This is a genomic window from Ureibacillus massiliensis 4400831 = CIP 108448 = CCUG 49529, from assembly GCF_000772965.1.
Lineage (GTDB): Bacteria > Bacillota > Bacilli > Bacillales_A > Planococcaceae > Ureibacillus > Ureibacillus massiliensis.
Map to the genome: position 1 here is coordinate 115344 of NZ_JPVQ01000002.1, position 57671 is coordinate 173014.

Sequence of the window (57671 nt, forward strand, 5' to 3'; positions counted from 1 at the left end):
TTACTCGTATATGGACAAATTGTCCAGGATTCATATCCTGAACAATTTCCCCTTGAAGCGTTAATTCAAATATATTTTTTGCAATTTTTTCTTGTTGTACTACTGTCATTCTCTCTTGTTGTATCATGAATGGATAACCTCCGCTTTGGGCATTTCTTCAGCCGTAAATGTCATTGATTCAATGACTTCTAACATAGCTTCAGCAGTATCCAAAGAAGTTAAACATGGTACACCATTTTCTACAGATTCACGACGAATACGGAATCCATCACGAGCAGGTTGTTTACCTTTTGTTAATGTATTAATAACGAGCTGAGCTTCTCCATTTTGAATAACATCAAGTAATGTCTTTTCTTTAGCACCGATTTTACCTACTATATCAGCATGAATGCCTGCTTCTTCAAAGCTTTTTGCTGTACCTTCTGTTGCCATAATACGATAGCCAACAGTGTTGAAGCGTTTTGCTAATTCAATCGCTTCTTGTTTATCTTTATCAGAAACCGTGAATAGAACTGTACCGTGTTGCTTAATTTCCATACCGCTTGCGACAAAGCCTTTATATAACGCCTTTTCAAAGGTAGCGTCTTTCCCCATTACTTCACCTGTTGATTTCATTTCAGGTCCTAACGTAATGTCTACACGACGAAGCTTCGCAAAACTGAATACTGGTACTTTCACAAATACGCCTTTTTGTTCTTTCGCTAAGCCTGTTGGGTACCCTTGCTCAACGATTGATTGACCAAGAATCGCTTTGGTTGCAATGTTTGCCATCGGAATATTTGTAATTTTACTTAAGAACGGCACTGTACGACTTGACCGAGGGTTTACTTCGATTACATAAATCTCTCCATTAGATAGTACGTACTGAATGTTCATTAAACCAATAATGTTTAGTCCTTTCGCTAGGCGAGTTGTGTAATCAACTAAAGTTGCCTTTTGTTCTTCCGTAAGCTTTTGTGGTGGATATACAGAAATTGAATCGCCTGAGTGAACACCTGCGCGTTCAACATGTTCCATAATACCTGGAATTAATACATTCTCACCATCACAGATTGCATCTACTTCTATTTCTTGACCTGTTAAATAACGGTCAACTAATACTGGATGATCTGGGGATGCTTCTACTGCATTTTCCATATAATGTTCTAATTCTTGCTCATTGTACACGATTTCCATTGCACGACCACCAAGTACGTAAGAAGGACGAACAAGTACTGGGAATCCTAATCTTTTACTAATTGCAAGTGCTTCTTCAGTCGATACAGCCGTTTCACCTGCAGGCTGTGGTATATCTAAATCGTGTAAAGCCTGTTCAAATTTATCTCTATTTTCAGCACGGTCTATATCCTCTAAGCTTGTTCCTAGTATTTTCACACCATTTGCAGCAAGCTTATCCGCTAAGTTAATCGCCGTTTGACCACCGAATTGAACGACTACACCAATTGGTTTTTCTAAATCGATAATGTGCATTACATCTTCAATTGTTAATGGTTCAAAATACAGTTTGTCTGAGATGGAGAAGTCAGTCGAAACTGTTTCTGGGTTTGAGTTTATAATAATGGCTTCATAGCCCGCTTCTTGAATTGCCCAAACAGAGTGTACGGTTGCATAGTCAAATTCTACCCCTTGACCGATACGAATTGGGCCAGAACCTAGAACTACTACAGATGGTTTATCTGTTACGATGGATTCATTTTCTTCTTCGTAAGTACCGTAATAGTAAGGTGTTGTCGATTCGAACTCTGCTGCACACGTATCAACCATTTTATAAACAGGAATGATCCCTGTCTCTTTTCGTAAAGCATAAATTGCTTCTGGGGTCGTTTCCCATAGCTCGCTGATTTTTTTATCGGCAAATCCCAGACGTTTCGCTTGGCGTAATACTTCTAGATCGTTTTTGTTTTCGCTAAGTGTTTTTTCCATATCAATAATATTTTGAAGCTTATTTAAGAACCATAGGTCGATTTGTGACCACTCATGAATTTTCTCAACCGTTACACCACGACGTAAAGCTTCTGCGATGAAGAATAGTCGTTCGTCTCCAGCTTTACGAATACGTTTTTCAATCCAGTTATCCGCATTATCTTCAGCATGTTTAAGTTCTATGTGAATTTGACCTGTTTCTAATGAACGAACGGCTTTTAAAATTGCTTCCTCGAAATTACGACCTAGAGCCATCACTTCCCCAGTAGCTTTCATTTGTGTCCCTAAATTACGTTTTGCAGATTCGAATTTATCGAAAGGCCAACGTGGGATTTTCGCAACAATGTAGTCAAGGGCTGGCTCAAAATCAGCATATGTCGAGCCGGTTACAGGGTTAATAATTTCATCTAAAGTTAAACCTACTGCAATCTTTGCTGCAAGCTTCGCAATTGGATAACCAGTTGCTTTTGATGCTAACGCAGATGAACGGGATACACGTGGGTTAACTTCGATTACATAGTAGTTGAAGCTATATGGATCAAGCGCTAATTGTACGTTACATCCACCTTCAATTTTTAAAGCACGAATAATATCTAATGAAATGTTACGTAGCATTTGATATTCACGATCTGATAATGTTTGAGAAGGTGCAACTACAATTGAATCCCCTGTATGAATACCCACTGGGTCGAAGTTTTCCATGTTACAAACGACAATTGCATTATCCTTAGAGTCACGCATTACTTCATATTCAATTTCTTTGTAGCCTGCGATGGATTTTTCAAGTAAACATTGTGTAACAGGGCTGTATTTTAAACCGCTTTGTACGATTTCTTCTAATTCTTGATCGTTCGAACAAATTCCTCCGCCCGTACCACCTAGTGTGAATGCAGGTCGAACGATTACTGGGTAACCAATTTTCTTAACGAAAGCTTTTGCCTCATCCAAGTTATGAATAATATCTGATTCAGGTACTGGAGCACCTAATTCATACATTAAATTTCGGAATAAATCTCGGTCTTCTGCTTTATGAATTGCATCTAATTTCGTTCCTAAAATTTCAATACCTAGCTCGTCTAATATCCCAGAATTGTTTAATTCAATGGCCATATTTAAACCCGTTTGGCCGCCAAGTGTTGGTAGAATCGCATCTGGTCGTTCTTTTCTTAAAATTCGAGAAACAAACTCTAATGAAATAGGTTCGATATATACTTTGTCAGCAATTTCTGTATCTGTCATGATCGTAGCAGGGTTTGAGTTGATTAAAATTACTTTATAGCCCTCTTCTTTTAATGATAAACAAGCTTGAGTACCTGCGTAGTCAAATTCTGCTGCTTGACCGATAATAATCGGACCTGATCCGATGACTAAAATTGTTTCAATATCTGTACGTTTAGGCATGTTGTTTCTCCTTCCCTGAATGAGCTTCCATTAATTCGATAAATTCATCAAATAAATGATTTGAATCCTCTGGCCCAGGTGAAGCTTCTGGGTGATATTGTACTGTGAATACTGGATATTTTGTATGGCGTAATCCTTCTACTGTTCCATCATTTAGTGCAACATGAGTGATTTCTAAATCCGTTCCTTCTAAAGAATCTGCATCAATTGCATAGCCATGGTTTTGCGATGTTAATTCTGTGCGACCTGTGCGCAAATCCTTCACCGGATGGTTTGCACCACGGTGACCAAATGGTAATTTGAAGCTTTTTGCTCCACTTGCTAAAGCAAATAATTGATGGCCTAAGCAAATACCAAAGATCGGCACTTTGCCAATTAATTCTCGAATCGTTTCAATACTTTCTTTCACATCTGCTGGATCCCCAGGACCATTAGATAACATAATGCCATCTGGATGCCATGCTAAAATTTGTTCAGCTGGAGTATTGTAAGGAACGACTAGTACATCACAATCTCGTTTATTTAACTCTCTTAAAATGCCATGTTTCATACCGAAATCCATTAAGACTACACGTTTACCACGTCCTGGACTCGGATAAGCAGCTTTCGGCGATACTTCTTTTACATGGTTAGTAATTAACGGTGTTGAATTTAATTGAGCAACGATATCTTCAATATTAACCTCTGCTTCCGCTTCAGTTAAAATTGCTCTTACCGCACCCTTCGTACGAATAATGCGCGTTAATTTACGTGTATCAATGCCTTCAATTCCAGGAATATCTTTTGAGATTAAATAATCGTTTAAAGACATGTCGCATCTGAAGTTTGATGGTAATTTCGCAAGCTCTCTTACTACCATTCCTCTGATAGCAGGTGTAATCGATTCAAAATCATCACGATTAATTCCGTAGTTTCCGATTAAAGGATATGTGAAAGTAACGATTTGTCCATAAAAAGAAGGATCCGATAATGTTTCCTGATATCCTGTCATGCCCGTCGTGAATACAACCTCACCTTGAGAAGCGCGGTCACTTCCGAAAGCATAACCATTAAATACTGTTCCATCTTCTAAAATCAACATTCTTTTTTTCATTATTCTGCCTCCTTATAGACAATGCTGCCTTCGAAAATCGTCATGATTGGCCAACCTTTAGCCGCCCACCCATTAAATGGTGTGTTGCGGCCTTTCGTTGCAAAAAATTCCGCTTCAACCTTTTGTTCTTTATTTAAATCAATGATTGTTAAGTCTGCTGATGCTCCGACTTTAATTTTCCCATAAGGTAAATCGAATATAGCAGCAGGTTTTACTGTCATCCATTCTACTAATTGTTTTAATGTCCATTTCCCTGTTTCCACGAAGTGTGTATATAACAATGGGAAGGCTGTTTCAAAACCAACAATGCCAAATGGTGCTCCAACCATTCCACAGCATTTCTCTTCTGTTGTATGTGGAGCGTGATCTGTTGCAATACAATCGATTGTACCGTCAAGTAATGCCTGATGTAATGAATCCTGATCATCCTTAGCACGAAGTGGAGGATTCATTTTCCAGTTCGCATCATCACTAGGAATGTCCATTTCTTCAAGTAATAAGTGATGTGGACATACTTCTGCTGTTACACGAATTCCAGCTGCTTTCGCATCACGAACTGCACGAACAGATTCCTTTGTTGATACGTGACACACATGATAGCGAGCTCCAGCAGCTTCTGCTAGTAGCACGTCTCTCGCGATTTGTACTGATTCACAAATGGAAGGTATACCGGGTAAGCCAAGCTCTTTATTTCGTTTCCCTTCGTGCATGACGCCATCATAGATTAATGAGTTATCTTCACAATGTGCTACGACAACTGCGTCAATCTTCGCTGCATCCTGCATTTGTTCATACATTGTAGACGCAAGCTGAATACCAACTCCATCATCTGAAAATGCAACGGCCCCATGCTCTCTTAGCTCTGCAATATTCGTACGTTTATCTCCTGCCTCATCCACTGTCAGTGAACCATATGGTAAAACGCGCACTACTGCACTTTCTTTAATTAAACCTTTTATTAATTCAAAATTTTCTTTCGAATCAGGCACTGGTTTTGTATTTGGCATTGCACAAATCGTTGTGAAACCACCTTTTGCTGCTGACTGAGTTCCTGTTTTAATGGTTTCTTTATGTTCATAGCCTGGTTCACGAAGATGAACATGTAAATCCACAAACCCTGGTGAAACGAAGCTTCCTTTACCGTCAATCACTTCCGCTCCAACTGGTTTTTCTCCACCGATTTCTGCAATGACTTTTCCTTCTATCGTAATACTCGTTGTAACAAGCTCTCCAAGTTCGTTTAACATTTGTACATTCTGAATGTATTTTGTCATGATTATCTTCCTTTCAAAATCGTTTCAAGTATGGCCATTCGAACAAATACACCATTTCTTACTTGATTAAAAATTCTTGAACGTTCACATTCTACTAATTCTGAAGAAATTTCAACGTCTCGATTAACCGGTGCTGGGTGCATAATAATCGAGCCTTTTTTCATCTTTGCTTCACGTTCAAATGTTAAACCATATTCTTCGTGATAGCTTTCTTTTGAAAAGCTTTTATTTACAACATGTCGCTCATGCTGGATTCGCAATAGCATGATCACATCACTATCCTCAATTAATTCATCCCATGAATGGTGGGCTTCAAAATCGCCTGCCCATTCTGGAGGACATAAAAATCGAACATTTGCACCTAATCGTTTTAATGCAGTCGCATTAGATTTCGCTACACGACTATGGGATATATCACCTGCGATTGTTACCTTTAATCCTTCAAAATATCCAAATTCCTTATAAATCGTATATAAATCTAATAGACTTTGGGATGGATGTTGTCCAGCCCCATCTCCCGCATTGATTACAGCAACATTTATGCCTTCAAGCAGCTCATTGTAATATTCATCTTCCTTTGCACGAATGACAACTGCATCCATACCGATCATTTCTAAAGTTTTGACTGTGTCATACATTGTTTCTCCTTTTAAAGCACTTGAAAAGCCTGCATCAAAAGGTATCACTGTACAACCAATTTTTCGTTCTGCCATCTCAAAGCTAGTTTTTGTTCGTGTACTTGGCTCGAAAAATAAGTTTGACACGTTATATGAACGAGTTAAAAGCGTATCGTCACCTTTTTCAAATTCCTGTGCACGAAGTAAAATTTCCATTACTTCTTCATTTGTTAAATATTCCATAGATAGTAGGTTTCTCATTTATGTAATCCTCCTAAGGTAATTTCTAATAAAAACGCCTCGCAAATTTGCGAGGCTGTAGGAGGTATGAGGGTAGCGTAAAAAACAATGCAACCCATCATAAGTCCCCTTTTTTGCCTCTCTGGACAATTCTTTAAAAGGTTTTATCATTATTCATTTTCATAGAAATCTTTTACTTCTTTTTCTCTTCCAGGTAAAACAAGATTTAAAATAACACCTACAATCGCTGCTAACGCCATCCCTTCAATTGCAAAGGATTCCGTAAATCTAAGTGCTGCACCACCAATTCCGATGACAAGAATCACTGATGCGATGACCATGTTACGGTTATTACCAAAATCAATGTTATTTTCAACTAGCATTCTTAAACCGCTTGAAGCGATAATACCAAACAGGAGAATGGAAATACCTCCAAGAACCGCTGTTGGGATTGTTTGGATTAAAGCCATCGCTTTACCCAAGAAAGAGAATAGTATTGCTAATACTGCTGCTCCTAAAATTACATATACTGAGAAAACTCTTGTAATTGCTAGTACACCAATATTTTCGCCGTATGTAGTTTTTGGTGGACCACCGATTAGAGCACTTGCAAATGTACCTAACCCATCACCTAATAATGAACGATTTAATCCTGGATCCTTTATGTAGTTTTTGTTTACAACCTTACCTAAAACTAATTGGTGACCAATATGCTCTGAAATTGTTACGATCACAATTGGAACCATCCCTAGTAAAATAGTTGATGTGATATTAAATTCATAATGTACACCTGGGATAAGAAACTCCGGTAAAGCAAACCAATCTGCTTCCATAACTTTTGTAAAATCTACTATTCCGATAATTGCTGAATAAATATATCCAACAATCAGACCTAATAAAATGGGCATAGTACTCAAAATATTTTTAAAGAAAATTGTGAAAATAATGGCTGCAAACAATGTCACAAGTGCTGCTGAGAAATGCAACACACTATACTGTTTAACATCGTCTACAGTAATATTCATCGCCATATCAACCGCAGTTCCAGCTAAGCCAAGCCCGATAACCATAATGACTGGAGCTACAACAATTGGCGGTAATAAACGCATTAACCATTTATACCCTGCTTTCCAAATAATTAAGGAAACAATACCGTATGTAACACCAACCGCCATTGCCCCAATCATCGCGTTACCAGGATTCACACTTAACCCCGTTGTTTTATCTATACCGGCAACAACTATAATTGGCGAAATGAAAGCAAAGGATGAACCTAGATAAGCAGGTACTTTAAATTGAGTAATGAATAAAAAGATAATTGTTGCGATACCACTTGTTAATAAAGCAATCGCTGGACTTAATCCAACTAATTGTGGAACTAAAATCGTTGAACCAAACATTGCGAACATATGCTGAAAGCTTAATGTGATTAATTGTCCCGCTGATGGTTTATCGTTAATATCTAACACAGCGTTATTAGCCATCTTCTTTCCTCTTTTCCGTTAATCAACTTTGTGTAATGTTACATTATCTGCTTCGTCTACTTCTACTAGTCTTACTACAATTCGTTCTGATCCAGCTGTAGGTATGTTTTTCCCAACGTAATCTGCTCGAATTGGTAACTCGCGATGACCACGATCTACTAATACTGCCAATTGAATTTGTGAAGGTCTTCCTAAATCCATAACAGCATCAAGTGCCGCACGAACCGTTCGACCTGTATATAACACATCATCAACAAGGACGATTTTTTGATCCGTTACGACATAGTCGATATCTACTTCTTGAACAAATGCTTCACCATTTTCAAACTTTGTTGATAAATCATCCCGGTATAATGTAATATCGAGTTCCCCAGTTCGAATTGGTTTGCCTTCAATCTTTTCGATTTTTTCTGCAAGCCTTTTTGCTAAATAAGCGCCTCTTGTTTTAATTCCTACTAAAATACACTCATCGATTCCTTTGTTACGTTCAATGATTTCATGGGCAATTCTCGTTAAAGCTCGATTCATTGATGGTCCATCTAATAGTTCAGTAATTTGTGGTGACATATTTTATTCCTCCTTCCTTGTATTTTTTCTCTAGTCCTTAAGAGGTTTTACTCCAATAAAAAACCTCCTAAGCATCAGCTTAAGAGGTTGTTGATAGTTGTGTTTAAAGAGCATGTTAAATACACTACGCCTGTGATGATTTGACTCGTTTTGAACCTACTGAATTTATATTCAGCAATGGATTTCTCAACTACAATCATTCTACAGTAAAATGTGTTTAACATTTCACAAATACCTTTTCAGCCTCTCTGGACTGTCTTTAAAGGTGAATATTCATTTTTTATCGTCTCTCGAATATTTCGAAAGTACTTCATTCACTGTTGAAAAGTATATGCCTATTTAAAGCTTACGTCAACCTTCTTTTCGCAAGTTTTCAAGTAATGTCACAAAATCGTCAGGTAAAGGCACTTGGAATTCTAGATATTCCTTTGAAGTTGGATGAACAAATCCAAGCACACCAGCATGCAACACTTGTCCACCAAAATCAATCGTCTTCTTCGGTCCATATTTTGGATCACCAACTAATGGATACCCAATATAATTCATATGCACACGTATTTGGTGAGTACGGCCCGTTTCTAAAATACATTCGACCAATGTATATATTCCACCAAAACGCTCTAAAACCTGAAAATGTGTCACAGCATGTTTTCCGTTATCCACTACCGCTTGTTTCTGACGATCTTTTGGATCTCGTGCAATCGGTGCATCGATCGTTCCTTTATCATGAGCGATATGTCCATGAACTAACGCAGTATATTTACGTGTAACAGTTTTGTTGACCAATTGTTCCACTAACGAATGGTGAGCATGATCGTTTTTGGCAACCATTAACAGACCAGATGTATCTTTATCAATACGATGAACAATGCCTGGTCTTAATACACCATTAATTCCAGATAAGTCTTTACAATGATACATTAATCCATTTACAAGAGTTCCCATAGTATGCCCTGGCGCTGGATGAACAACCATTCCTTTTGGTTTATTAACGACTAGTACATCCTCGTCTTCGTAAACAATTTCAAGATTTAAATTTTCTGGTATTACCTCTAAAGGTTCTGGCTCAGGGACGTCAATTTCAATTACATCCCCTTCCTTCACTTTATATTTTGCCTTAATTTCTTCTCCGTTTACTGTAATTCTATCTTCTGAAATCCATGTTGCAATTTGCGAACGTGACCATTCAGCCGAAAGCATAGACAGTGCTTTGTCAATGCGTTCTCCTGCTGTTGTTTGTTCAATTGTATATGTGACAATCGTCATTCTTTCACCTTTTTCTTTTCAGCTCTTTCTTCCATAAATAACACAAGTATAATCATAATGATTGAAATGGTTAATGCAGCATCTGCAATATTGAAAATTGGGAAATCATAATTAATAACTGGTATTAATACATCGATAAAATCAACGACTTCTCCTCGGAAAATACGATCGATAAAATTACCAATTGTTCCACCTAATAAAATCATTAAACTAATGGCTAAGAAATGATTCCCTTTAGCTTGTTTATGAAAATAATAAATAACGCCTACGATTACCGCTAAAGTCACAATTGTAAAAATCCACATTTGTCCCTGTAGCATACCCCATGCGGCGCCACGATTTCGATGTGAAAGCAAACCAAACCAAGGATCCCAAATGCTAATTTGATCGCCTAGTTCCATATTTTTCACAACTAACCATTTAGTCCATTGATCTAAAATAATGATAATTGCTGCAATTCCATAATATTTATACACAGTATTCCCCCGTTCACCTCAATATCTTCATTATTCTAGCATAAATCATATCCATATCCTAATGAATTTACATAAATATACCGCTCTCGAATGAATCCGAGAGCGGCATTAACGTTTTTGTTAGATATAATATTTTTCTACAACATCCGCACAACGAACGCAAAGTGAAGGATGTTTTGCATGCTGGCCTACAGTTTCTGAATATGACCAGCAGCGTTCACATTTTTCACCAGTTGCTTTTTCAACGACAATCGAAGTTTTATCAAGTACAAGCGCATTTTCTGGAGCATCATTTTTTCCTCCTGCAACTTGTAATTGAGATACGATTGAAATTTGAGCAAAGTTAACAGCTTCATCATTAATGATGTCAACAACTTCTTTGTCAGCGTAAATTAAAACTTTTGCTTCTAATGATTTACCAATCACTTTAGCATTACGCGCTTCTTCCAATGCTTTTAATACTTCATCACGAAGATCGATGACTTTGTTCCATTTTGCACGTAAATCTGTGAAATTATCACGTACATCCACTTCTGGGAAGTCTGTTAATTGAACGGACACTTCTTCTGCACCTAAATAAGACCAAAGCTCATCTGTTGTATGTGGAAGAATTGGTGTTAATACTTTTAAAAGTGTTAACAGCGTATCGTACATAACTGTTTGCATTGCTCGACGCGCTTTATTATCTGCACCTTCAATGTAAACAACATCTTTAGCAATATCTAAATAGAACGCAGATAATTCAACAGCAACAAAGTTGTTAATAACATGATATACATTTGCAAATTCATATTGGTCATATGCAGTGCGCACTTGTTTTAATACATCTTGCAGGCGCATGTACATATATTGATCCATCTCACGTAATTCTTCATATGCTACACGATCTGTATCGTTGTTATAGTCTTGTAAGTTACCGTGTAGGAATCTTAATGTATTTCGAATTTTACGGTATACTTCTGAAATTTGTTTTAGCATATCCAATGAAATACGAACATCACTTGTATAATCAACGGATGCAACCCAAAGACGTAGAATATCTGCACCGTATTGATCCATAACCTTTTGTGGGAGAATAACGTTTCCTAAAGACTTAGACATTTTACGACCATCACCATCTAAAACGAAACCATGAGAAAGTAACCCTTTATATGGTGCATGACCATTAATCGCTACTGATGTAATTAATGAAGAGTTAAACCATCCACGGTATTGGTCTGAGCCTTCTAAATATAGATCTGCTGGATATTTCATTCCACGTTCAACTAATACACCTTGGTGTGTAGAACCAGAGTCAAACCATACATCCATAATGTCATTTTCTTTTGAGAATCTACCATTTGGACTTCCTGGGTGAGTGAATCCTTCTGGTAATAAGTCTTTTGCTTCACGTTGGAACCAAATATTCGAACCATGCTCACGGAATAATTTTGATACATGTGAAATTGTTTCTGGTGTAATAATCTCTTCTCCACTTTCCGCATAGAACACTGGGATTGGTACACCCCATGCACGTTGTCTTGAAATACACCAGTCACCACGGTCACGAATCATATTGAATAAGCGTGTTTCTCCCCATGCTGGCGTGAATGATGTATCATGAATTGCTTGTAATAGCTGATCACGGAATGCTTCTACTGAACAGAACCATTGTGGTGTTGCACGGTAAATAACTGGTTTTTTCGTACGCCAGTCATGTGGGTATGAGTGTTTAATAAATGTTAGTTTTTCTAAAGCGTCAACTTCTTTTAACTTTTCAGTAATGACTTTGTTTGCATCATCATAGAATAATCCTTCAAAACCAGGTGCTTCATTTGTGTAGCAGCCTTGATCATTGACTGGGCTAAGTACTTCAAGACCATATTTTTTCCCAACATTAAAGTCGTCTTCCCCGTGGCCTGGTGCTGTATGAACGCATCCTGTACCAGCATCAGTTGTAACATGATCCCCTAACATTATTAAAGAATCGCGACCATAAATTGGATGTTTAGCCACGATATATTCTAATTGTTCACCTTTTAATTCTTGAATAACTTCATAAGATTCCCACTCAATAGCAGTTGATACAGTTTCTAATAAATCTTTCGCAATAATATATTTATTGTCATTTACTTGAACAACAACATACGTAATTTCTGCATTTACTGTGATACCAAGGTTCGCAGGAATCGTCCAAGGAGTTGTAGTCCAGATGATGAATTTTGCATCCTGAGGTACTACACCTTTACTATCTTTAATTTCAAAGCTTACATAAATTGATGGTGATTTAATATCTTTATATTCAATTTCCGCTTCAGCTAATGCTGATTCTGAAGATGGTGACCAATACACAGGTTTTAATCCTTTATAGATATAACCTCTTTCAGCCATTCTACCAAATACTTCAATTTGACGAGCTTCAAATTCAGGAACTAAAGTGATATAAGGATTTTCCCAATCGCCACGTACACCAAGTCGTTTAAATTGTGATTTTTGATTTGAAATTTGTTCATATGCATACTGTTTACATAACTCACGAAACTCAGCAACAGTCATTTCTTTACGATTGACACCTTTATTAGTCAACGCTTGCTCGATTGGCAAACCATGCGTATCCCAACCTGGAACATATGGTACATGATAACCAGTCATTGAGCGATGGCGGTTAATCATATCTTTAAGAACTTTGTTTAAAGCGTGACCAATATGAAGATCACCATTTGCATACGGAGGTCCATCATGTAATACAAAGTGTGGGCGTCCTTCAGTTCTTTTATTTACTAAAGCATTGATATCAATTTCATCCCATTTTTCTTGGATTTTTGGTTCATTTGCTGGTAAATTTCCGCGCATTGGGAAATCTGTTTTTGGCATTAATAACGTATCTTTATACTCTACCATTGTGCTTCCTCCTAATAATGTCTTATTTAATAAACAAAGGCTAAAAACGCCACTTGTCTCTGTAACAGCCACTTCCTCATGTTTTTAGCGACATGACCAACGTCCTGTTGGCCTCTGTGGCAACGCCTTTGCACCTGCCGCTTACGGGTTTCGGTGCAGAAAAAGATCTGTGACCTACATCCTGTAAGCCTAAAATAAAAAAGCCCTCATCCCAAAGGGACGAAGAGCTTGCTCTCGTGGTACCACCCTAATTTGCAAGTTTTAACAATCATAAACTTGCCTCTTAGACACTGTAACGTCGTGTGATGACGAAATCACCTACTCATTTCAGCGATTTAGCTCAGGAGTGATTTTCATTTTCGAGCGCATTGTTCGAGCTTCCACCACCCTCGAATCGCTAGTTCTACCCTCAAAAAATACTGTCTCCATCAACGCAAATAAAATATAAACAATCATTTATACACTTGTGTTTCAGTATATGAAAAGGAATAATTTACGTCAAGTAAAATTGTCATAAGACTTTAGTATAATTTATAATAAATGATTTAACTCTTCGTTCGTTGCTTTTCTTTCCTCTTCTTCATCTTCATAGAAGGAATGATAATTCGTTTCTTCTTCCTTATATTTTGCACCTACGTATCGATCTTCTTCATCGTCTATTCTTTTCTGATCTTGGATACTAGTTAAGCCAATATCGTATTCCATTAATGTGTCCCAATCATCCGATTTAATCATATCTAATTGTGCTTCCACTAACATTTTAAGACGTCCACGGAACACTTTTGATTGTTTTTTCAAATCATTAATTTCAATTGCAACTTTACGAGATTTTGTTAAAGCTTCGTTTATAATACGATCTGCATTTTTCTCTGCTTCTTTAATGATTAATTTTGCTTCTTGTTGTGCATTACGACGAACTTCTTCAGCAGCTTCTTGAGCAACGATTATAGATTTTTGTAGAGTGTCTTCAAGCGTATTATAGTGTGACATACGCTCAGTCATAGATTTGATTTTTTCTTCTAACTCTTTTTTCTCTCTTAATATAATCTCGTAATCTTTTATAACTTGATCTAAAAATTCATTTACCTCATCTTCTGCGTAACCACGGAAACCACGTGTGAATTCTTTATTATGTATATCAAGAGGGGATAATGGCATAGACTATACACTCCTTTTCATCAGTTGATTTTATTTCTATTATACAGATGGAACGGCAACTTCGCATTACAATTTCTTAATTTTCAACACAAAACTTTCATTTTTGTACTAAATGACCTATTTTTAGGCGAATTTTATCTTTTTTTGTGCGTCCTTCAGTCATAATTATTTTAAAACGCCCAAATCCACTTACAGAAATGATATCTCCTTCTTGCAATTCAAAAGAGGTTGACTCTCGAACTGCCCAATTCACTTTTACCTTGCCACCCTGGATAAACAATTTTGCCTTTTCACGTGAAATTTTTAACATCGTCGCTAAAATAGCATCCAATCTCATCGAAGATATGGTGAAAGTATTTTCTACCCACTTATCAGCACTTTGAATAATTCCATCTATATTACTAAGTAATTCTAAATGGACCTTAGATTTCCCTATACTAGAAAAGTTTATAAGTAAATAATCGGTAATATCAGAAGCAACAGCGAATTGAATAGTATCATCAGCGATTTTTATATCACCAAACTTAGAACGATTTATCCCTAATGACAGCAGTGCTCCTAAAACATCTTTATGTCTCAATTGAATAAATTTAGATGGATATCTTACTTGGAAAATCGTAATTTCAAAATCCTCCTGGCTAGATTGAAAATAAGATGGGCTGATGATCATTCTTTTTCTTTCAGCATCTTTGAACAAGCCAGTACTATGGATAGATAATTCACTATTTTGACCAACGATACTTGATACAATAAATTGTTCCCGTGGATCTAAAAAGTCTGTTAACCGATTTTCATAACGAAATTCAACATCACGTTGCCATTCTATAACGCGTTCAATAAATGGTTGTTCTTCTTTTCTAAAATGTTGAATAAGGTGCTCCATTAATTTTCCTCACTTTTAATTTAAATAGGATTATTTTAGTCAATAAATAAAAAAACCCTACATAGTAGGGAATTTATTTATTAAAAGAATGTCGTATAAATATTTTGCACTACAATTAGTACACCTTGTCTAATGAACCCTAATAATAGTAATGCAATAATTGGTGAAAAATCAATCATGCCAATCGGTGGAATGAATTTTCTAAAAATACCTAAATAAGGCTCTACCAATTTCCCAAGTATTCGTCCAATACTAGACTCTTGTAGAGATGGTATCCACGACATTAATATGTAACCAATAATCATAAATTGGTACACCATAAATATTGTCGATATTAAATAATATATTTCGTATAAACCCATAGAATGTTTTTACCTCACTAGTTTATTGGTTGTCATCATATAAATAATTTGAAACTTCGCCCGATACTTCAACATTATCTGGTGTACAAAGGAAAATATCATTGCCAATTCGTTGAATATCACCAGCTAATGCATATACTGCCCCACTTAAGAAATCAATAATACGTACACCTTGTTCCCGGTCTATACGTTGTAAATTCACAATAATTGCTCGTTTATTTTTTAAATGTTCCGCAATGTCTTGCGCCTCTGCATAAACACGTGGCTCAATAATGACCACTTTTGAATTTTTCATTGAATTCGCAGCCTGTATACTCACAACATTTTTTGGTGCTTCTGATTCAAATTTTCTTTCCTTTTTCGCACGAGATTTAATTGGCGACTCTTGTTGTTTGACTAAAGGTTGATTGGAAGGTTGTACAACTTCTTCTTCATCTTCTTCTTCTAAATAAAAGAAATTTTTAATTTTATTCTTCACGCTCATTTATATCCCTCTTTTCTATCCAACAAGAGCTGTACCAATTCTTACAAATGTCGCACCTTCTTCAACTGCAATTTCAAAATCATTCGACATTCCCATTGATAATTCAGTACAAGGTGCATATGGTAAATTTAATTTAACAACTTCTTGTTGTAATTTTTTTAAATCTGAAAATACTTTTCTTATTATGACTTCATCATCGGTATTTGGGGCCATTGTCATTAATCCAACTATACGAATCTTCGTAAATTGTGATAATGATTGAATAAATGACAAAACTTCTTCTTTTGCAAGACCATGTTTAGATTCTTCTCCAGAAACATTGGCTTGAACAAAACAATTTACAGTTCTTTCTGCTCGTTTCTCAATTTCTTCTGCTAGGCTCATTCGATCTAATGAATGAAGATAATCAATATCATTTATAACTTGCTTCACTTTTCGTGTTTGTAGAGAACCAATGTAATGCCATTTGGCTCTATCTTTTATTTCTTCTTTCTTTGCCAATAATCCTTCTGGTCGATTTTCTCCTAAATGGAAAATTCTTGATTCTATTGCTTCAATAGCTCTTTCAGCAGTAACTTGTTTCGTAACTGCAATAATTGTTATATCTTGCTGTGCATTTGATCTATTTTTTGCATCTTCGATTTGTTTTTGTATTTGTCTCAAATTATCACTAATTTTAGCCATTTAATACCCAACTTTGCATATTTTTTTCTCTATTGTATCAATGTCAATGGTAATTTTCAATGAATAGACAGACCTATTCATATAATGATTTAACTAATATTACATCTTTTCCTATAACAAGAATATCATTTATCAGGACTTTTCTCACAGAATCTTCTCCTTGTAGAAAGGATAAAAATTTCTTTGGCTCAGAAACTAGGAAAGATACGATTTTTCCTGATTGTTCATCCACTTCGGCATCAATAATGTAGCCAACAAATTTACCGCTGCCAGCTTCAATAATTTCTTTTTGTTGTACTACTGAAAATCGCATTATCAATCTCCCTTCGAAATTATTTTTATGTTTTATTTAATTAAACAATGCGAAAAGAACAAAAACGCACTAAATTAACTAGTGCGTCGTTGTACTGAATTCTATAAATATTTAATTTACTTTATAATCTTTTTGCATCGTCTCAATTGCATTTTTCTCTAATCTTGATATTTGAGCTTGTGAGATGCCTAGTGATTTTGCAATTTCAGTTTGTGTTTCGCCATAATAAAACCTCTTAGCTAATATCATTTGCTGTCTATCATCTAATTTTTGCATACTTTCTTTCACACTAACATATGCTACCCATTGATCTTCCGAAACGCCGTCATCACGCAATTGATCCATAATAAACACAGCATCTCCACCATCAGAATAAATTGGCTCTTGTAATGAAAGTGGATCTTGTATCGCATCAAGTGCATATAAAACGTCTTCCTTCTTCATTTCAATCATTTCAGCTAACTGTTCAATCGTCGGTTCATGTAAGTTTTCAGTTATAAACTTTTCTTTTGCCTGCATTGCTTTATATGCGATATCTCTTAAAGAGCGGGACACTCTTAATGCATGATGATCTCTTAGATGTCTGCGGATTTCTCCGATTATCATTGGTACAGCATATGTTGAAAATCGAACATTATGCTTTAAATCAAAATGATCAATTGCTTTTAATAATCCAATACAACCTACTTGGAACAAATCATCTGCCTGTTCACCACGATATGAAAATCTACCAACGATACTTAAGACAAGTCTTAAATTACAAATAACAAGCTCGTCTCTAACCCATTCTTCACCATTTTGTAATCGAACAAACAACTCTCTCATTTCTTCATGTTTTAGCACTGGCAAAGAAGCAGTATCAACTCCACAAAGTTCTACTTTTGTTCGCACCATCTTCTTTTCCTCCGAACTATTGTTTTTTATCCCACATATATTGCTGTAAAGCTTCACAATGGCTGCTTCACAACAACATGCGTGATTTTGTGTCACTACAATGAACAGTTTCACCTGCAAATTGTAATTTCACTTTCTCTCTGAACTGTTTTTTAAGTTTGTCCGGATTAAAAAAGAATATGCACGATTCTTCCGTCCAATTTCATCCAAAACAGATTATTACATTTAAAATGTTTAAATGTAATTGATAATGAAATAGGAAGATCATGCATATAATTTATGATGAAATATTAAGTTGGAGTTTAATTATTTTCCTTTCTTTTTCTATTCATTATGAAACAGAACTTATGAAATTGGCTGATTCAAATGTTCTCTTAAGTCTAAAATTATTTTTTTCTCTAACCTAGAAATATACGATTGAGAAATTCCTAAATGATCGGCCACTTCTTTTTGTGTCATTTCTTGTTTACCATTTAGTCCAAAACGACACTCCATGATGTATCTTTCTCTTTCACTTAAGCCATTGATTGCTTGGAACATGGTTGCACGTTCAATCTTTTTCTCAACATCATTCATAATGATTTCTTCATCCGTACCTAAAATATCAGATAGCAATAACTCATTTCCATCCGGATCAGAATTTAAAGGTTCGTCTAAAGAAACTTCACCTTTCATGCGACTTGTTTTTCGTAGATGCATTAATATTTCATTTTCAATACAGCGGGATGCATAAGTAGCTAGTTTTATGTTTTTTTCTGTGTTGAATGTTTCGATTGCCTTTATTAACCCAATAGAGCCGATACTGATTAAATCCTCAATCGGTGTACCAGTATTATCAAAGCGTCTAGCAATATAGACGACAAGTCGTAAATTTCTCTCAATTAATGTATCCCGAGCTCTCATATCTCCGTTCATAAAGGCTTCAATAACTGTCATTTCTTCTTCTCTAGTTAATGGTACTGGCAATGAATCGTGCCCCCCTATATAGTACGTTCCTTTAGTTCGAAACTTACTCCAAATTTTTTGAAAAAAAGCTATTATTTTTTTAAACAATCATTTTCCCCCTTTATGAATCATTTCCAACATGAAGTTATAGCGCTAAAACGTGTAAAATCATTTGTGCATCTTGCGGATATCGCGCATCATTTCGAGTGAATACTACATATTCATCAAAGAGTACTTTATCGGTATTTCCACTAATTTTCAGCCGATCAAATCGAAATGCAATCGTTGTGGACTTCTCTTTTTGCACAGTGGAGAGTGTCAATATTCGTATTTTGGGGTATACATATGCAGGAAACATTCCTAATTGGTACGGATCTTTCGCGTCCCATTTTTGCAATGCTTCATTAAAATCATCGGGTAAGTTTTTCGAAACTGCTTTATACGAGAGGAAATGGACTGGCTTTTGACTCATTGGCTCCACACATTCATTACCTGTATCAATAAACCCTTTTAAGCTATAAATCTTCTGAAACAGTTCAAGTTCACAATCAACTACAAATGAATGTTGTATTTTCTCTTGTTTCATCTGTCTCCATTTAAGATGAATAGCACTCAAGCTTAAAAATGCAATAGATGTACACAATATGAAAAATATAAAATCGGTTTGATTGAGTAAAAAGGGTAATAAACTTGTTAGTAATCCACCAAGGAAAAATGTTGCAATAAAGAGTACAGTCCCTTGCCTCATTAACGTTTCGATTTTAAATGAAAACGCTACCCCTATTAGTACTACGAAACTAATCACGGCTCCAATTAAAGAGTGATGCAATATACTAGCGATAAGTCCGCTACAAAATGCACTAAGGATCAACCTACTTCGTTTTACATACAATCCCGTTATTTCTTGAGTAAACTTTAATAAAAAGTAATTAAATAACGTATTGTATAGTACGAGTAATTCACCAATCATTTTAGCGTCCTCCTAGAAATAAGATTATCACTAGTAAGATGTGGAAATTGTCAAACGGTCGTACATAAATTAAAAATCTTTTAGACAATCCCTTTCATAATTTATAAAAAATCGACATGAAGCTTCTATATTACTAGAACAAAAAAAATGGAAGCCCTTAATATAGAATTAAGGCTTCCATTTTATGTCGAATCATCAAAATATATTTGAATTATCCACGATTTTTATTTCGATTTCGTAAAAATGTTGGAATATCTAACATATCATCCTGTACTTGGTTAGTTGTCTGAGTTGGACGGTTTGGTTCATTATGAACTGGTTCTACTCGTTCTCGACCAGCAGTTTGATTATTACGAACTGTTCCATTTACGATACGTGTTTTTTGAGAAATACTTTCTTCAGTAAAACCAGTCGCGATTACTGTTACAATAATCTCGTCCGTTAAATTTTCATTAATAACTGACCCAAAGATCATATTTACTTCTTCGTCTGATGCTGATGCAACGATATCCGCTGCTTCTTGAACTTCAAATAAACTTAAGTTTGTGCCGCCAGTAATGTTCATAATGACACCTTTAGCACCATCAATTGAAGTTTCTAGTAAAGGACTTGAAATTGCTTTCTTAGCAGCTTCAGTTGCACGGTTTTCACCTGTTGCAATACCAATACCCATTAATGCCGATCCTTTATCAGACATAATTGTTTTCACATCGGCGAAATCAAGGTTAATTAATCCAGGAGTTGCGATTAAATCTGAAATCCCTTGTACACCTTGACGCAATACATTATCAGCTTCACGGAATGCTTCTACCATTGGTGTATTTTTGTCTACTATTTGTAATAATTTATCATTTGGAATGACAATTAGTGTATCTACAGCATCCTTCATCGCCCCGATACCACCAACTGCTTGTGTTTGACGTTTTTTACCTTCAAAAGAGAATGGTCGTGTTACTACGCCCACAGTTAATGCACCTAAATCACGCGCTATTGAAGCGATTACTGGTGCTGCTCCAGTTCCAGTACCTCCGCCCATACCAGCAGTTACGAAAACCATATCTGCTCCACGAAGAACTTCTTCTATTTGTTCACGACTTTCTTCTGCAGCCTTCTTTCCAACTTCTGGATTCGCACCTGCACCTAGTCCTCTTGTTAATTTATTACCAATCTGTAATTTATATTGTGCTTTTGATAGATTTAAAGCTTGAGCATCAGTATTCACTGCGATGAAATCTACACCCTGTACTCCATGTTCAATCATTCTATTTACTGCATTATTACCACCGCCACCAACGCCAATTACCTTGATGTTAGCTAGCTGGTCGATACTCGTATCAAATTCCAACATTATTTTTCCTCCTACCACACTCGTTGTGTTAATTATACTTGTTCGTTATTCAAAAAACTTATCAAACAATTTTTTCGCTTTGTTGATGACGCTAGTTTTATTACTATTATCTAGTTTTTCAGCTGTATTCGATTGTTTTTTAGGAGGAGTTGACCCTGCTCCTACTGTTTGATAGACAGATTCAGAGCCTCCACTTCTACCGTAGAACTCATCTTCAAGATTAGCATACTTAATTAGCCCAACAGCAGTTGTATATAATGGTTCACGAACACCAATATAATCAGGGGTATATATTCTGACACGTGTTTGCATAACTTGTCTTGCAAGCTGTGCTATTCCATCTAGTTGTGCCACACCACCTGATATGACAATTCCACCTGGTAAGTCGCGAACTCCCATTTCAGCAAGTTTATCTAAAACTAACTCGAACAATTCTTCTAAACGAACACCAATAATTTCAGAAATATATTTTTGATTATATTGATCCACAATATCAGTTCCAGTTACGGGAACTTCAAAAATTTCATCCTCAGAAGCATCCTCATAAAATGCATGTCCATACTGTTTTTTTATTTTTTCCGCTTGTTCAGTTGTCGTTTTTAAAATAATGGATAGATCCTTTGTAACATGATCTCCACCTACTGGAATGACGCCTGTATGTGTTAATAAGTCATCTTCAAATACTGCAATTGTAGTAGAACCGCCACCTAAATCAATAAAAGCAGTTCCCTGACTTTTTTCATCTTCAGTTAAGGCAAAATAACCAGCTGCTAACGGCTGTAAATAAATTTCTCTTATTTTTAACCCAGCACGTTCCACACAACGCAATACGTTATGTAATAAGGTTTTGGATGTAGTAATCATCGTTGCATCCATTTCTAGACGAATTCCAATCATGCCACGGGGATCTTTTATCTCATCTAAATTATCGACGATAAATTGTCGGGGTATTAAATTGACTAATTCTCTTTCAGGCGGAATCGACATTACTTGTGCGGATTCTATTACTCTTTCTAAATCTTCATCTGTGATTTCTCTATTTTCACTATTAACAGCCACAACACCTTTTACTGATTGTAGTGTTGTTTGATTAGCAGGAATTCCTAGTACCACTTGGTTAATGGATATTCCAGTCATACGTTCTGCCTCATCAACTGCTTTTCTTATAGATTGCACCGTTGCATCGATATCAACTATCGCACCTTTTCGAACACCGTTAGTTTTTACATTACCGACACCTATAACGTGCAGTTGTTCATTATTTACTTCGCCAATTAATACTTTAATTGATGACGAACCTATATCTAAAGAAATATATATATCTTGATTATTCAACTTTACCGCACCTCCTTCGATACTCCTACACTCATTCTATTGTAAATTATCTTTATTGTCTAAGTAAATTCTGCTTACTATAAAATTTTACCGCTATTCTACTGTTTTTTCACTCTTTTTTATATGTCTCTCATCCCATTTTTGTATCAAAATCCGTCGAATGACAGCAATATTTTGGAAGAGACGGACACCAAAAGCAAAAATGGCAGCTAAATACAAGTCAACCCCTAAATGGACCCCTATAAACGCAAGACCACACGCTAACAAAATATTGAAGAAAAATCCTGATATAAATACTTTGTCATTATACACCTGTTGAAGATGTGCTCGGATTCCTCCGAAAAGTGTATCCAATGCTGCAAGAACTGCTATCGATAAATAGTTTTCATACATTGAAGGGATTTGAATATCAGTTAACAATCCTAAGGCGAGTCCTAATATTAATCCTAAAAATGGCAACCACATACTCTACTCCCCTTTATTCTCGAATAAATACTTATTAGATAAAGTTCCATCAAATTCAGAAACAGTTATTTCTTTTTTTGCTGGGCCAATTTCTAGATTTAAATTATCAATATAAAATGCATCTTTAAATGAGGAAGCATATAAATAGCTATATAGTTTTTCTGCTTTTTCAAAGGATTCAGTTATAATACGAATTTCAACATTTGTTTCTCGTATTGGAATCCCATTGACTGTTGTGACACCATTAATATCTCTTATCGCTGTTGTATGAACCACTCTTTGACCATCGATTTCAACATATAAACCATCAAAACGGTATATTTCATTTAATAAACGATACAATAACTCCGGAGATATAGGCTCAATTTTAAAACCAGATTGTATCAATTCGATTGCAGGGCTAATCGTAAGAATTAACCCTGGTCCTGTCACTTCAAGAAGACCAGCTTGAAGCTTTAACTCTTCCACGGTACTTTTTAATATTTCACCTTGATCTTCTGTGGCTGTATTTTCATAGACATCGACAATTTCATTTAATGTAAGTATGTCTGCTAATAATTGCGAATGTCTCTTCTTCTCCTCAGATAGTTCTTGCCGGATTTCCCATGTATCACGAGTATCCCTTTCAGCTGGCTTTTTTACCGTGTTGTATTGTATAGAAATCATTAATCCTACTATAAAGGATACAATCGTTATTCGGGTAACTACCTTCTTATCCATAAATGTTCCCTCCTGGTACGTATCTAGCTTTGCTTGTCGTTCACAGAAGGCATTACAACTTGTCCACTTTGTTCGATTGTGACAACGATCTGGTCATTAATTAATTGGTCAAAAACCCCTCCAACAATTTTTAAAGAAGCGATCAATGACTCTGGATTGCCCACTGCCTCAATTGTAAATGGCGCTGGAAATTGCTCTCCATCTATCGAAATTACAGGGCCTGTACAATTGATATATGAATTTGTTTCAAGTCGTTTTCCATTAATAGAAATGGCCTCTGCACCTGAAATTTTTAATTCATTAATCACTTTAAATATGTGACTTTCATGAACAATATAATCGTTTGGATTTGTATTATTTGGATCGTATTCCCCATCGTCTAACGTAATTTTAACACCTTGTCCAACTGCAGGAATCTCACCTAATATCAAACGTAATCGTTCAGCTTCTTGTACAAGATTTTCATACTGATCTTCATTTGAAGCAAATGTCTTCTCATAATCACGTATTTTATTTTGAAGACTATTTAGTTCTTCCATTAGTTCCTTATTTCTTTCTTGTTGTCCAATTAGCTCTTCGCGATAGGATTCTTCTTGATCAATATAGGGACTTGTTACCTTCATATTGTCTTTTGATAAATTGTACGAATATCCTATAATAAATCCTGTTACGATACATACAATTAGAATAACCAATTGTTTTCTTGAAGGTGGTTTCATATATTTGTTACTCATTTTCTGACACTTCCTGTTCAGTTATATCAGAATCCTCTTCCGTGGAATCCAAAACATCAATCTTATACTCTTCTGAATAGGATCTATAATATGTTCCAACTTCAATATCAATAATTCCTTTTTCAAATTCTCCATTTTTTTCAATTTGGGCAATAATAGAAGGATAATAATTTAATTTCTCAGCAAGTGATGTTATTTCAGCCCTCACTTCATATCCATCATTCATAAATAATGTTATGGCATAGGGGTCTGAGCTAGTAGGTGTAGCATTAATTTGGGAGATCATTGCTAAGACAGTTGGTTCAAGTCCAGCCAATTCTTTTAATAACCTTTTTCTCAATTCACTATCTTCAAATTCCAAAAATATTGGCGCGTCGATAGGAGTACTGGAACCTAACTCCTTAAAAACCACTCCATTTTCCAATATTGGGTAAAAGGAATTGTTTTCAGAAATATATGCGACTTTTGGCCATTCCTCAATATTAATTTCCACACTTGTCAACCAATGCTTATGAACCTCAACATTCTTAACCCATTCTAGCTTTTTTATATTATCCTCAACTTCTTTTTCTCGGAAACTCCACATGGATTGTCCAACTTGTAAATTTGATTGTTTTAAATATTCTTCCTCATTTACAAGATTAAATCCCTTAATATGAATGTTCTTAACATCACTATATGGTGATTGGAAATAAAGGAGTAAAAATAAAGTTAGAAAAAATAACGTGATTAAAATAATAAATTTTTTGTTTGTTCTTTTTCTTCTTTTTTCTCTTAGCGTTGGTATGCGATCTTCTATATCAATTACTTTCTCCATTTTTACTCCTCCTTCCTCTAAAAATATAATTATTTATCAACTTCGGTTCGCTGTGAGAAGCAAATGATTATCGCTACTACAAACCAAATGATCATTAATGACGTACCACCATAGCTGATAAATGGTAATGTCACACCTGTAACTGGGATTAGCCCAATTACGACTCCAATATTAAGGCATGCTTGGAAGCCAATCATACTGACAAGTGAAACAATAGCGTAAAAATCTGAACTTAATGTTGTTTGCATTGCTAGTCCTATGCCTGAATATATAAATAGTCCAAATAAGGCAAGTATGACACAGCCACCTAAAAATCCAATTTCCTCTAAGATAATTGAAAAAATAAAATCATTTTGCGGCTCAGGCAAATACAAAAACTTTTGCCTACTATCACCAAACCCATGTCCTAAAATTCCAGCCGGCCCAATAGCAAGTAACGATTGCACACCTTGAAATCCGGCTCCTAATGGATCAGCCCATGGATTGATAAAGGCTTCAATTCTTTGAAGTCGATATGGGGCTGTTATGATTAATCCAACTAAACCAACGATTCCAAGTACAATTACAGAAACGTATAATTTCACTGGATATCTCGCAACAAACAATAAAACAAAAGAAGATACTACGAGAATAAAAACTGATCCAAAGTCCGGCTGAAGCATAATTAATCCACATGGAATGAGAATAATTAAAAAATGCTTTAATTGGACAACTCTTTCATAGCTTTTTACTTTACTGAGTAAAAAGCTTAAATACATTAATGTTGTGATTTTTACTAACTCTGCTGGTTGCATTGTTAAAGGCCCGATACCAATCCAACTTTGTGAACCGTTACGTGATAACCCAATACCAGGAATAAGTACCAATACTAATAAAATTAATGAAATGATATATAACGTAATCCATGTTTTTTCTTGTTTAAACCAGTCCAGATTTGCTACTGTTACAAACACGATTAATGCTAAAACTAAATATACGGATTGCCTAATGTAGAAAGGTATCTCACCCTCATAATGAACCGAACTCCAATATGTACCAGCAGAAAAAATAAACAATATTCCAACTACCGATAACAACATTGCAGAGGTAATAAATAGCCTCTTATACGTAAATTTCAGCTAAGGCATCCTTTCTCAAATTAACTTAAAAACATTAAAGTTTATTTACAGCTTCTATAAACTTATCACCACGAACTTCAAAGCTTGGATATTGATCCCAGCTAGCACATGCTGGTGACAATAAAATGATATCCCCTCGCTCGGACAATTTAGCTGCCTTTTCTACTGCATCTTCTACATTTTCTGCTTCAACTGTCGATTGAACACCACATGTCTTTGCAAAGTCAATAAATCTTTGAGCTGTCTGTCCAAAAGCTACAACCCCTTTAACATTTCTCATTGAATTGCGTAATTCCTCAAAGGAGTGACCTCGATCAAGACCTCCAGCTAATAAAATAGTAGGTTCGGTAAATGCATCAAGAGCTACTTTTGTGGCAAGACAGTTGGTAGCCTTTGAATCGTTATAAAGTTTTCTACCTTCCCACTCTCGAACAAACTGCGTTCTATGACGAACACCCGTAAATGTTTTTAAGACTTCTTTAATTTTTTCCTTATCACAACCATAAAGAACACAAGCTGCAACAGCTGCTAATATATTTTCCAAGTTATGTTTACCTGGCAAAGCGATTATCGATCGTTCAAGCAAAGGTTGACCTTCCCAATAAATCATTTGTTCATCAGCACTTATACCTATGTTTGTTCTTTTTTCTGAATCAAAGGGTACTTTTGTTGCTTTTGATCTTTGTATATATGGCTCTAGTACTTGTTGATTTGCATTATATATAAGAAAGTCCGATTCAATTTGATTTTTCGTTATATTAAATTTTGCTTCGGCATATTCGGCAAAAGTACCATGATAATCTAAATGGGCATCATACAAATTTGTCAAAATGGCAATGTGCGGTCTGAATTCTTGAATTCCCATTAATTGAAAAGAAGATAATTCTGTAACAATCACTTGATCTTCCGTAGCATCTTTTGCAACACTACATGCCACTGTTCCGATATTTCCAGCAATAAGCGGATTTCGATGCCCTTGCTGTAGCATTTCGAAAATTAGCGTTGTAGTCGTTGTTTTACCATTTGTACCTGTTATACCGATAAATGGGGCTTCACTAATGTGATACGCAAGTTCGACCTCTGTAATAATAGGTAATTCTCGGCTTAGTGCATCCTGAAGAATTGGGATATTATATGGAATTCCTGGATTTTTTACAATTAGCTCAAACCCCTCATCAAGAAGATCCTCTGGATGTCTACCACATATAACAGTAATCCCTTTTTTTAATAAGCTTTGAGCTTGAGGATTTTGTTCAAATGGTTTGGAATCATTGACTGTTACAAAAGCTCCTAATTCATGGAGAAGCTCTGCTGCTGCAACGCCACTTTTGGCTAATCCAAGCACTAGAACCTTTTTATGTTGTAATTCTGTATATTGCTTCATAGTAATGCCTCCGATAATACACCGATTAATGCGACAATTAATGCCGTGAACCAAAATACTAAAACGACTTTTCTCTCAGACCAACCAGATAATTCAAAGTGATGGTGAATTGGACTCATTTTAAAAATACGTTTTCCCGTTAATTTAAAGCTTGCCACTTGTAAGATAACAGACAAAGTTTCTATTACAAAAATTAATCCGATGATTAATAACAACAGTTCCTCTTTTACAAGAATAGAAACTAATGCAAGGGAGCCACCGAGTGCGAGTGACCCGGTATCTCCCATAAATACTTTTGCAGGATTTGCATTAAATATTAAAAATCCAAGTAATGCTCCTGTTACAGCAAAGGCGAATACTGCCACATCGATTTGTTCGTTAAATAAAGCGATAACACCAAATGCAGTAAATGCAATGGATGCAGTACCAGCCACTAACCCATCTAACCCATCTGTTAAATTAACAGCATTTGAAAACCCGACTAGCCAAAAGATTAAAAACCCAACATATATGATTCCTAAATCCATTGACCATTCCGTAAATGGAATAGATACAGTTGTTTGAAAAGCGCCCACTCGTAACAATAGGAACGATAAAATTGAAATAATAATTTGTCCGACTAATTTTTGTAACGATGTTAAGCCTAGGTTACGTTTAAATACCACTTTAATACCATCATCTAAAAAGCCTATTAAACCAAAACCACATAAAACAAGTAACATGACGATCGTATGTGTCGTCATTATATTATATAAATTTCCAACAATGACCGTAGTAGCAATAATTGAAATTAAAAAGATGATGCCACCCATCGTCGGAGTACCTGCTTTTTTCATATGGGATTTTGGCCCTTCCTCACGTATACTTTGGCCAAATTTAAGCCTACGCAATAGAGGAATTAAAAATGGAGCAAGTACAACTGATATACTAAATGAAATTGCTAAAATGGTTATTGTTGTTGCGATTGTCATGTTAGATCTCCTTTAAATCATGTTCTTCCGTAAAATTTTAAAACACTAACTAATTTGATTCAGCATCTGAATCTACTTCATTTTGTGTAGATGATCCATTTTCTGGATTTGAGTTATTAGGAGTGTTACCGTCATCATCTGAATCGGTGTTATTATTTGCATTCATTTGATTTTCTGATGGTGCATTTCCTAAATAAAGATGAATTGTATCATCTACTTCGATTATATTTTCTGCTTCTGGTAATTGAGATATAACATAGTCTCCTTCTCCGTGCTTTTCAATACGATAAGGGTATTGTAATTTTGCTATTTCATCAACTGATATACCTACTAGGTTTGGAACTCTTTCTGTAATTGGATCACCCCAGCGGTATTGTTTCTCTAGCTGACCTTCACGATCCACTTCTAATCCAATGGTAGGCGCGATATCTTCAATAATTTGTCCTACAATTGGAGCCGCAATTGTACTTCCAAATACAGTAGAGCTTTTAGGATTATCAACCGCAACATAAACGACAATTTCTGGATCATCTGCTGGTGCAAAGCCGATAAAGGATACGATATAGTCGCCTTGCTTATATCGACCATCCTCAACCTTTTGTGCAGTTCCAGTTTTTCCCCCTATACGAAAACCATCTCGATAGGCTTGTCGACCTGAGCCATTCGCAACAACAGATTCGAGTGCATTACGTACTTGAGCAGATGTTTCTTCACTTATTACCTGTTTCTTTAATTGTGGTTTATTTTCTAATACAACTTCTCCGGTTTCTGGATTGTAAACTTTAGACACAACATACGGAGTAAACAGTTTCCCTCCGTTAACAGCTGCGGCAACAGCGGTTATTTGTTGAATCGGTGTTACAGAAATACCTTGACCAAAGGAGGTTGTAGCATGTTCAACAGGACCAAAATTTTCTTCTGCAAAAAGAATCCCTTTTGCTTCACCAGCAATATTGGAGCCAGTTGGTTGACCAAAACCAAAATCTTTAATATAACCCATTAATTTTTCTGGTCCGACACGCTGACCTAATTCAATAAAACCAGGGTTACATGAGTTTTCTACTACTTGTAAAAACGTTTCGTCTTTATGACCTTCACGTTTCCAGCAACGTAGCCTTGCACCTTCTACAATTGTATAACCAGGGTCATAAAATTTATCATTCTCTAAATCCACTACTCCTTCTTCAAGAGCGGCACTTAACGTAATAATTTTAAATGTTGAGCCTGGTTCATAGGTCATCCATACTGGTAAATTTCGATTGTAAATGGATGGTTCTACCTCTTCAAAATTTGATGGGTCATATGTAGGGTAGGATGACAACGCTAAAATTTCACCCGTTTTTGGGTTCATTGCTATAGCAAGCGCTTGGTCAGCATCATATTTTGCCATCGCCTGGGATAATTCCCTTTCCACAACCTGTTGAACTTCTAAATCTATTGTCAGTTCAACTGTAGCCCCTTGATCTCCATCTTTCCATTCATCATTAACATGGGGGAGTGATTTTTGTGCAGCATCTGTAAATAAGCGTATGGCAGCTGGTTTAGAAGTTAATACATTATTATATTGAAACTCAATCCCTGCTAGTCCTTGTGTATCATACCCAGTAAAACCGACAAAACGTGATAATAATGACCCATAAGGATAATGACGAACATAGTCAACACCACTATATAGCCCGTCTATTTTTAGCCCTTGAATTTGAACTGCTTGTTCATAAGAAATATTTTTGCCTTCTGGTGCAAGTTTTACCATATATTTATTAGTATTCATCTTTTCATACAATTTTTGCTCATCTACTTTTAAAATTTCGGCAATTTTCCTTGCTGCTTCTTGGATATTATCATTTTGAGCCGGGATAAAATATAAGGTTGGAGCTAATTTATTGGTTACAATCGTTTCACCGTTTCTATCGGTTATTTCTCCACGTTCAGAAGCAAAAGGAACCTCTCTATCCCAATTCTGTTTTGCTAGTTCTGTTAATTCGTCGTGTTGTATAACCTGTACAAAAAACAACCTGATGATAACAGCTAAACCGAATATTAGAAATCCATAAACTATGATTCTCAATCGTTTTTTCGATATACTCGAAATCCACTTCATTCGACATTCACACCTCGTTTTTATAACAAGGTATGAAAGTAAATGGACATCTATTCTACGCACCTATATTTCATTCCATTAATCTTGTACAAATACTGTCTCTTCAGTTTCTGTTTCTTTTGGTGGGATAAAGGTTTCTTCCGGTGTTTTCAACTTTACTACAATTGGTGATGAATTATTTACAACTGTGTTCGCTGAAACACTTTGACTTTCTACATAGCCTTCACCTACGATTTCAATTTCCAAACCTGATAACGTTTTATAAACTAGTAAATTACGTAGCGACCAATTATTAAAATCTGGGATCGTAATTTTACCTTCTGTTTTCAAAAATACATGACTACCGATTGTTAATTGCATATTTCCTTTTGGATATTGATCGACTATTTTACCTCCTTCACCAACGAGGATTGGTTTTAGTCCCGCATTGGTAAGATTATTTGCAACTTTTGTTACATCCTGACCAACATAATTTTCAATCGGCTTTAATTCAACGTCGGCAACATCAGTTGGATCGATGTTTAAATATTTCAAACTGTTTTCCATCACAGATGTAAACACTTTTGAAACTGGCTCAGATCCTGTTTCTAATCCTTCTAGCTTCGGCTGTTTCACTGATACATACATGATCAGTTGTGGATCATTTGCAGGTGCCATACCTAAAAATGAATATAAATAATCGTTCTGGTGACCCGTTAAATATTGCCCTGAACCATCAGAGTTAGCAATATAGGCCGTACCAGTTTTCCCTGCGACTTCATATCCTTCAATAGCAAAACGTTTCGCAGTTCCCGCTTCAGATGTTACAGTGGATGCTAATACATCACGAACTTGTTGAGCCGTTTCCTTTGTAACAGGATTTCCTTTTACAACAGGTTTGCTTTCTTTCACAATATTACCTTCTGAATCTATAATTTTATCAATTACATATGGCTGCATCATTTGTCCATCATTTGCAATCGCTGTCATTGCTTGAATTAGTTGAATTGGTGTAACTGTGGAGCCTTGTCCATACGTTGTTGTGACATAATCAATCGGCCAATCGGTTTTAAGTTTCCCAGTTACCTCTCCAGGTAAATCTATACCTGTCACTTCACCAAAACCAAATTTTTTCAAGTAATCTATGAAAGTATCATTTCCCATCTCTTCTAAAATATTAGCCATCGCAGTATTTGAAGACCTCTGGAACCCTTCTAAGTAAGTAATCTTACCCCAACCTACATAGTTATGGTCTCTGATCGTCCTATCTAATAACGTATAGGAACCTGATGGATATTTAACATTCGGATGCCAGTGACCTGTTTCGATGGCCGCAGCAAGTGTGAAAGTTTTCATTGTTGATCCTGGTTCCATAATTTTCTGAGTTGCTGCATTCATCCAATCTTCTAAACCAATTCGATTCTCAGGATCAAAGGTTGGTCTTTGAGTCATTGCAAGTATTTCACCTGTTTTTGGGTTCGCTACAATTGCCACCATCGATTCTGGATTATACTCATCATAAACTTCCGTCATCGATTCTTCTAAAAAGTTTTGTACTGTTTTATCAACGGTTAATTGAATATCGCTACCATTTTGAGCGGGCTGTACCATTTTTTCACTGTTCGGCAACAGGTATCCAAAAACATCACTTTTATATTGCATCGATCCATTTTTACCCGTTAGCTCATCATTGTAAAATAACTCTAGACCCATCTTCCCTATCGTTTGGAATGTGTTGTCCTCTTGTTGTTCCTTTAACGCAAATCCAATTAAATGGGAAGCAAAAGGCCCATTCGGGTAGTATCTTTTTGTATCACTTGTAAAAACAATGCCTGGTAATTTTTCTTTTTCTATGGCTGTTTTAATTTCATGACTTATGCTTCGCCCAGCAGTACCAAACTCAACTTGATATGGTTGTTTTAACTCACCATTTTCTCCTTGAATTTTTTTTGTTAACTGTTTATAAATATCAGCTTCGTCCATTTGAATATATTTAGCTAATACTTCAGCGGTTTTTTGAGGATCTTCCACATGTCTAGGATCCTCAGGATTTTCCGTTGCTTTTGGATTTACTACAGCGATTAATCGATAGCTTAAAGTATCCTCTGCAATGATATTCCCATTACGATCTAATATTTTACCTCGCTCCGCAGTAAGAACTGCTTCCCTTTCATATAAAGCAGCTGCTCTCGCCTCTAATTGTTGACCATTTACTTCTCCAGTGGCTTGAATACTAAAAATTCGTATGAATAATGCAAAAAAGAGCCCTCCATAGATAAATAACATTAGAAAGGCTCCCCATTGGAAACGAAATTTTTTCTTTTTCATTCTCCCGGCACTACCTTTACATTTTTCTCATTAAGAGTTAAACCGAGTGCTTTTGCTTTTTCCATAATTCGATCGTATGTTGATAGTTCTGCAACTTTTACTTTTAAGTCTACATTTTCGTTTGATAAATCGGTTACTTGTGATTGTATTTTTTGAATTTCAATTGTTGATTGTTGTATTATACTTTGCTTATGTAATATTGTTACGGCAAGTACACAAACTACCATAACAAAAGCTATATATAATAGTTTTTCTTTTGTTGTGATTAATTTTTTCTTTTTTACTGTTTTTATGGTTGGTTGAGGTGTCGTTGGTGGTGCAACTGGTTGATAAATATAAGATTGTTGCCTTACTCTAACTGCCATCTAACCACGTCCTTTTTCATTTATTTTTTCAGCAATACGTAGTTTTGCTGATCTTGATCGATTATTCATTTCCAATTCTTCCTCTGAAGGAAGTATTGGTTTTCTCGTAACTAATTTTAAAGTTGGCTTATATTCATCTGGTATTACAGGTAAACCTGGTGGTAAATCAGGTAGTGTAGACGCCTCTTTGAAAATCGTTTTTGTCAATCGATCTTCTAAAGAGTGGAAAGTAATTACACTAATTCTTCCACCAATTTTTATTAAATCAATTGCATCTACTAAAGAATCTTCTGCTGCACCTAACTCATCGTTCACAGCTATGCGAATTGCCTGAAAAATTCTTTTTGCAGGGTGTCCACCTTTCCTTCGAGCTGGTGCCGGAATTCCGTCTTTGATTAGCTCAACCAATTCACCCGTTGTTTCAATTGCTTTCACTTTTCTTGCTTCTTCGATTTTTCGAGCCACTTGCTTCGAAAACTTTTCCTCTCCATATCTGAAGAAAATACGAACTAAATCTTCATATGCCCATTCATTGACAACATGAAAGGCAGAGATTGGAGATGTTTGGTCCATTCGCATATCTAGAGGTGCATCATGATGATAGCTAAATCCGCGCTCTGGCGTATCTAACTGAGGTGAAGAAACACCTAAATCATAAAGAATACCATCAACCTTATAGATATCTAGCTTTTCGAGTTCATCTTTAATATATCGAAAATTAGAATGAACAAAGATAATTCGATCTAAATAATTCGCTAATCGCTTTTTCGCATGTTCTATTGCTGCCATATCTTGATCGAAACATATTAATCGACCTTCAGATGATAATTGCTGCACTAAATATTCACTGTGCCCAGCGCCACCTAGTGTGCAGTCCACATAGATACCATCAGGTTTGATGTTCAACCCATCAACTGTCTCCCTTAATAACACTGTTGTATGATCGAACATAAATAAATCTCCTTCTTGGCGGTAAATTAACTAGAAGTCAAAGCCAATTAAATTTTCTGCAATGTCATTAAATGATTCTTCTGCTTCATTGAAATAAGATTCCCAAGCTTCTTTTGCCCATATTTCAATCTTGCTAGACACCCCTAGTACCATACACTCTTTTTCAAGTTTTGCATAAGTGGATAGTGGTGTTGGGATATTAATTCGGCCTTGCTTATCTATTTCAACCTCTGTTGCACCTGAGAAGAAAAATCTAGCAAATGCTCTCGCATCCTTTTTCGTCATGGGCAACTGTTTTAACTTTTCTTCGAGTTTTCGCCATTCATCCATAGGATAGCCAAATAGACAGTTATCAAGTCCGCGTGTAATAACAAAAGTAGTACCTAATTCTTCTCTAAATTTAGAAGGAATTATTAATCTACCTTTTGCATCAACGGAATGTTGATATTCTCCCATGAACATGCTACTCACCCCACTTTAGTAAATAATGTACCACAATCCCCCACTTTGCTCCACAATTTTTAAAAAATTGTTGACAACTTTTCTGAAATTGTGTAAATAGTATGCTGCACCTAGTTAATGAATAAGAAAATAGACACAAAAAAAGAGTCATCTCAACCGAGATAACTCTTACTAAAGCACTACAATCGAACTATATAATGATTATTCGTAATGGCGAATGGTAACTTTAACAAATCCTCTACAAAAGTAGGCCCGTATACATTTATATATTGATAAGGATTATAAACTCGTTCCTGATAATTATTATTTGGAAAAATTTCAGTAGCAATTATATTAAACTGACGAATAATATTATCATGTTTAAGCAAAACTTGCTGCTCAATTTTACTTTTTAAATAATCAAATTGTTGAAGGTGATAGTTTTTATTTTTATCTACTATTTGTTTTAAGTCTATTTGCTGTTCAATCAAGTGTCGTTCTAAGTCTTCATACTGAGCATCTATTATTTTATATAATTTATCTATTTTTTTCTTTGCTTCTTCATCTTGAATACTCTCAATAAATTGGCGCTTTAAATGATCGGATTTTCCTGTTATCACATCTAATACGGATAATTGTTTTTCAGCTAATATTTGTTCTACTTGTCGAGTAACAATCGTTAAATTCAATCTTGGGACGATAATCGGCATTTGTAAGTTTAATACAGAAAAGGCATCCTTTAATGTTGCCCAATACGCTAATTCTCCTGGTCCACCTACAAAAGCTAATACCGGAAGCGTCATTTCTTGCATTAAAGGACGTGTAACAACATTGTTACTTAAGTTTTCTGGTGTTTGTTCAGCGATATTTAATAGCTCTTCTTTTGTAAATTTTACATTTGCTTGATCATTAACGAAGTGATTATTTCTTCTTTCTAATAGAAACCTTTCTCCATCTCGAACATAAAATAAATTTGCATTATTTACATTCGCTTCAATTGGAGTTCCGTATCCTGAGTCATTTAATAGTTGTTCTTTTGCCACAACGACTTCTGCTATTTTTTCATTATGCTCGATGATGTTTTTAAAAAATGTTGACTCATACTTTCGAAATGGAATAAAGGCCGCATCAATCATTAACAAACCTTCATCCTTAAAGAATGCATTCATCAATCTTGCAAAAAAATCTGTAAATGTGGCACTTTTGTCCATTTCATTTACTACAAATTGATATAACTCATTAGAGTATTTTGTTTCACCAAAGTCTTTAAATATTTTATTAATCGTTTTTTTCATTTCAGCCTTATTAAGATCCGTTGTGGATGCCATTGTTTTTCTAACGGTTCTTTCACTATAGGCTCTTTTTTTCGGTTCACCGGCTACAATGGTATAAGTATGATTAATTTCTTCTAAATCGTGGTCTTCACCAGCAATCCAAAATAACGGAAGAATTTTTTCACCTAGTTTTTCTGATTGTTCTTTTGCTAGCAAAATTACCGTAATGGCTTTATGAATCGAATAAAGGGGCCCCGTTAAAATCCCTGCTTGTTGTCCACCAACAATAACCTTCGCACCATCTGCAAGGTGAGATAGATGTTCGTTTACTTTTGGCGATAATCCGAATGGCTCCATAAAGGAACGAATAATATTACTTAATTCATTTGTATTATAATGCATGTTTTTTAAATATTGTGCTCGTTTATGAAATGCTGTGTCATGTAGTTTATATTCAAAAAATGTATGTAATTTTTCGCTACCTGACCAATATGCAGATAACAATTTATTGTTAACTGGCAATGACATTTGTTCCAGTTCCATTTATAATCTCCTCTACTATCAATTAAATCTTTTCGTAACATTTTTTCTTATCTCGATTTTGCTCCAATGTATATTGTAATCTTTCTTAACTCCACTTCAAAAGAAAATGCTTATGTATAAAAAACATACACGATAATATAATGGAGCATGCCAATTATCCAAATAATTATGTAACAAATCATTAAAAAAAGGAAAAAGAATCTCCATATTTTTTTTAGTAATGGTAAAATCTCTATTTCCTTTTTCTTTTTCCAATCAAAATATGTAAAAATCATCGCGATAATTATCGCAAAACAAATAATATATATACTTATATTGATTTGCCACAAACTTGAGATAAGTAGTGGTACCGAAAAGAATAATATAAAGGTTGTCACATCAGAAGCCCATCCAAACGCTTTTGATTCTCGCATCTTTCTTTTCCTACAAATAAAATAGACCATGAATAAAAGTAAAATTGGGCATAAAATGATGACACTTATTAAAAATTGTAAAATCATAATCACATTTTCTCACTTCTCTCCTCTAATGCTTTCACTAAGCTGTATAATGTCTTCAATATCGGCAGCTGATGTCCTTTCATACTTGCCTTTTTAATAATCGCTCCAACAATCGTATCTACTTCAGTTATTCGCTGATTTGATATATCAGCTAACATAGAAGATGTATTTTGAGCAGTTTTCTTACATAATTTTTTTACTTCTTCAAATGTAAACTGATTCATTTCTAATGGAAATGCGCTCTTTAATTCCTCATACATTTGCTCTAATAGCTGTAACGTACTAGCATTTTCAACTAAAAATCCATTTTTGACATTTAGTATGGCTGTTAATGGGTTTATAAAGCTATTTAATAATGCCTTATCAAAGAGCATTTGTTCAGCATCTTTCATGTATTCTACGGGAAACCGCTCTTGATTTATATCTATAAACAATACAAAGGTATCTTTACTACCGCGCTCAACTGCTAATTTTAAAGTACCAATCCCTCTGTGCACAACCGTTGTGTCATTTTCTTTTTGGGCACCAAATTGACATGATGAAAAGGCAAGATGTTCCTGCGGTAAATGTAACGCTTCTTCATAGTGGGATAATCCGTTCTGTAGGAAAAGGATGGGGGTTTCATTATTCATTTCTTTTAAAAACGGGTATACCTCGTGTAATTGTCCGTATTTTAACGCAACAAGTACAACTGCCTTTTCTGGTACTTGCAGTTTTGTTGTTGCAATGGGATTTGTTTTACTAGTTGTTTGATCTATATTAATACGAGTAAGACCATTTTGGTTGATTTTACAAGCCTGTTCTTCTCTTCGAACGACTAAAGTAACACGGAATTTTTCGTTTAAAAAGCTAGCCACAAGCATGCCAACAGCGCCTGCACCGATTACGACTACTTCCATTATCCCCACTCACCTTCACTAAATGAAAAGGCCTACCTAATGGCAGACCTTTATCTTCTATATACATTATACTGGATAAACTGGATGTTTTCGAGAAGGTAACGAAATTTGTTTGGATGAATAATATTTTAATCTTTCACATAATGTATATCTTAATTTATTCGGTGCTACAATCTCATCTATTACTAATTCAGATGCAAGTTTATATATATCAATCTCGTCTTTATATTCCTCGATTTTTTCCTTTACAAAGTTCATTCGTTCCTTTGAATCGCTTATCGCTTCTATTTTATTAGAATAGACCGCATTTACCGCTGCTTCCGGCCCCATAACAGCAATTTGAGCTGTAGGCAGGGCAATACAAACATCCGGTTCAAATGCAGGGCCACACATCGCGTATAACCCCGCTCCGTATGCTTTGCGAATAATAACAGAAATTTTAGGAACGCTTGCAGTACTCATAGCAGAAATAAATTTTGCCCCATGGCGGATAATTCCAGCTTTTTCTACCTTTGTACCAATCATAAATCCAGGCACGTCCGCCAAAAACAACAGTGGAATTGAAAAAGCATCACATAATTGAATAAACTTCGCCGCTTTATCTGATGAATCGACGAACAATACGCCACCTTTTACCTTTGGTTGATTTGCAACAATCCCAACAACTCTACCGTCAATTCGGGATAAGCAGGTAATTATCTCTTGGGCAAAAAATTTCTTTATCTCAAATATACTCCCCTCATCAACAATTCCCTTAATCAAATCATACATATCAAAAGGGACGTTTTGATTTTCAGGAATAATTTCTTCTAGCGGACGAGTGGATACTGGAGACTTGGGAGTTACAGGGTCAGGTAGTTCATTAAAATTAGAACCAAAATAACTTAAGTATTGTTTTACATAGTCAATGGCTTGATGTTCTGAATCAGCTAGAACATCACCACAGCCACTAATTGTACAATGCATTTTAGCCCCGCCCATTTCCTCTAACGAAACTTTTTCTCCAATAACCTTTTCTGCCATTCTTGGTGATCCTAAATACATAGAGGCATTTCCCTCGACCATGATGACGATATCACAGAACGCCGGAATATATGCCCCACCCGCAGCCGAAGGACCAAATAAAATACAAACCTGTGGTATGATTCCGCTTAGTTTTATTTGATTATGAAATATTCTTCCTGCGCCTCTTCTGCCAGGAAACATCGCTAGCTGATCAGTTATGCGTGCACCTGCAGAATCTACTAAATAAAGTAGAGGCACTTTTAATTTTTCAGCAGTTTCTTGAATGCGAATAATTTTTTCTACTGTATGGACACCCCAAGAGCCTGCTTTTACTGTTGAATCATTGGCCATGACACAAACTGTTTTTCCATTTACTTTACCAATTGCACAGACAACCCCATCTGCTGGTAAATCTTCCTTTATACAATTTGCAAATTTCCCATCTTCCTCATATTCCCCATTATCGAATAAGTAAGAGAGGCGATCACGTACAAATAATTTACCTGTTTCTTTTAATTTTTCGTGATATTTTTGATGGCCACCTAATTTTATTTTTTCTTCTTTTCTAGCTAATATGTCATTATAAATTTTCATTCGTCTTTGCTTCACCCCTTTTTGTGAACCGTTTTAAAATAGATAGATGAAACCGATATTTTGTCGAATTAATTGTTTATAGATTTAGTTCTCGTAATTATTTTTGGTGTTCCAGAAAGTTCACACCTTGATTAAGCCATTTGATGAGCTTGTCATGCTCAGATTGCAGCTCTCTATATTTAATCTCTAATTCATTATAAGCTTCTGTTAATTCATCAAAACTATTAAGTGCAAGCTTTAAATGGCTTCTCATTAATTGCTTTGGTCGTTTTCTAACGCTATTAAGCATTTGACCATATTGACTACGTAATGTTTTATTCCAGCGGAAACCACAAGCTTGTTTTGTACGATTTAAAACATTAGCAGCTTCAGCAAATGCTTCTAATTGTGTTTTTCCATTTTGAACAGCGCTTATCACAATTTCAGCTAATTTTTCATCATCAGCAGCTGTCCATTGATCTTTTCTTCTTTTCCCTTCCACTTTCTATCACCTCACATTTTTTACTACTATATGCACCTAAAGAGATTAAATAGAATAGAAGTACTTATAAAAAATAGGTCGTAACATAAAAAAATGTTACGACCTATTTTTATTGAAATCTTTATTTTGAAATAAAAATATTGTTAGTTGTTAGACTTATTTAAAAAGCGATTTACCGCTTCGTTATGGGCTTCACTTTCCCACATTTTTGCACATAGTTTTATTTCTTCTAACGCTCTGTTGTACATATTTTTCTCGTTCCAACTTCTAAGTTTCATTTCTTTATAGGCATGGTGAACAGAAGGATGAATTTTTTCCATACTACTAATAAACTCTTTCAATGCAACATTTTTATCACCTTCAAAAACTCTTGTTGCCCAACCAATCTCATATAATTTGCTTGCTTCATAAGTAGTTGCGTCGACTAGCATTTTTAAAGCATAATCGTGTTTTATACCACTCTCAAACAAGTATGTACCTCCACCCCAGCCACTCGTAATTCCTAATGTTCCTTGTATGAAACCACATTTTGCATGGTTTGCAACTAATCGAAAATCACATGCAGTGGCAATTTCACAGCCCCCTCCTACCGCAGCACCATTAATAAGCGCAATCGTTGGGACTCGAAGTGTAGCAAGCTCATATAAAATATCGCCCATTTTACTTAACATACCAAAAGCTTCCTGTTCTGTTTGAAGCTTATGAAATTCTGAAAGGTCACCACCTGAACAAAAGGCTTTTTCCCCTTTTCCAGTAATGACTAAAAACCGCACATCATTATGGGTTTGAATAGTTTTAATAACTTCTTTAAAACCATCCATCACTTCGTCATTAATTGCATTTCTTTTTTCTTCTCGAGTTATCGTAAACGATAAAATCCCATCTCTATTTTCAATTGAATAAGTCAAAACAAACAACTCCCCTTTTCCTAATTATGTTACCATAATATAACCCTTTTGGTTTTTATAGTAAAACAGTCGTTTTGTTTTGACAAGTTAATGTAAACTCTTTTGGAAATTAAAAAGGCTAATAGAGAGCCATGGCCTCTCTATTAGCCTTTTATTGTGTCAGAGCTTTTTCGAACAAGCTCAAAAATTATTTGCTAACTACTTCTTTACCTTTATAGTGTCCGCAAGATTTGCAAACGTGGTGAGATAAAGTTGCTTCACCACAGTTTGGGCAAGCTACCATACCAGGTACAGATAATTTGAAATGCGTACGACGCTTTCTTTTAGCAGTTTTAGAAGTTCTTCTAAATGGTACAGCCATTATTGGCACCTCCTTACAGATTATCTATTCATCTGTTTGATCAAAATACTTAGCTAAATTAGCTAGTCTTGGATCCACTTTTTGTTCGTCATTTTCCTTCTGACGTGCAATATCTTCATCTGTTGAATAACTCCAGTTTTTTCCGCCCTGCACTTGTCCTTCAGAACCTTCTTTGAACACTTGCATCGGAATTTCAAGAAGAACTAATTCTTCTAATACCGGCTTTAGATCGATGACTTCTCCATCAACATAATGGATATCCTCATCTTCTTCATTTCCTCGTAGTTCAGGATCAATCCAGCTAAAGATTTCCACTGTTTCTACATGAATAGGGAATTCAACATCCTCCCATGTTCTTGCACATGGTAAAGTTAAAGTTGCAGCCATTGTAAATTGACAAGTCATTTGTGATGCACCGAATGTACAGTGCCCTTTTACATGTACAGGTGAAATATGACGAATTTCATTGTTCCGTTTTTTTACTTCATCTAACTGTACAACTGTATCAATAGGCATCCCATTTTGGCGATACTTTGATAATTCATGAATTGACCATTTCATTCATTAATCACCTCGAGACAACAATGTTGATTATATAATGTGAAAAAATAGATGTCAAGTTATTTTCTTGTCACTATTATAAAAGATATACTATACTTTGGATAATTCAAACTTTTAGGAGTGCTAATTTATGCAAGCTGTTGGTGTTGTAGTTGAATATAATCCTTTTCATAACGGTCACTTTTATCATATCGAACAATCGAAAAAGAGTACCGGGGCAGATGTCGTAATCGCTGTAATGAGTGGTCATTTTCTACAAAGAGGTGAACCAGCTCTTGTTGATAAATGGCACCGTACAAAAATGGCATTACAAAATGGTGTAGATATTGTTATCGAGCTTCCTTATATTTTTAGTACCGCTAAAGCCGAGCTTTTTGCAAAAGGTGCTATACAATTGTTATCTGCTATGAAATGTCAATCCTTTGCATTTGGCAGTGAGGAAGGAAACATTGAACCTTTTCATAATACCTATACATTACTTCAAGACTATCGACAGGAATATAATGAACTTATTAAATATTTTGTGTCAAAGGGACTAAGTTATCCTAAAAGTTTATACGAAGCATATGAACAACTTAAACAAAAACAACATCGATTATACATTGATTTATCTCAGCCGAACAATATTTTAGGATACCATTATATTGAAGCTGTTTATAATTTGAAATCCACAATTAAGCCCGTCACTATACAACGGGTGAAAGCGGGCTATCATGAAAGTATCAATTCGAATACAAACATTGCAAGTGCTACCGGTATACGAAAAGAAATCTTTGAAAAAGGGTCTGTACAAGATATTAAAAATTATGTACCTCAGGCTACATTCGTACATTTACAGGATTGGCTAAAACAGCATAACCAATTTGTACAATGGGAATCCTTTTGGCCCCTTTTACGCTTTAGCATTACTCGTTATTTGCCAAGTGATTTAACTCAATTTGCAGATGTTTCAGAAGGCATTGAATTTGCTTTGATTAAATATGCAAAAATAAGCGATTCCTTTTCTGAATTTATGAATCATATTAAATCAAAACGATATACTTGGACAAGGCTTCAAAGAATGTTAACACACATTTTCACTGGAATAACGAAGGAGCAATTACATCAAATAGATTCCCCTACCTATATTCGATTATTAGGTATGTCAGAAAAAGGGCAGCGTTACTTAGGCGAAATAAAGAAAGATTTAGATTTACCTTTAATCAGTCGAGTTGCATCTGTTAAAGATGAAGTGTTGAAAATAGACTTACGTGCTACAGAAATTTACGCTCAAGGTGTCCAGCTATTTTCAAAGAAAAAAATAGACGAAGATTTTCAAACTCCGCCTATTCGATCTATTGCTTTAACCTAATTTTTTTCAGGTAAATTTTTTAAATAGTCTAGCGCATCATCAATAGTTTTCACAGGAACAATTTTCATCTTTGTTCCTATTTTTTTTGCAGTTGTTACAGCTACATCATAATTAGATTGTAATGTTGGATTTACTTTCAGCATGGCATCGGTTATTTCATCATCAGGTGCAAAGAAAATTTCCATCCCATCTTCATGAGCTGCTACTACTTTCTTTTCGATACCACCGATTCTCCCTATCGTCCCATCCTCGTTCATCTCACCTGTTCCAGCAATTAAATATCCTTTTGATATATCTTCCTCAAGCAATTGATTTAATATTTCAAGTGTAAACATTAACCCTGCTGAAGGACCTCCAATATCATCTGCATCTACATTCACATTTGGTTCTGTTTTTATCGATTTACTTTGAGCATATGTAATACCAATACCGATTTTATGTTCTTCACTACCTGGTATTTCTTTCAGCAAAATGGTTTCATCAAAAAGCTGATTATCCCGACTAAGCACTAAATGCACTTCTTCGTTTTCCTTCTTTAAGTTTAATTTTGCCGTTAAATCTTCGGCTTTATGAATAATTTCACCGTCTATTTCAACAATTTCATCTCCAGGTTTAACCTTTCCATCAGCCGCTCCACCTGCTATTACATTGAGAACAGTAATCCCATTATATGTTACTGTATAAGGGAGATTAGCCTTCTGAAAAGCTATTAAGAGTGCGTTAAATTGCGAATCAGACATAAGCTTCAATTGTCTAACATTATATTCCTCTTCATCTTCTTCCTCTTGTCTAACATCCTCAATATTTATAATATCCTGGAACTCATTAAAATACGCAAAAGCATATGTAAGGGGTGTTGCTTGAGCCATTGAGACTGTCATTAAATTAAGTGTTCCTTCATCATTTGTATCACCATCTTGAACCTTTACAAATTTACTAACATCATAAGCGCTTCCTGGTTTCATGATGTAATAATCCAAGGGATAATTACTAATTAATAAAACTACAAATAAAACAATCATTAAGTATAGTACTTTCTTCAATGTTTTGGCACCTCCTGAAGTAACATTTGAAAGACTAATTTTTTTTGTACATGCATATATTAGTTTAGCATTTTTAGTCAATGTAAATAAAAAAATATGAAATGAGATGATGCTTATTCCATTACTATATTTATTTATATGTATTAGCCTCATTATCTTACTTTTACTTTTCCCAGGTGTGGCTCATGAAGGGACAGACCTAGGTGTTTCATTATTTATGGAAGCTCTATTTCCTTACCTTCTACCATATTTAATCTTAACACAGTGGTTCATTCGTTTAACTCCAAATCATAATAATTCTATCTCTAAATTCGGCCTATATTTAAAAACTTATGGGATAAGTGCTCTTGGAGGTTTTCCAACTGGTGCAGCAACAATTACCTATTTAAAAAAAAGCAAACAAATCACTCCTAAAGAAGCAAGCGGCCTTTTAAGTATTTGTCATAGTCCAAGCCCTTTATTCGTCATAGGTTTCGTTGGTAACGATATACTAAATAATACATCATTTAGCTGGAAATTTTTAATCCTGTACCATGCGGTTTCTTTTATACTTTTGATCATCTTTTACAAAGTGATTCGTAAGGATTCTTTACCAACTGAACAACTGCCGATGCAACAAAATTCACAAAACTATCAAAATCCATTTACTAGCAGTATTAAGGATAGCATTCCTACTGTTTTGGTGGTCGGTTCAACCATTATATTTTTCACGACGATTTATACAGTTGTAATGCATTCAATTTCAAATTTTTTACCGAATGTACATAATAATTTTTTACTTGTAACTGCAGCAACATTAGAAATGACCAATGGATTACAAATAGCGGGTCAATTGTTTTCAAATGAGTCAGCTATACTTTATGTATTGCTTGCCACTTTTTTAACTACTCAAAGCTTTAGTATTCATATGCAAGTGGCTGTTATTGCAAAAGGTGAACATATTTCTTTAAAGGCATATGCAATGGTACGAGTCTTGCTAACTATTTTAATACCTGCACTTTACTATCTTATCTTTTTAATTTAACTAAATTTTTATATGACTAATGGCTTATTGGGAGAAGTGCTAATACAATTATTTCTAATTAGAAAATGAAGGTGCTGTTTTAGAAACTTTTCGTTTCCAAACAGCACCTTTCAAACTATATCCATATTAATTATTTCTTTTTGAATTTAAATTTTTCGTTTAATGCTAATTCAACGTGAGGAGGAACTAGACCTTCCACACTTCCACCATATTGTGCTACTTCTTTTACAATGCTTGAGCTTAAAAATGAGTATTTATTCTTTGTCATGATAAAAAATGTTTCAATGGATTCATCTAAAAATTTGTTCATTGACGTGATTTGCATTTCATATTCAAAATCTGAAATTGCACGAAGCCCGCGCACAATTACCTTTGCCTTTTTTGATCTTGCGTAATCAATTAATAGCCCTGATGAAGAATCGATACGAATATTTGGAATTGTTTTTGTTACTTCTTCAATTAAAGCCATTCTTTCATCTAAAGAAAATAACGGTTTTTTTGAAGAATTATTTAATACAGCAACATACACAATATCAAAAACATCTGCTGCCCGTTTTATAATGTCTAAATGGCCATTAGTAATAGGATCAAAACTTCCAGGTACTACCGCTATTTTTTCTGGCAATGATTTCTCCCTCTTCCCCTTTTAAATACCATTCTTATAAATTGAAATAATTGTACTACCATAGGTTTCTTCCCTTGCTAAAGTGAAGGAACCGTATTCCTTAGGTAAATTTACTTCTGTGGAATGTTCACATACTATAATCGCTCTTTCTGAAAGCTTCCCATTTGCCACCAAAACTTCTACTAAGTCATAATATTCGGTTTTCTTATATGGGGGGTCTAAAAATAAATAGTCAATTTGAATATCTCTTTTTAATAGTCCTTTAACTGCACGAGTTGCGTCTGTTCTAAAAAGTTCTGTGCAATCTTCATAGCGACATTTTTTTATATTCTCCTGTAACGTTTGAAAAGCACGACCATCTTTTTCAATAAAAATCCCTTTTTCAGCACCCCTACTTAATGTTTCTATACCTAATCCTCCACTACCTGCAAACAAATCTAGTGCAATGCCTCCATCAAAAAATGGACCAATAATATTAAAAATAGATTCCTTTACTTTATCTGTTGTTGGTCTTGTTGTTGACCCAGTAACCGCTTTTAAGGGCATACCTTTTCTTTCACCTGCTACAACTCTCACTCGAATCACCAGCCTTCATTATTCTAGTGTTGTGATAGGTGAAACATAAATTTCATTCTCAGTTTTCTCTATTTCAACTAAGAATAATCTTTGAAGCCATGCTTCTTCTATAAATTTCTCTGAAGCTATTTCGATGAACGGACTTGAAATAATATCAAATCTTCTCTGATTAAATACATAGAAATTGTATTCTTCCGGGAATCTAAAAGATCTTAGCTTATTATCTACATAGTATCCATTTGGACCTTCTGCCACTTCGTATCCTAATAGATTTAATATATCTTTAGAAGAATAGTAAAGTAATCCATCTTTATAGACGATTTTTACATCTTCCGTCATGTTTTGATTCACATATAGCTTTCTATCATCAGTAAAGAGTAAAGGATACACTCCTTCAGTCGTTTCATTTGAAACAAAATAATCTGTATGCATATTCAATGTTTCTGATAATAGCTTGTCCAACACTGTTGAAGTAATTTTTGACCCTTTTAAATCCTGCAATTTTTGTAGCCATGATTCTAATTGAGCATCTGACATTTCATTCATTAAAGTATTGACTATTTGAGAAGCTTTATTTTCCCCCGCTATCGAACCTGATAAAAATGCAGCCACTACTTCTTTCACCCAACTTGGACTATCTCCAAAATCATATAAAGAATCTACTTGAGATAAGAAAATACTATTATTTAACCCTTCACCAGATAAATCCTTTACAAATAATATTCTTTTTCCCTGTTCATTAGAAAGATTATTTCCCTGTACGATTGCAAAATGCTCTTCACTTAAAAACTGCATATTTTCTAATTGATCGTTTAATTGTTTATCAATTTTAGTTGATGAATATATTGACACTATATCCGAAGTGTACTGTACATCCATATCATCCTGTTGCCAATACATTTCACTTATGTTTCCGGGACCGCTAAACATAACGTAATTCACTAAGGTTAATGATTGTTCTCCAATTAACGGTAAACCAGTTACCCATTGCCCTCCTAAATTACTATCTGTTGTTATATGTACTGTTGAGTATGTAACTGTGCCATTTTGTAAAGTAACAAATATGTCTTTCATCAATTGTTTTGATTTTAAACCACCATCTAATGGGATGACATATGATACAGATTGTGATCTAGCATCACTTGCATTAAACTTTGTTTTATCTTCACTTATACGCTCACAGGTTTGTTCACTCTCGATAAAGCAATCAGGATTAATCGCATGGTTAGGCCATTTTATATTAATTTCTTTATTTGGTAGATTTTTAAAATGTTGTCGGATATCTAAACTATCTCCACGATAGTTAATCTCAATTTCCTGAGTATAAGAAAATTTCTCCTCCGCAACGTCGGGATTGTTTGAATAAACTTGAAACTGAAAAAATATTAAGCCGCTTACAATCAATAACAATACGATAAAAAAACTAATTGCATATTTCATGTGCCTAACCTCCTTTGTCATGATACTATTGTTATTAGAAAACTTAGCCTATTGATACTATTTGAAGAAAAAGTCTAAGTTGTTGTAGTTAGTACAGATAGAATAGTTTATCTTTTATCTGTGAAAGAAAGGATGTTTCAAATGATTCAACAATTTATTGAACTTGGCCAAGGGTACGGAGATGTGTATGAACTATGCGAATTAATCAAAACAAATGAAAATCGATTTCAAAATGCATTTCTACTCATTTCACATAAAGGTGAGCAAAAAGTTGCTTCACTAGCAGTCGCTTTTAAGCCAGTCGGCGACAGCAAATTTATGCCTATTTATATATGTCGTGAAGGAATTCCCTATAATCCTGAAAAATTATCAAAACGAATTGAACTATTCGATTCTGCATTAGCTGATATCGGAAAAAAGGCAATTCCTATGGAAATTAAGCATTCATCATTTTATTCTGAAACGAATTTATTTTATCAACATTTAATTGGTATTTTAAGGATGAATCATTTTATACCACCAATGCATTAAAATGTTTCAGATTCAACTTATATTAAAGTCCAATTTTATAATCATATTCTTTTGCTTTATCTGGTTTCGCATTTTCATACTCAGTCTTTAAAAACGGACGAAACGACTCTACAACGTCTTTCACAAATGGAAGGCGTTGTATTTTATTTATTGCCATCTCAATTTCATCACGGTTACAATAAAGTACAACGTATTTTAATTTTCGTGATATAAAATGAACATTACCGTATTTTCTTAAGCTTTTTGCAAATTTGAGTTGAGTAACATAAACGATAAGGCCTTGTCTTTCTTTCATACTTATTCCCTCATTTCTTAAATTAAAGGATACCATATAGTTATTTTTAATCGCAACAGAGTTTAGCTGACAGCGTACAAGATTTTCCGTTATAATCATTTTTATAGATTATGATACAGATAGTAAAGAAACTTGCATAAACATATACGAATAGTTTTTATATGAATTAATATTTTAATGATTTTTATTGTTTGAGGGGTGGAGATTTCATGGGTAAAAAGACGAAATTAGCGCTCGCTATTGCAGCAGCAAGCGCAGCCGCGTGGGCAGGAAGTAAAGCCGTATTAAAACCACAAAAACGAGAAGAAAAGGAAGTATTAAATTACAAGAATCCAATTGTTCTTGCACACCGTGGTGGTGCACATTTAGCACCAGAGCATACAATGATTGCCTTTCAGAAGGCTATAGATTTAGGTGTTGATGGTTTTGAAATAGACATCCGCCTGACAAAAGATGAGGAAATTGTCGTTTTCCATGATGATACGGTAGATCGTACAACAGATGGCTCAGGCTTTGTGAAAGATTATACATTAGAAGAATTAAAACAATTAAATCATGGATTTCATTTTGAAGATTTAGATGGTACATTCCCATATAAAGAAGAAAGACTTCCTATTGTAACTTTAAAAGAGCTACTTGAGGCATTTCCTAATATATATATCAATATTGATATTAAAGATTCGCCCGAAACATATGAGGGTAGCTTAATGCCTTCTAAGTTATGGCGTCTTATTGAAGATTTAGGTGTACAAAATCGCGTCGTGGTAACAAGCTTTTATAGTGAACAAGTCGATCGATTTAACCTTTATGCGCAAAATCGTGTTGCTCTAGGCGCCGGTGAAACGGATGTACGCAAAGCTTTCACTGCTTTTACAAGTCAATTTGGACATCTATATCATCCGAAAGTTGACGTCTTTCAAATTCCACCAAAACTAGGTGTAATTTCTCTTGATATGCCAAAATTCATTTCATATTTAGGGAATCTGAACATTCCTGTACATTATTGGACAATCAATGAAACAGATATGATGGAACGTTTGCTAAAACGAGGGGCAAAAGGAATTGTCACAGATCGTCCAGATTTAGCTGTTCCTATAGTCCGTCAATATTTAGAAAACTTAAATGCTGATGGTGGGAAATGATAACAATAGAGTCGTCATTTACAATTCAACTGTAAAAATTGCTAAAAGTAAAAATCCTCCAATGTTTTAAATCTAAACATTTGGAGGATTTTTTTGAAAACAGCATTACGCCGAGCAAGAGCAGCTTCCGCCACTACCGCAGCCACTACCACAAGAAGATCCTGTTGCAAAAAACGGATTACTAACAGGTACTTTTACTGCCTCTGAAACGGATTTCCCGATAATTAAACTTATTTCATCTAATAAATCCTGATAATCATTCTCTGCAATTTTTAACTTTGCAATGCGTTCCTCAAGGTCAAGTTCTCGTTTTAGCTGGCGTATTTGTTTCATAATTGTATGATAATCGGGATGATATTTCCCAAAACGTTGTACATCTTCATATTGCTCTTTCATTTTTGTAAAGGACGCAATTTTTTGTACAAGCAATTCATCACTATAAACCGCTAAGTGAGCTTCACGTAAGTTATTTGCTTGTTCAGAGGAAAGTATCATTGAGCTTAATCCATCTACTTCGTCCAGAATCATTACCCATTCAGAAGTCATAATCATCTTAAATTCCTCCATTCATCCATTATGATAGCAGATATTTTCATGATGTGGTAGTTAGAAAACTTACCAATATATTTTACATCTGTTCATTTTGTTTGAAAGAGGAAAGTATTCGGTCGATTTATTCTTTATTACAACTGATGGAAGAAAGAACAGAATGAACACATTCTATATCTGAAAAGTGAATTTGGGTATTCCCTATTGTTTGTGTACTTTCATGCCCTTTTCCAGCAATTAAGATAGTATCACCTTTTTTTGCTGATAATATAGCTTTTTCTATTGCAGACCCGCGATTTAAAATCATTTCATATCTTTGAGTGGATAAAAAGCCTGCTGCAATTTGTGAATTAATGACTTCTGGATCTTCGCTTCTAGGATTATCAGTCGTCAAATAAATCATATCAGCATACTTTGATGCAACTGCACCCATTTTAATTCGTTTATGTTTATCACGATCCCCACCACAGCTAAAAACTACGATTAAATCTCTTTTAGTAGTTTTCTTTAATGTTTGTAAAACGGCTCTTAACGCAGCCTCTGTATGTGCATAATCTATATAAATGGATAAATCTAAATCATTTTTAATTGATTGAAATCTTCCAGTAGGGAGGGTTAATGTTTCAGCAGCAGCACAAACTTCGTCAATATCTAACCCTAGTTCGCAAACCGTAGTAATAGCGGCAATAGAATTTTGCAGATGGTGATCACCTATAAAAGGTAACGTAAATACTTTTTGACCTTTTTTACTTTGTAAACAACATGTAGATGAACTTATTCCCTCTGCAAGCACCTGTAATTGATAATCTACTCTATTACCTAAACCAAAATATATTTTTGGTTTTTTCGACTGTAATCCAACTGTTCTACAAAATGAGTCGTCTCCATTTAAAACAAGTCGATCAGATAATGTAGCTAATAGTTGTTTTGATGCTTTATATTTTTCATAGGAACCATGATCTTCAATGTGATCTTCTGCTATGTTTAAAAATACGCCAATATTGATTGAACAATCGTCTAATCGATGTTTTACCAATCCCATAGAAGATGCTTCTAACACTGCATATTGAACTCCTTGTTGCACTCCATGTTGAAAGACTTTGTGGAGGTGCTTAGGTTGGAGTGTGGTCAATCGTTCAAATGATAATTGTACTTCCTCACCATTAATATAAACGCCGTTTGTACCAATCACCATAACTTTTTTATGTAGTTTGTTTAGTAGCTGTCCGATAAAATGACTAACTGTGGTTTTTCCATTTGTTCCTGTAATGGCGATTACTTTCATTGCTTCAGCTGGAAATCGATTTATTTTTGCTGCACTGTAAGACATAAATTTCAAGCAATTGGGTACCCATATAATAGGTACTGTCAGACTTAACTTATCGAGCATTTTTTCATCTTCAATCACAATACCAACAGCACCGTTTTCAATAGCAATATCAACATATTTTAATCCATCATCTTTAGTTCCTTTTCGAACGATGAACAAGTCGCCTTCTTTTACTTCTTGAGCATAATCTTCTATACCATGAACATCTATTCGAATGGAACCACCTTTTACAGTACATGGCCAATCTTTTAGTAGCTCAGCTAATTGCAAGATGTCACTCCTTCTTTTCCTTATAGTATGCCTATGCGGAAAACATGACACTAAAAATTAGGCTTTAGAAGCGATTGCAACGACATTATGTCATCTATTTACTTTCAAAATTTGCTATAGAAATATGTAAATTTTTATAGCAATTCGGCTATCCTTGACACAATGTTGTCATTGCAACGAATAGTTTTTTGCTCTATTATAAATAATGAGCGTATACTATGTACGATTTGCTAAAGGAGGACATTTTAATGTATTTTGAAAACAAAACTCTTGAAAATATAACTGCTGAACAAGAACTACTTGTTGAAGTTATGGAAAAGCACGGTTTAGAATGTCATGGCGGTTGGGATTATGATCGTATGACTTTCGACAAACGATTTGACTTACGTGAAGGCAGATATTACTTACGTGTATTCTGTACTGCAGTATCAGGTGATGTAGGTAACTATACAGCGGTATTAAAAATATTAAAACCAGCACTTGGTAAGTACTACTATCCTCATGGTGTAGAATACGGTGAAGATGAAGTATTCCCAGTTCATTTAGTAAAACAATGCGAAGAAATTTTAGAAAACGTGAAAAACGAATTTGCAAAACATGGTATTCAAGTAGCAAATTAAAAATTAATAAAAGGTGCAGACAACTATTTTCTAATATATTGTCTGCGCCTTTTATTTATTTGCACTTTTCACATCAATACGAAATTCTACATAAAAAAACATCGCTAAAGTGCGATGCTAAAATTTAAAAACCTAATATAGCTTTAATAACAGATGTTGTTTCTCCACCTTTATAAAATACATATAATAGGAAATAAACCATTACACCTGTAATTGCAACGAAAAACCAAATAATACTTGTAATTGGTCCAATTCTACGATGAAGCTTTAGTTTGTTTTTTGTTCCAGAAATGATACTTGTAAGACCGAACACAGCCCCAACTGTTGCTAAAATAATATGAAATACTAAAAAGAAAGTGTAATATCCTTTTAATTCATCTGGTCCACCAAATGCCGTATTCCCAATAAAAATTGTTCTTGATGCATAGATGATGAAAAAGATTAACGCTGCTACTCCAGCGGCGAACATGACTTTTCTATGTGCTTCTATTTTCCGTTTAGCAATTAATCCCCATCCAATCGCAACTAATATTGCACTGATTACGATGAATGATGTACTTAGTGTTGGTAGAATTGGTATTGACATTCAACATTCTCCTAACATGATAATTTTTATCTCTTTAATGTTGTTGGCTTTGTTTTAATGCTTGGAATTCTTTTAATGCTTTTTCTGTAATTTCATCTTCATTCGTACTATGTTCTTCATTCCACCATTGTCTAAATACTTTAAATAAAATCACAGCAAAAATAATTTCTTGAATAATTTTCATTAAGACTCCACCTGTTTGTTGATCCCCAAGTGTTGTTAAATTTCCCGGGAAAAACAGTTCTGGTCCAGACAAACCTAAGCCCGCTAAAGTCCCAGCAGGTACACATAATTCCATAGCTTTTAACCAAACGTCACCATCAGAATAAGTTGCATATAAAGGTTCCCCAGCAAAAATTATAAGGGCACAAGCTGGCGTAATTAGAACAGCATTCGCAATAATATAACCGAGTTTATAAAGACTTTTCATTTTCGGCTGGTCTTCAAGAGTATTCAATAAAGGCCAATTCATGAAAAATGCTGATAGGAAAACGATGAATGTAAAAATACCATGGAATGTTTCATCTAACTTAATCGCATCAAATATTACTGGTAAATGGTACAAAGAGAACATCATAGCAAAAACAAAAACAGCTACTACTGGTTTAGTAAAGATTTTAAAAATTGTTTTCACTACTGGTGCATTGACAACGATTCGCCAAATCCACCAAGGAATCCCCTTAATTAAGAATACTGGTACTAACAACAATAGAAGTGCCATTTGCACCATATGCATTGTAAATAAAATATGTGAAAGTAAATCAATAGGCGACCCAATAACGATATAGAGAGTGATCATCGCTAGAAGAAAGTAAATAGCTTCACTCTTTTTTAAAGGTTCACTTACTTTAAAGTCTTTTCTCCATGTAACTGTAACGAGAAAATATAGCACTGTTAAAAATATGATGACTCCTATTAAATAAGGGCTCCATAAAGCTTGAAAACCAAATATACTTAAAGGCATTTTTTGAGCGCTCCTTTTTCTTCATTTAGCATAATTTCCCACGTTCAAATGTGGTTTGATATATGCCCAATGTATTTTCAATTCTGTAGACTTTAATTCTCGACTAAATGAATTTAAAGCAGCGGATGCCACAGATCTTTAAAGGTAATTGCAGATGTAATTAGACTAAGTGCGCAACATTCTATGATAACGTCTAAGTGACTAACATCCCGATTAGCTTAAACTCAAAAAAAATCTGTGCACACACTTTTCAGCTGCACCGAAAACTTACGGCAGTTGCAAGTACACGCCAAGGCGTATTTGTTCTTTTCAATATTTTATTATAGAACGCTTACATCTTAACATCAATGAACGAACTATGACAATTATAGTACCTTAATCCAAAAAAAAGTGCAGATAAGTTGTTTAAACAACCTACCTGCAACTTTAAGCTTAATTTCTTACCACCAAATGATAGTTAAGAAAGCAAGGAAGAATGTAAATGCGATTACTCCACCCATCCACACAAAAGTATTAATAACACCAATGTGTGCTGCTTTTTTCTCACCCATATGCATGAATGAATAAAGTTGTAAAACTACTTGAACACCAGCCATAAGTAAAATGATTGGCTTAATAAAATAAGGTGAAAAATCTGCAATTACAACCGCAAAGGCGATGAAAGTAAAGAAAATCATAATCGCAAAGTTTACTACTTGTTTACGCATTTCAACTGCGTTTTTACGACGATCATAATCGTACTGTGCTTGAGATTTTTCATGAACATGTGTATCGTGTCCCATTTATCCTAGCACCCCCATTAAGTAAACTACAGTGAAAATGAATACCCAAACAACATCGATGAAGTGCCAATAAATTGACGCTGCAAAGTATTTGGGCGCATTGTAAAGGTTTAATCCGCGTTTAAAGTTACGGATAATTAAACCTGTCATCCATACTAAACCAATTACAACGTGTAATCCATGTGTTCCAACTAACGTATAGAACGATGAAGCGAACGCTGATTGAGTATAAGTAAATCCTTCGTGTACATACTCCACAAACTCATAAATTTCTAGACCAAGGAATCCAAGTCCTAATAGAACTGTAACGATCATCCAAGTTTGAACGCCTTTAAAATTATGGTTTTTCATATGATACATTGCATAAACACTTGTTAATGAAGAAGTTAAAAGTAACATTGTCATGACAAATGCTAACTCAAGGCCGAATAAATCAGCTGCTGAAAATTCCATTCCAGCAGGACCTCTATCTTTTAATGAAAGGTAAGTAGCAAATACACTGGCAAACAATACAATATCACTACAAATGAAAATCCAAATTCCAACGAATTTATTTTTTCCTTCAACAGTTGCTTGCTCAGCATGATCTGGCCAAGATTTTGGGGTGAATTTAGTGTTGATATCCATTATTTGTTACCCCCTTTTCCATAAAGTTCTTCTTCATAAGGAATAATATCCTCTTTATGAACATGATAACCTAAGTCATCTTTAAATGAACGTGTAATCATTGCTAGAACTGTAATTCCAAGACCAATAATTAATAAATAAATTGACCATGGTTTGTCTGCATCTGGATTGTATAACGCACCGAATGCTGCAACAAATAAACCAATTGACATGATTAACGGTAAGATTGAGTTGTTTGGCATATGAATATCACCAAGTGGTTCTGCATATGTCATACCTTCAGGATTACCTTCATGTTTTTCAATCCAATAAGGATCATATCCACGTACAAGTGGAGTTTGTTTAAAGTTATAGAATGGTACTGGTGTTTTAATTGCCCATTCAAGTGAACGACCATCTTTCCAGTAGTCACGCGTATTAAGTGGTTTAGACTTAATCGATAATAACATGTTAAGCACTAATAATAATACACCGATAGCCATTAAGATGGCACCGATAGATGAAATGAAGTTAAATAAATCCCAACCTTGATCTGCTTGGTAAGTGAATACACGACGTGGCATACCCATTAAACCTAAGAAGTGTTGGATAAAGAATGTTAAATGGAACCCAATAAAGAAGAACCAGAAAACAATAAAGCCTAATTTATCATTCATTGCACGGTTAAACATAATTGGCCAGTAGTAATGTGCTGCACCAAAAATGGCTAATACGATACCACCAACAATTACGTAGTGGAAATGGGCAACGATAAAGTATGAATCATGTAATTGATAGTCAAGTGGTGCAGTTGCCTGCATAACACCTGTAACCCCACCAGCTACGAATGATGGAATAAATCCTAAAGCATAAATCATTGGTACTGTTACTTTAATCGAACCGCCCCAAATAGTAAGAATCCAGTTAAATACCTTCATACCTGTTGGAACCGCGATTGCCATTGTAGCAACAGCGAAGATTGCGTTAGCTGTTGGCCCAAGTCCAGTTGTGAACATATGGTGAGCCCAAACCATGAATCCTAAGAAACCGATTAAGATTGTAGCGAATACCATTGATGAGTATCCGAATAAACGTTTACGAGCAAATACCGGAATAATTTCAGAGAATAATCCGAATGCAGGTAATACTAAGATATAAACTTCTGGGTGTCCGAAGATCCAGAATAAGTGTTCCCAAATAATTGTGTTACCACCCATTGTATGGTCGAAGAAGTTTGCTCCGAACATACGGTCAACTAACATGAAGAATAAACCTACAGTTAGTGGAGGGAATGCGAATAAAATTAATGAACTTGAAATTAAAGTAGTCCAAGTAAATAATGGCATACGCATGAACGTCATACCAGGTGCACGCATTGTAATAATCGTTACAATGAAGTTAATACCAGAGATTAATGTACCAGCACCAGAAATTTGTAAACCTAATACATAGAAGTCAATACCATGACCAGGTGAATATAAAGATAATGATGCATAAGAAGTCCAACCTGCATCAGGCGCTCCTCCAAGGAAGAATGAAAGATGCATAAAAAGAGCACCTAGGAAGAACAACCAAAATCCTAGTGAATTTAGGAATGGAAATGCAACGTCACGTGCACCAATTTGTAATGGCACAACGGCATTCATAAAACCAAATAGCAACGGTGTCGCTGCTAAGAATAGCATTGTTGTACCGTGCATTGTTAATAACTCATTAAATAGGCCTGCAGCAACAAAATCATTATTTGGTACCATCAACTGTATACGCATTAATAATGCTTCAAAACCAGCGATTGCAAAGAATAGTAATCCAGCTAAGAAATACATAATCCCTAGTTTTT

At 35.0% G+C, this 57671-nt stretch carries 57 protein-coding genes, 1 pseudogene and 1 other annotated feature (2 of these 59 cut by a window edge); of the genes and pseudogenes, 5 read left to right on the forward strand and 53 right to left on the reverse strand.

Annotated features, from left to right (window positions below):
* From CD30_RS02035 to CD30_RS02235, 41 genes and pseudogenes are all read right to left on the reverse strand, one after another.
* On the reverse strand, positions 1-127 hold the 5' end (the start) of the coding sequence (locus tag CD30_RS02035) for a dihydroorotate dehydrogenase electron transfer subunit (protein ID WP_036171817.1). 647 nt of this gene lie to the left of the window's left edge; 127 of the gene's 774 nt are visible here — the first part of the coding sequence; it begins with the start codon at positions 125-127; its stop codon lies off the left edge, out of view.
* Complete coding sequence (gene carB / locus CD30_RS02040; RefSeq protein WP_036171820.1) at positions 124-3324, reverse strand: carbamoyl-phosphate synthase large subunit; 3201 nt, start codon at positions 3322-3324, stop codon at positions 124-126. Before carB ends, CD30_RS02035 begins: the two co-directional genes overlap by 4 nt.
* Positions 3317-4417, reverse strand: a complete 1101-nt coding sequence (locus CD30_RS02045; protein WP_036171822.1) for a carbamoyl phosphate synthase small subunit — start codon at positions 4415-4417, stop codon at positions 3317-3319. Before CD30_RS02045 ends, carB begins: the two co-directional genes overlap by 8 nt.
* On the reverse strand, positions 4417-5691 hold the full coding sequence (locus CD30_RS02050) for a dihydroorotase (RefSeq protein WP_036171825.1): 1275 nt from the start codon (positions 5689-5691) through the stop codon (positions 4417-4419). The genes CD30_RS02045 and CD30_RS02050 overlap by 1 nt, the downstream gene beginning before the upstream one ends.
* 2 nt (positions 5692-5693) lie before the next feature.
* Positions 5694-6569 (reverse strand): aspartate carbamoyltransferase catalytic subunit, encoded by an 876-nt coding sequence (locus tag CD30_RS02055; RefSeq protein WP_036171828.1) that lies wholly within the window; start codon positions 6567-6569, stop codon positions 5694-5696.
* Between the two features lie 149 nt (positions 6570-6718).
* Positions 6719-8032 (reverse strand): uracil-xanthine permease family protein, encoded by a 1314-nt coding sequence (locus tag CD30_RS02060; RefSeq protein ID WP_036171832.1) that lies wholly within the window; start codon positions 8030-8032, stop codon positions 6719-6721.
* 18 nt (positions 8033-8050) lie between these two features.
* Positions 8051-8599, reverse strand: a complete 549-nt coding sequence (pyrR, locus tag CD30_RS02065; protein ID WP_036171836.1) for a bifunctional pyr operon transcriptional regulator/uracil phosphoribosyltransferase PyrR — start codon at positions 8597-8599, stop codon at positions 8051-8053.
* Positions 8600-8950: 351 nt separating this feature from the next.
* Positions 8951-9865: an RluA family pseudouridine synthase gene (locus CD30_RS02070; RefSeq protein ID WP_036171838.1), complete on the reverse strand. Its 915-nt coding sequence runs from the start codon at positions 9863-9865 to the stop codon at positions 8951-8953.
* The gene (gene lspA, locus CD30_RS02075; protein ID WP_036171841.1) at positions 9862-10341 is read right to left on the reverse strand and encodes a signal peptidase II; all 480 of its coding nucleotides are present in this window, start codon (positions 10339-10341) and stop codon (positions 9862-9864) included. Before lspA ends, CD30_RS02070 begins: the two co-directional genes overlap by 4 nt.
* A 120-nt stretch (positions 10342-10461) precedes the next feature.
* Positions 10462-13221: an isoleucine--tRNA ligase gene (gene ileS / locus CD30_RS02080; protein ID WP_036171844.1), complete on the reverse strand. Its 2760-nt coding sequence runs from the start codon at positions 13219-13221 to the stop codon at positions 10462-10464.
* Between the two features lie 212 nt (positions 13222-13433).
* Positions 13434-13662: a binding site (T-box leader), on the reverse strand.
* 201 nt (positions 13663-13863) lie between these two features.
* A pseudogene (locus CD30_RS02085) lies at positions 13864-14379 on the reverse strand (DivIVA domain-containing protein); the annotation flags it as partial.
* Between the two features lie 97 nt (positions 14380-14476).
* Positions 14477-15262, reverse strand: coding sequence for a YlmH family RNA-binding protein (locus CD30_RS02090; RefSeq protein WP_036171847.1), 786 nt, complete (start codon positions 15260-15262; stop codon positions 14477-14479).
* An 80-nt stretch (positions 15263-15342) separates the two neighbouring features.
* Entirely contained in the window at positions 15343-15624 is a 282-nt protein-coding gene (locus CD30_RS02095; protein ID WP_036171850.1) for a YggT family protein, read from the reverse strand.
* A gap of 22 nt (positions 15625-15646) precedes the next feature.
* Positions 15647-16108, reverse strand: coding sequence for a cell division protein SepF (locus tag CD30_RS02100; RefSeq protein WP_036171853.1), 462 nt, complete (start codon positions 16106-16108; stop codon positions 15647-15649).
* A 15-nt stretch (positions 16109-16123) separates the two neighbouring features.
* Positions 16124-16792 (reverse strand): YggS family pyridoxal phosphate-dependent enzyme, encoded by a 669-nt coding sequence (locus CD30_RS02105; protein ID WP_036171856.1) that lies wholly within the window; start codon positions 16790-16792, stop codon positions 16124-16126.
* Positions 16793-16865: 73 nt separating this feature from the next.
* Positions 16866-17105, reverse strand: coding sequence for a PRC-barrel domain-containing protein (locus CD30_RS02110; protein ID WP_036171860.1), 240 nt, complete (start codon positions 17103-17105; stop codon positions 16866-16868).
* Positions 17106-17216: 111 nt separating this feature from the next.
* The gene (gene sigG / locus CD30_RS02115) at positions 17217-17996 is read right to left on the reverse strand and encodes an RNA polymerase sporulation sigma factor SigG (protein ID WP_084077592.1); all 780 of its coding nucleotides are present in this window, start codon (positions 17994-17996) and stop codon (positions 17217-17219) included.
* Between the two features lie 348 nt (positions 17997-18344).
* Positions 18345-19052, reverse strand: coding sequence for an RNA polymerase sporulation sigma factor SigE (gene sigE, locus CD30_RS02120; protein ID WP_052126016.1), 708 nt, complete (start codon positions 19050-19052; stop codon positions 18345-18347).
* A 37-nt stretch (positions 19053-19089) separates the two neighbouring features.
* Positions 19090-19914: a sigma-E processing peptidase SpoIIGA gene (locus CD30_RS02125; RefSeq protein WP_036171866.1), complete on the reverse strand. Its 825-nt coding sequence runs from the start codon at positions 19912-19914 to the stop codon at positions 19090-19092.
* 211 nt (positions 19915-20125) lie between these two features.
* On the reverse strand, positions 20126-21262 hold the full coding sequence (gene ftsZ, locus CD30_RS02130; protein WP_036171868.1) for a cell division protein FtsZ: 1137 nt from the start codon (positions 21260-21262) through the stop codon (positions 20126-20128).
* A gap of 45 nt (positions 21263-21307) precedes the next feature.
* Complete coding sequence (gene ftsA, locus CD30_RS02135) at positions 21308-22597, reverse strand: cell division protein FtsA (RefSeq protein WP_036171871.1); 1290 nt, start codon at positions 22595-22597, stop codon at positions 21308-21310.
* 93 nt (positions 22598-22690) lie between these two features.
* Positions 22691-23062 carry a small basic family protein gene (locus CD30_RS02140; RefSeq protein ID WP_036171875.1) on the reverse strand — a complete coding sequence of 124 codons (372 nt, stop codon included), beginning with the start codon at positions 23060-23062 and terminating at the stop codon, positions 22691-22693.
* A gap of 3 nt (positions 23063-23065) precedes the next feature.
* A complete protein-coding gene (locus CD30_RS02145) occupies positions 23066-23782 on the reverse strand; it encodes a DUF881 domain-containing protein (protein ID WP_036171877.1) in 717 nt (238 codons plus the stop codon).
* 23 nt (positions 23783-23805) lie between these two features.
* A complete protein-coding gene (locus tag CD30_RS02150; RefSeq protein ID WP_235801989.1) occupies positions 23806-24516 on the reverse strand; it encodes a DUF881 domain-containing protein in 711 nt (236 codons plus the stop codon).
* Positions 24509-25333 carry a cell division protein FtsQ/DivIB gene (locus tag CD30_RS02155; RefSeq protein ID WP_036171880.1) on the reverse strand — a complete coding sequence of 275 codons (825 nt, stop codon included), beginning with the start codon at positions 25331-25333 and terminating at the stop codon, positions 24509-24511. Before CD30_RS02155 ends, CD30_RS02150 begins: the two co-directional genes overlap by 8 nt.
* A gap of 29 nt (positions 25334-25362) precedes the next feature.
* A complete protein-coding gene (locus CD30_RS02160) occupies positions 25363-26451 on the reverse strand; it encodes an FtsW/RodA/SpoVE family cell cycle protein (RefSeq protein WP_268871078.1) in 1089 nt (362 codons plus the stop codon).
* 34 nt (positions 26452-26485) lie between these two features.
* Complete coding sequence (gene murD, locus CD30_RS02165; RefSeq protein ID WP_036171883.1) at positions 26486-27835, reverse strand: UDP-N-acetylmuramoyl-L-alanine--D-glutamate ligase; 1350 nt, start codon at positions 27833-27835, stop codon at positions 26486-26488.
* Entirely contained in the window at positions 27832-28806 is a 975-nt protein-coding gene (gene mraY, locus CD30_RS02170) for a phospho-N-acetylmuramoyl-pentapeptide-transferase (RefSeq protein WP_036171886.1), read from the reverse strand. Before mraY ends, murD begins: the two co-directional genes overlap by 4 nt.
* Positions 28807-28855: 49 nt before the next feature.
* On the reverse strand, positions 28856-30907 hold the full coding sequence (locus tag CD30_RS02175) for a stage V sporulation protein D (protein ID WP_084077589.1): 2052 nt from the start codon (positions 30905-30907) through the stop codon (positions 28856-28858).
* 78 nt (positions 30908-30985) lie between these two features.
* A complete protein-coding gene (locus CD30_RS02180; RefSeq protein ID WP_170933631.1) occupies positions 30986-33214 on the reverse strand; it encodes a penicillin-binding protein in 2229 nt (742 codons plus the stop codon).
* Positions 33211-33579: a cell division protein FtsL gene (ftsL, locus tag CD30_RS02185; protein ID WP_036171889.1), complete on the reverse strand. Its 369-nt coding sequence runs from the start codon at positions 33577-33579 to the stop codon at positions 33211-33213. The genes CD30_RS02180 and ftsL overlap by 4 nt, the downstream gene beginning before the upstream one ends.
* Positions 33580-34530, reverse strand: coding sequence for a 16S rRNA (cytosine(1402)-N(4))-methyltransferase RsmH (gene rsmH, locus CD30_RS02190; RefSeq protein WP_036171891.1), 951 nt, complete (start codon positions 34528-34530; stop codon positions 33580-33582).
* 30 nt (positions 34531-34560) lie between these two features.
* On the reverse strand, positions 34561-34992 hold the full coding sequence (mraZ, locus tag CD30_RS02195) for a division/cell wall cluster transcriptional repressor MraZ (protein WP_036171894.1): 432 nt from the start codon (positions 34990-34992) through the stop codon (positions 34561-34563).
* Between the two features lie 179 nt (positions 34993-35171).
* On the reverse strand, positions 35172-36788 hold the full coding sequence (gene bshC, locus CD30_RS02200) for a bacillithiol biosynthesis cysteine-adding enzyme BshC (protein ID WP_036171897.1): 1617 nt from the start codon (positions 36786-36788) through the stop codon (positions 35172-35174).
* Positions 36789-36898: 110 nt separating this feature from the next.
* Positions 36899-37288 (reverse strand): DUF3397 domain-containing protein, encoded by a 390-nt coding sequence (locus tag CD30_RS02205; protein ID WP_052126018.1) that lies wholly within the window; start codon positions 37286-37288, stop codon positions 36899-36901.
* A 2-nt stretch (positions 37289-37290) separates the two neighbouring features.
* Positions 37291-38187 (reverse strand): ketopantoate reductase family protein, encoded by an 897-nt coding sequence (locus CD30_RS02210; protein ID WP_036171902.1) that lies wholly within the window; start codon positions 38185-38187, stop codon positions 37291-37293.
* A gap of 66 nt (positions 38188-38253) precedes the next feature.
* Positions 38254-39786 (reverse strand): acyl-CoA carboxylase subunit beta, encoded by a 1533-nt coding sequence (locus CD30_RS02215; protein WP_036171905.1) that lies wholly within the window; start codon positions 39784-39786, stop codon positions 38254-38256.
* A gap of 97 nt (positions 39787-39883) precedes the next feature.
* Entirely contained in the window at positions 39884-40267 is a 384-nt protein-coding gene (locus tag CD30_RS02220; RefSeq protein WP_036171908.1) for a transcriptional regulator, read from the reverse strand.
* Positions 40268-40410: 143 nt separating this feature from the next.
* Positions 40411-41175, reverse strand: coding sequence for an enoyl-CoA hydratase/isomerase family protein (locus CD30_RS02225; RefSeq protein ID WP_036171911.1), 765 nt, complete (start codon positions 41173-41175; stop codon positions 40411-40413).
* A gap of 187 nt (positions 41176-41362) precedes the next feature.
* Positions 41363-41536, reverse strand: coding sequence for a 50S ribosomal protein L32 (gene rpmF / locus CD30_RS02230; protein WP_036171914.1), 174 nt, complete (start codon positions 41534-41536; stop codon positions 41363-41365).
* Positions 41537-41560: 24 nt separating this feature from the next.
* Positions 41561-42097 (reverse strand): YceD family protein, encoded by a 537-nt coding sequence (locus CD30_RS02235; RefSeq protein WP_036171917.1) that lies wholly within the window; start codon positions 42095-42097, stop codon positions 41561-41563.
* Between the two features lie 130 nt (positions 42098-42227).
* On the opposite strand from CD30_RS02235, the gene CD30_RS02240 reads away from it, so the two are divergent.
* Positions 42228-43448: a nucleotidyltransferase gene (locus CD30_RS02240; RefSeq protein ID WP_036171919.1), complete on the forward strand. Its 1221-nt coding sequence runs from the start codon at positions 42228-42230 to the stop codon at positions 43446-43448.
* Here CD30_RS02240 and CD30_RS02245 read toward each other — a convergent pair.
* Positions 43445-44491 carry a SepM family pheromone-processing serine protease gene (locus CD30_RS02245; RefSeq protein WP_328286117.1) on the reverse strand — a complete coding sequence of 349 codons (1047 nt, stop codon included), beginning with the start codon at positions 44489-44491 and terminating at the stop codon, positions 43445-43447. The genes CD30_RS02240 and CD30_RS02245 overlap by 4 nt on opposite strands.
* Positions 44492-44708: 217 nt before the next feature.
* Between CD30_RS02245 and CD30_RS02250 the strand changes: the two genes are divergently transcribed.
* Positions 44709-45515, forward strand: a complete 807-nt coding sequence (locus CD30_RS02250) for a hypothetical protein (RefSeq protein ID WP_141096025.1) — start codon at positions 44709-44711, stop codon at positions 45513-45515.
* Positions 45516-45645: 130 nt separating this feature from the next.
* On the opposite strand, the gene coaD is transcribed toward CD30_RS02250, so the two are convergent.
* Genes coaD through CD30_RS02265 form a run of 3 tightly spaced genes read right to left on the reverse strand, consistent with a single transcriptional unit; the run spans position 45646 to position 48156 of the window.
* Positions 45646-46140 (reverse strand): pantetheine-phosphate adenylyltransferase, encoded by a 495-nt coding sequence (coaD, locus tag CD30_RS02255; protein ID WP_036171922.1) that lies wholly within the window; start codon positions 46138-46140, stop codon positions 45646-45648.
* Positions 46141-46161: 21 nt separating this feature from the next.
* Positions 46162-46716: a 16S rRNA (guanine(966)-N(2))-methyltransferase RsmD gene (gene rsmD, locus CD30_RS02260; RefSeq protein WP_036171925.1), complete on the reverse strand. Its 555-nt coding sequence runs from the start codon at positions 46714-46716 to the stop codon at positions 46162-46164.
* An 18-nt stretch (positions 46717-46734) separates the two neighbouring features.
* Positions 46735-48156 (reverse strand): hypothetical protein, encoded by a 1422-nt coding sequence (locus CD30_RS02265; protein WP_036171928.1) that lies wholly within the window; start codon positions 48154-48156, stop codon positions 46735-46737.
* Positions 48157-48297: 141 nt separating this feature from the next.
* Here CD30_RS02265 and CD30_RS02270 point away from each other — a divergent pair, with 141 nt between their 5' ends.
* Positions 48298-48687 (forward strand): DUF7147 family protein, encoded by a 390-nt coding sequence (locus CD30_RS02270; protein ID WP_036171931.1) that lies wholly within the window; start codon positions 48298-48300, stop codon positions 48685-48687.
* A 22-nt stretch (positions 48688-48709) separates the two neighbouring features.
* Here the strand turns inward: CD30_RS02270 and CD30_RS02275 are convergent, their stop codons facing one another.
* Positions 48710-48982, reverse strand: a complete 273-nt coding sequence (locus CD30_RS02275) for a YlbG family protein (RefSeq protein WP_036171934.1) — start codon at positions 48980-48982, stop codon at positions 48710-48712.
* Positions 48983-49191: 209 nt separating this feature from the next.
* On the opposite strand from CD30_RS02275, the gene CD30_RS02280 reads away from it, so the two are divergent.
* On the forward strand, positions 49192-50124 hold the full coding sequence (locus CD30_RS02280; protein WP_036171937.1) for a glycerophosphodiester phosphodiesterase: 933 nt from the start codon (positions 49192-49194) through the stop codon (positions 50122-50124).
* A gap of 105 nt (positions 50125-50229) precedes the next feature.
* Here CD30_RS02280 and CD30_RS02285 read toward each other — a convergent pair whose 3' ends face one another.
* Together CD30_RS02285 and CD30_RS02290 are read right to left on the reverse strand one after the other, a co-directional pair.
* Positions 50230-50676 carry a YlbF/YmcA family competence regulator gene (locus tag CD30_RS02285; protein WP_036171940.1) on the reverse strand — a complete coding sequence of 149 codons (447 nt, stop codon included), beginning with the start codon at positions 50674-50676 and terminating at the stop codon, positions 50230-50232.
* A 121-nt stretch (positions 50677-50797) separates the two neighbouring features.
* Complete coding sequence (locus CD30_RS02290) at positions 50798-52273, reverse strand: UDP-N-acetylmuramoyl-L-alanyl-D-glutamate--2,6-diaminopimelate ligase (RefSeq protein WP_036171943.1); 1476 nt, start codon at positions 52271-52273, stop codon at positions 50798-50800.
* Positions 52274-52521: 248 nt separating this feature from the next.
* Here CD30_RS02290 and CD30_RS02295 point away from each other — a divergent pair, with 248 nt between their 5' ends.
* Complete coding sequence (locus CD30_RS02295; RefSeq protein ID WP_036171946.1) at positions 52522-52893, forward strand: YugN family protein; 372 nt, start codon at positions 52522-52524, stop codon at positions 52891-52893.
* 124 nt (positions 52894-53017) lie between these two features.
* Here the strand turns inward: CD30_RS02295 and CD30_RS02300 are convergent, their stop codons facing one another.
* The 5 genes from CD30_RS02300 to CD30_RS02320 form a co-directional block, all read right to left on the reverse strand.
* Positions 53018-53479: a DUF420 domain-containing protein gene (locus CD30_RS02300; protein WP_036171949.1), complete on the reverse strand. Its 462-nt coding sequence runs from the start codon at positions 53477-53479 to the stop codon at positions 53018-53020.
* Positions 53480-53513: 34 nt separating this feature from the next.
* Positions 53514-54443 carry a cytochrome c oxidase assembly factor CtaG gene (ctaG, locus tag CD30_RS02305; protein WP_036171952.1) on the reverse strand — a complete coding sequence of 310 codons (930 nt, stop codon included), beginning with the start codon at positions 54441-54443 and terminating at the stop codon, positions 53514-53516.
* A gap of 440 nt (positions 54444-54883) precedes the next feature.
* Positions 54884-55225 carry a cytochrome C oxidase subunit IV family protein gene (locus CD30_RS02310; RefSeq protein ID WP_036171955.1) on the reverse strand — a complete coding sequence of 114 codons (342 nt, stop codon included), beginning with the start codon at positions 55223-55225 and terminating at the stop codon, positions 54884-54886.
* Positions 55226-55852 carry a cytochrome c oxidase subunit 3 gene (locus tag CD30_RS02315; protein WP_036171957.1) on the reverse strand — a complete coding sequence of 209 codons (627 nt, stop codon included), beginning with the start codon at positions 55850-55852 and terminating at the stop codon, positions 55226-55228.
* Positions 55852-57671: the 3' portion of a cytochrome c oxidase subunit I gene (locus CD30_RS02320; RefSeq protein WP_036171961.1), read on the reverse strand. It continues 76 nt past the right edge of the window; 1820 of the gene's 1896 nt are visible here — the last part of the coding sequence; its start codon lies beyond the right edge, outside the window; its stop codon occupies positions 55852-55854. The genes CD30_RS02315 and CD30_RS02320 overlap by 1 nt, the downstream gene beginning before the upstream one ends.

Bases quoted from the DNA above. Each gene is read 5' to 3' on its own strand.
- CD30_RS02140 (WP_036171875.1), bottom strand. From the start codon at position 23,062: ATGTGGTTGCCATTTTTAGGATTAATATTAGGACTCGCCTTAGGATTG.
- CD30_RS02315 (WP_036171957.1), bottom strand. From the start codon at position 55,852: ATGGATATCAACACTAAATTCACCCCAAAATCTTGGCCAGATCATGCT.
- CD30_RS02180 (WP_170933631.1), bottom strand. From the start codon at position 33,214: ATGAAAAAGAAAAAATTTCGTTTCCAATGGGGAGCCTTTCTAATGTTA.
- CD30_RS02050 (WP_036171825.1), bottom strand. From the start codon at position 5,691: ATGACAAAATACATTCAGAATGTACAAATGTTAAACGAACTTGGAGAG.
- CD30_RS02175 (WP_084077589.1), bottom strand. From the start codon at position 30,907: ATGAAGTGGATTTCGAGTATATCGAAAAAACGATTGAGAATCATAGTT.
- CD30_RS02150 (WP_235801989.1), bottom strand. From the start codon at position 24,516: ATGAGTAACAAATATATGAAACCACCTTCAAGAAAACAATTGGTTATT.
- CD30_RS02300 (WP_036171949.1), bottom strand. From the start codon at position 53,479: ATGTCAATACCAATTCTACCAACACTAAGTACATCATTCATCGTAATC.
- murD (WP_036171883.1), bottom strand. From the start codon at position 27,835: ATGAAGCAATATACAGAATTACAACATAAAAAGGTTCTAGTGCTTGGA.
- CD30_RS02095 (WP_036171850.1), bottom strand. From the start codon at position 15,624: ATGGGTTTATACGAAATATATTATTTAATATCGACAATATTTATGGTG.
- CD30_RS02235 (WP_036171917.1), bottom strand. From the start codon at position 42,097: ATGAAATGGTCAATTCATGAATTATCAAAGTATCGCCAAAATGGGATG.
- CD30_RS02055 (WP_036171828.1), bottom strand. From the start codon at position 6,569: ATGAGAAACCTACTATCTATGGAATATTTAACAAATGAAGAAGTAATG.
- ileS (WP_036171844.1), bottom strand. From the start codon at position 13,221: ATGGTAGAGTATAAAGATACGTTATTAATGCCAAAAACAGATTTCCCA.
- ctaG (WP_036171952.1), bottom strand. From the start codon at position 54,443: ATGCCTTTAAGTATATTTGGTTTTCAAGCTTTATGGAGCCCTTATTTA.
- CD30_RS02205 (WP_052126018.1), bottom strand. From the start codon at position 37,288: ATGATTTTACAATTTTTAATAAGTGTCATCATTTTATGCCCAATTTTA.
- CD30_RS02100 (WP_036171853.1), bottom strand. From the start codon at position 16,108: ATGAGCGTGAAGAATAAAATTAAAAATTTCTTTTATTTAGAAGAAGAA.
- CD30_RS02240 (WP_036171919.1), top strand. From the start codon at position 42,228: ATGCAAGCTGTTGGTGTTGTAGTTGAATATAATCCTTTTCATAACGGT.
- CD30_RS02110 (WP_036171860.1), bottom strand. From the start codon at position 17,105: ATGCGATTTTCAGTAGTACAACAAAAAGAAATTATTGAAGCTGGCAGC.
- CD30_RS02060 (WP_036171832.1), bottom strand. From the start codon at position 8,032: ATGGCTAATAACGCTGTGTTAGATATTAACGATAAACCATCAGCGGGA.
- pyrR (WP_036171836.1), bottom strand. From the start codon at position 8,599: ATGTCACCACAAATTACTGAACTATTAGATGGACCATCAATGAATCGA.
- bshC (WP_036171897.1), bottom strand. From the start codon at position 36,788: ATGGAACTGGAACAAATGTCATTGCCAGTTAACAATAAATTGTTATCT.
- CD30_RS02270 (WP_036171931.1), top strand. From the start codon at position 48,298: ATGATTCAACAATTTATTGAACTTGGCCAAGGGTACGGAGATGTGTAT.
- CD30_RS02310 (WP_036171955.1), bottom strand. From the start codon at position 55,225: ATGGGACACGATACACATGTTCATGAAAAATCTCAAGCACAGTACGAT.
- CD30_RS02265 (WP_036171928.1), bottom strand. From the start codon at position 48,156: ATGAAATATGCAATTAGTTTTTTTATCGTATTGTTATTGATTGTAAGC.
- CD30_RS02250 (WP_141096025.1), top strand. From the start codon at position 44,709: ATGGAAGCTCTATTTCCTTACCTTCTACCATATTTAATCTTAACACAG.
- CD30_RS02145 (WP_036171877.1), bottom strand. From the start codon at position 23,782: ATGGATAAGAAGGTAGTTACCCGAATAACGATTGTATCCTTTATAGTA.
- CD30_RS02210 (WP_036171902.1), bottom strand. From the start codon at position 38,187: ATGGAAGTAGTCGTAATCGGTGCAGGCGCTGTTGGCATGCTTGTGGCT.
- CD30_RS02045 (WP_036171822.1), bottom strand. From the start codon at position 4,417: ATGAAAAAAAGAATGTTGATTTTAGAAGATGGAACAGTATTTAATGGT.
- CD30_RS02125 (WP_036171866.1), bottom strand. From the start codon at position 19,914: ATGATTGGTGAATTACTCGTACTATACAATACGTTATTTAATTACTTT.
- CD30_RS02280 (WP_036171937.1), top strand. From the start codon at position 49,192: ATGGGTAAAAAGACGAAATTAGCGCTCGCTATTGCAGCAGCAAGCGCA.
- CD30_RS02275 (WP_036171934.1), bottom strand. From the start codon at position 48,982: ATGAAAGAAAGACAAGGCCTTATCGTTTATGTTACTCAACTCAAATTT.
- CD30_RS02090 (WP_036171847.1), bottom strand. From the start codon at position 15,262: ATGGAGCACCTTATTCAACATTTTAGAAAAGAAGAACAACCATTTATT.
- ftsZ (WP_036171868.1), bottom strand. From the start codon at position 21,262: ATGTTGGAATTTGATACGAGTATCGACCAGCTAGCTAACATCAAGGTA.
- CD30_RS02295 (WP_036171946.1), top strand. From the start codon at position 52,522: ATGTATTTTGAAAACAAAACTCTTGAAAATATAACTGCTGAACAAGAA.
- CD30_RS02155 (WP_036171880.1), bottom strand. From the start codon at position 25,333: ATGGAGAAAGTAATTGATATAGAAGATCGCATACCAACGCTAAGAGAA.
- ftsL (WP_036171889.1), bottom strand. From the start codon at position 33,579: ATGGCAGTTAGAGTAAGGCAACAATCTTATATTTATCAACCAGTTGCA.
- CD30_RS02105 (WP_036171856.1), bottom strand. From the start codon at position 16,792: ATGGCTAAAATTAGTGATAATTTGAGACAAATACAAAAACAAATCGAA.
- rpmF (WP_036171914.1), bottom strand. From the start codon at position 41,536: ATGGCTGTACCATTTAGAAGAACTTCTAAAACTGCTAAAAGAAAGCGT.
- CD30_RS02215 (WP_036171905.1), bottom strand. From the start codon at position 39,786: ATGAAAATTTATAATGACATATTAGCTAGAAAAGAAGAAAAAATAAAA.
- CD30_RS02285 (WP_036171940.1), bottom strand. From the start codon at position 50,676: ATGATTATGACTTCTGAATGGGTAATGATTCTGGACGAAGTAGATGGA.
- CD30_RS02070 (WP_036171838.1), bottom strand. From the start codon at position 9,865: ATGACGATTGTCACATATACAATTGAACAAACAACAGCAGGAGAACGC.
- rsmH (WP_036171891.1), bottom strand. From the start codon at position 34,530: ATGTTCGATCATACAACAGTGTTATTAAGGGAGACAGTTGATGGGTTG.
- mraZ (WP_036171894.1), bottom strand. From the start codon at position 34,992: ATGTTCATGGGAGAATATCAACATTCCGTTGATGCAAAAGGTAGATTA.
- mraY (WP_036171886.1), bottom strand. From the start codon at position 28,806: ATGACAATCGCAACAACAATAACCATTTTAGCAATTTCATTTAGTATA.
- carB (WP_036171820.1), bottom strand. From the start codon at position 3,324: ATGCCTAAACGTACAGATATTGAAACAATTTTAGTCATCGGATCAGGT.